Source organism: Bradyrhizobium sp. PUT101, assembly GCF_052043945.1.
Lineage (GTDB): Bacteria > Pseudomonadota > Alphaproteobacteria > Rhizobiales > Xanthobacteraceae > Bradyrhizobium.
In genome coordinates this window covers 1,456,017-1,510,671 of sequence record NZ_CP197207.1, presented here as the reverse complement: position 1 = coordinate 1,510,671, position 54,655 = coordinate 1,456,017, and the positions used below count along the sequence as shown (strand labels likewise).

At 63.1% G+C, this 54,655-nt stretch carries 55 protein-coding genes, 1 tRNA gene and 1 pseudogene (2 of these 57 only partly in view); 29 read left to right on the top strand and 28 right to left on the bottom strand.

Annotated elements, in window-relative coordinates; translation table 11 throughout:
- Positions 1-2,583 carry the 3' portion of a PAS domain S-box protein gene (locus ACSHT2_RS07310; protein WP_440641000.1) on the top strand. 105 nt of this gene lie to the left of the window's left edge, so only the last 2,583 of its 2,688 coding nucleotides appear in the window; its start codon lies off the left edge, out of view; it ends in the stop codon at positions 2,581-2,583.
- On the opposite strand, the gene ACSHT2_RS07305 is transcribed toward ACSHT2_RS07310, so the two are convergent.
- Complete coding sequence (locus ACSHT2_RS07305) at positions 2,584-2,937, bottom strand: GrlR family regulatory protein (RefSeq protein ID WP_319327189.1); 354 nt, start codon at positions 2,935-2,937, stop codon at positions 2,584-2,586. It abuts the gene before it with no gap.
- A 262-nt stretch (positions 2,938-3,199) separates the two neighbouring features.
- Between ACSHT2_RS07305 and ACSHT2_RS07300 the strand changes: the two genes are divergently transcribed.
- Entirely contained in the window at positions 3,200-3,697 is a 498-nt protein-coding gene (locus tag ACSHT2_RS07300) for a hypothetical protein (RefSeq protein WP_440640999.1), read from the top strand.
- Between the two features lie 57 nt (positions 3,698-3,754).
- Here ACSHT2_RS07300 and ACSHT2_RS07295 read toward each other — a convergent pair whose 3' ends face one another.
- Positions 3,755-4,141, bottom strand: a complete 387-nt coding sequence (locus ACSHT2_RS07295) for a VOC family protein (protein WP_440640998.1) — start codon at positions 4,139-4,141, stop codon at positions 3,755-3,757.
- Between the two features lie 182 nt (positions 4,142-4,323).
- Here ACSHT2_RS07295 and ACSHT2_RS07290 point away from each other — a divergent pair, with 182 nt between their 5' ends.
- The 6 genes from ACSHT2_RS07290 to ACSHT2_RS07265 all read left to right on the top strand — a co-directional run bounded on the left by ACSHT2_RS07290 (position 4,324) and on the right by ACSHT2_RS07265 (position 9,358).
- Positions 4,324-4,896 carry a hypothetical protein gene (locus ACSHT2_RS07290; RefSeq protein WP_440640997.1) on the top strand — a complete coding sequence of 191 codons (573 nt, stop codon included), beginning with the start codon at positions 4,324-4,326 and terminating at the stop codon, positions 4,894-4,896.
- 159 nt (positions 4,897-5,055) lie between these two features.
- The gene (locus ACSHT2_RS07285) at positions 5,056-5,571 is read left to right on the top strand and encodes a hypothetical protein (protein WP_440640996.1); all 516 of its coding nucleotides are present in this window, start codon (positions 5,056-5,058) and stop codon (positions 5,569-5,571) included.
- 148 nt (positions 5,572-5,719) lie between these two features.
- Positions 5,720-5,796: transfer RNA gene (locus ACSHT2_RS07280), tRNA-Arg, on the top strand.
- 432 nt (positions 5,797-6,228) lie between these two features.
- Positions 6,229-6,471, top strand: a complete 243-nt coding sequence (locus tag ACSHT2_RS07275; protein WP_440640995.1) for a hypothetical protein — start codon at positions 6,229-6,231, stop codon at positions 6,469-6,471.
- A 23-nt stretch (positions 6,472-6,494) separates the two neighbouring features.
- Positions 6,495-7,115 carry an RNA polymerase sigma factor gene (locus tag ACSHT2_RS07270; protein WP_440640994.1) on the top strand — a complete coding sequence of 207 codons (621 nt, stop codon included), beginning with the start codon at positions 6,495-6,497 and terminating at the stop codon, positions 7,113-7,115.
- Positions 7,112-9,358, top strand: a complete 2,247-nt coding sequence (locus ACSHT2_RS07265) for an AAA family ATPase (protein WP_440640993.1) — start codon at positions 7,112-7,114, stop codon at positions 9,356-9,358. Before ACSHT2_RS07270 ends, ACSHT2_RS07265 begins: the two co-directional genes overlap by 4 nt.
- Here ACSHT2_RS07265 and ACSHT2_RS07260 read toward each other — a convergent pair whose 3' ends face one another.
- Positions 9,359-10,129: a hypothetical protein gene (locus ACSHT2_RS07260; RefSeq protein WP_440640992.1), complete on the bottom strand. Its 771-nt coding sequence runs from the start codon at positions 10,127-10,129 to the stop codon at positions 9,359-9,361.
- Positions 10,130-11,933: 1,804 nt separating this feature from the next.
- On the opposite strand from ACSHT2_RS07260, the gene ACSHT2_RS07255 reads away from it, so the two are divergent.
- On the top strand, positions 11,934-12,257 hold the full coding sequence (locus ACSHT2_RS07255) for a hypothetical protein (RefSeq protein WP_440640991.1): 324 nt from the start codon (positions 11,934-11,936) through the stop codon (positions 12,255-12,257).
- A 27-nt stretch (positions 12,258-12,284) separates the two neighbouring features.
- On the opposite strand, the gene ACSHT2_RS07250 is transcribed toward ACSHT2_RS07255, so the two are convergent.
- Entirely contained in the window at positions 12,285-12,881 is a 597-nt protein-coding gene (locus ACSHT2_RS07250) for a hypothetical protein (RefSeq protein ID WP_440640990.1), read from the bottom strand.
- Positions 12,882-13,442: 561 nt separating this feature from the next.
- Between ACSHT2_RS07250 and ACSHT2_RS07245 the strand changes: the two are divergent.
- The 3 genes and pseudogenes from ACSHT2_RS07245 (at position 13,443) to ACSHT2_RS07235 (ending at position 15,449) form a co-directional block, all read left to right on the top strand.
- Positions 13,443-13,949 (top strand): annotated as a pseudogene (locus ACSHT2_RS07245) (thermonuclease family protein).
- A 54-nt stretch (positions 13,950-14,003) separates the two neighbouring features.
- A complete protein-coding gene (locus ACSHT2_RS07240; protein ID WP_440640989.1) occupies positions 14,004-14,750 on the top strand; it encodes a hypothetical protein in 747 nt (248 codons plus the stop codon).
- 96 nt (positions 14,751-14,846) lie between these two features.
- Positions 14,847-15,449 (top strand): DUF2441 domain-containing protein, encoded by a 603-nt coding sequence (locus ACSHT2_RS07235; RefSeq protein WP_440640988.1) that lies wholly within the window; start codon positions 14,847-14,849, stop codon positions 15,447-15,449.
- A gap of 9 nt (positions 15,450-15,458) precedes the next feature.
- Here the strand turns inward: ACSHT2_RS07235 and ACSHT2_RS07230 are convergent, their stop codons facing one another.
- The 4 genes from ACSHT2_RS07230 to ACSHT2_RS07215 form a co-directional block, all read right to left on the bottom strand.
- The gene (locus ACSHT2_RS07230) at positions 15,459-15,827 is read right to left on the bottom strand and encodes a hypothetical protein (RefSeq protein WP_440640987.1); all 369 of its coding nucleotides are present in this window, start codon (positions 15,825-15,827) and stop codon (positions 15,459-15,461) included.
- A 178-nt stretch (positions 15,828-16,005) separates the two neighbouring features.
- Positions 16,006-17,256: a tyrosine-type recombinase/integrase gene (locus ACSHT2_RS07225; RefSeq protein ID WP_440640986.1), complete on the bottom strand. Its 1,251-nt coding sequence runs from the start codon at positions 17,254-17,256 to the stop codon at positions 16,006-16,008.
- Between the two features lie 305 nt (positions 17,257-17,561).
- Entirely contained in the window at positions 17,562-18,527 is a 966-nt protein-coding gene (locus ACSHT2_RS07220) for a helix-turn-helix domain-containing protein (protein WP_440640985.1), read from the bottom strand.
- Positions 18,528-18,904: 377 nt separating this feature from the next.
- A complete protein-coding gene (locus ACSHT2_RS07215) occupies positions 18,905-19,201 on the bottom strand; it encodes a hypothetical protein (RefSeq protein WP_440640984.1) in 297 nt (98 codons plus the stop codon).
- Positions 19,202-19,448: 247 nt separating this feature from the next.
- Between ACSHT2_RS07215 and ACSHT2_RS07210 the strand changes: the two genes are divergently transcribed.
- Positions 19,449-19,859, top strand: coding sequence for a DUF3775 domain-containing protein (locus ACSHT2_RS07210; RefSeq protein ID WP_440640983.1), 411 nt, complete (start codon positions 19,449-19,451; stop codon positions 19,857-19,859).
- 39 nt (positions 19,860-19,898) lie between these two features.
- Entirely contained in the window at positions 19,899-20,360 is a 462-nt protein-coding gene (locus tag ACSHT2_RS07205; protein WP_440640982.1) for a host attachment protein, read from the top strand.
- A gap of 24 nt (positions 20,361-20,384) precedes the next feature.
- Here ACSHT2_RS07205 and ACSHT2_RS07200 read toward each other — a convergent pair whose 3' ends face one another.
- Complete coding sequence (locus tag ACSHT2_RS07200) at positions 20,385-20,648, bottom strand: hypothetical protein (RefSeq protein WP_440640981.1); 264 nt, start codon at positions 20,646-20,648, stop codon at positions 20,385-20,387.
- 300 nt (positions 20,649-20,948) lie between these two features.
- Between ACSHT2_RS07200 and ACSHT2_RS07195 the strand changes: the two genes are divergently transcribed.
- Positions 20,949-21,395 (top strand): hypothetical protein, encoded by a 447-nt coding sequence (locus ACSHT2_RS07195; protein WP_440640980.1) that lies wholly within the window; start codon positions 20,949-20,951, stop codon positions 21,393-21,395.
- Between the two features lie 97 nt (positions 21,396-21,492).
- Positions 21,493-22,365 carry a DMT family transporter gene (locus ACSHT2_RS07190; protein WP_440640979.1) on the top strand — a complete coding sequence of 291 codons (873 nt, stop codon included), beginning with the start codon at positions 21,493-21,495 and terminating at the stop codon, positions 22,363-22,365.
- 232 nt (positions 22,366-22,597) lie between these two features.
- Here ACSHT2_RS07190 and ACSHT2_RS07185 read toward each other — a convergent pair whose 3' ends face one another.
- The 3 genes from ACSHT2_RS07185 to ACSHT2_RS07175 form a co-directional block, all read right to left on the bottom strand.
- Positions 22,598-22,897 (bottom strand): histone, encoded by a 300-nt coding sequence (locus tag ACSHT2_RS07185; RefSeq protein WP_440640978.1) that lies wholly within the window; start codon positions 22,895-22,897, stop codon positions 22,598-22,600.
- A 66-nt stretch (positions 22,898-22,963) separates the two neighbouring features.
- On the bottom strand, positions 22,964-24,403 hold the full coding sequence (locus ACSHT2_RS07180) for a cryptochrome/photolyase family protein (RefSeq protein WP_440640977.1): 1,440 nt from the start codon (positions 24,401-24,403) through the stop codon (positions 22,964-22,966).
- A gap of 119 nt (positions 24,404-24,522) precedes the next feature.
- Entirely contained in the window at positions 24,523-25,182 is a 660-nt protein-coding gene (locus ACSHT2_RS07175) for a peroxiredoxin (RefSeq protein WP_124157731.1), read from the bottom strand.
- 393 nt (positions 25,183-25,575) lie between these two features.
- On the opposite strand from ACSHT2_RS07175, the gene ACSHT2_RS07170 reads away from it, so the two are divergent.
- Entirely contained in the window at positions 25,576-26,160 is a 585-nt protein-coding gene (locus ACSHT2_RS07170; protein ID WP_440640976.1) for a hypothetical protein, read from the top strand.
- Positions 26,161-26,215: 55 nt separating this feature from the next.
- Here the strand turns inward: ACSHT2_RS07170 and ACSHT2_RS07165 are convergent, their stop codons facing one another.
- Both ACSHT2_RS07165 and ACSHT2_RS07160 read right to left on the bottom strand, forming a co-directional pair.
- Complete coding sequence (locus tag ACSHT2_RS07165; protein ID WP_440640975.1) at positions 26,216-28,069, bottom strand: alkaline phosphatase family protein; 1,854 nt, start codon at positions 28,067-28,069, stop codon at positions 26,216-26,218.
- A gap of 1,023 nt (positions 28,070-29,092) precedes the next feature.
- A complete protein-coding gene (locus ACSHT2_RS07160; protein WP_440640974.1) occupies positions 29,093-29,374 on the bottom strand; it encodes a hypothetical protein in 282 nt (93 codons plus the stop codon).
- A 303-nt stretch (positions 29,375-29,677) separates the two neighbouring features.
- On the opposite strand from ACSHT2_RS07160, the gene ACSHT2_RS07155 reads away from it, so the two are divergent.
- Positions 29,678-30,124: a hypothetical protein gene (locus tag ACSHT2_RS07155; RefSeq protein ID WP_440640973.1), complete on the top strand. Its 447-nt coding sequence runs from the start codon at positions 29,678-29,680 to the stop codon at positions 30,122-30,124.
- A gap of 89 nt (positions 30,125-30,213) precedes the next feature.
- Here ACSHT2_RS07155 and ACSHT2_RS07150 read toward each other — a convergent pair whose 3' ends face one another.
- Positions 30,214-31,056: a GNAT family N-acetyltransferase gene (locus ACSHT2_RS07150; protein ID WP_440640972.1), complete on the bottom strand. Its 843-nt coding sequence runs from the start codon at positions 31,054-31,056 to the stop codon at positions 30,214-30,216.
- A gap of 114 nt (positions 31,057-31,170) precedes the next feature.
- Between ACSHT2_RS07150 and ACSHT2_RS07145 the strand changes: the two genes are divergently transcribed.
- From ACSHT2_RS07145 to ACSHT2_RS07135, 3 genes are all read left to right on the top strand, one after another.
- Entirely contained in the window at positions 31,171-31,875 is a 705-nt protein-coding gene (locus tag ACSHT2_RS07145) for an SDR family oxidoreductase (protein ID WP_440640971.1), read from the top strand.
- A gap of 84 nt (positions 31,876-31,959) precedes the next feature.
- Positions 31,960-32,349 carry an ArsR/SmtB family transcription factor gene (locus tag ACSHT2_RS07140; protein WP_440640970.1) on the top strand — a complete coding sequence of 130 codons (390 nt, stop codon included), beginning with the start codon at positions 31,960-31,962 and terminating at the stop codon, positions 32,347-32,349.
- Complete coding sequence (locus ACSHT2_RS07135; RefSeq protein WP_440640969.1) at positions 32,349-32,840, top strand: SRPBCC family protein; 492 nt, start codon at positions 32,349-32,351, stop codon at positions 32,838-32,840. The genes ACSHT2_RS07140 and ACSHT2_RS07135 overlap by 1 nt, the downstream gene beginning before the upstream one ends.
- Before the next feature lie 69 nt (positions 32,841-32,909).
- Here the strand turns inward: ACSHT2_RS07135 and ACSHT2_RS07130 are convergent, their stop codons facing one another.
- From ACSHT2_RS07130 to ACSHT2_RS07115, 4 genes are read right to left on the bottom strand one after another with little or no spacing between them, the layout of a single operon-like run.
- Positions 32,910-34,130: an ABC transporter substrate-binding protein gene (locus ACSHT2_RS07130; protein WP_440640968.1), complete on the bottom strand. Its 1,221-nt coding sequence runs from the start codon at positions 34,128-34,130 to the stop codon at positions 32,910-32,912.
- A gap of 15 nt (positions 34,131-34,145) precedes the next feature.
- The gene (locus tag ACSHT2_RS07125) at positions 34,146-35,132 is read right to left on the bottom strand and encodes a Bug family tripartite tricarboxylate transporter substrate binding protein (protein ID WP_440640967.1); all 987 of its coding nucleotides are present in this window, start codon (positions 35,130-35,132) and stop codon (positions 34,146-34,148) included.
- Between the two features lie 54 nt (positions 35,133-35,186).
- Positions 35,187-36,383, bottom strand: coding sequence for a CaiB/BaiF CoA transferase family protein (locus tag ACSHT2_RS07120; RefSeq protein WP_440640966.1), 1,197 nt, complete (start codon positions 36,381-36,383; stop codon positions 35,187-35,189).
- A gap of 1 nt (position 36,384) precedes the next feature.
- Entirely contained in the window at positions 36,385-37,272 is an 888-nt protein-coding gene (locus ACSHT2_RS07115) for an IclR family transcriptional regulator (protein ID WP_440640965.1), read from the bottom strand.
- A 212-nt stretch (positions 37,273-37,484) separates the two neighbouring features.
- On the opposite strand from ACSHT2_RS07115, the gene ACSHT2_RS07110 reads away from it, so the two are divergent.
- A complete protein-coding gene (locus ACSHT2_RS07110; RefSeq protein ID WP_440640964.1) occupies positions 37,485-38,327 on the top strand; it encodes a hypothetical protein in 843 nt (280 codons plus the stop codon).
- A 3-nt stretch (positions 38,328-38,330) separates the two neighbouring features.
- On the opposite strand, the gene ACSHT2_RS07105 is transcribed toward ACSHT2_RS07110, so the two are convergent.
- Genes ACSHT2_RS07105 through mhpA form a run of 3 tightly spaced genes read right to left on the bottom strand, consistent with a single transcriptional unit; the run spans position 38,331 to position 41,967 of the window.
- The gene (locus tag ACSHT2_RS07105) at positions 38,331-39,542 is read right to left on the bottom strand and encodes an ABC transporter substrate-binding protein (RefSeq protein ID WP_440640963.1); all 1,212 of its coding nucleotides are present in this window, start codon (positions 39,540-39,542) and stop codon (positions 38,331-38,333) included.
- A gap of 41 nt (positions 39,543-39,583) precedes the next feature.
- Positions 39,584-40,435, bottom strand: a complete 852-nt coding sequence (locus tag ACSHT2_RS07100) for a fumarylacetoacetate hydrolase family protein (protein ID WP_440640962.1) — start codon at positions 40,433-40,435, stop codon at positions 39,584-39,586.
- A 23-nt stretch (positions 40,436-40,458) separates the two neighbouring features.
- On the bottom strand, positions 40,459-41,967 hold the full coding sequence (mhpA, locus tag ACSHT2_RS07095; RefSeq protein WP_440640961.1) for a bifunctional 3-(3-hydroxy-phenyl)propionate/3-hydroxycinnamic acid hydroxylase MhpA: 1,509 nt from the start codon (positions 41,965-41,967) through the stop codon (positions 40,459-40,461).
- A gap of 174 nt (positions 41,968-42,141) precedes the next feature.
- On the opposite strand from mhpA, the gene ACSHT2_RS07090 reads away from it, so the two are divergent.
- Together ACSHT2_RS07090 and ACSHT2_RS07085 are read left to right on the top strand one after the other, a co-directional pair.
- On the top strand, positions 42,142-43,329 hold the full coding sequence (locus ACSHT2_RS07090) for an ABC transporter substrate-binding protein (RefSeq protein ID WP_440640960.1): 1,188 nt from the start codon (positions 42,142-42,144) through the stop codon (positions 43,327-43,329).
- A 34-nt stretch (positions 43,330-43,363) separates the two neighbouring features.
- Positions 43,364-44,542 (top strand): cytochrome P450, encoded by a 1,179-nt coding sequence (locus tag ACSHT2_RS07085; protein WP_440640959.1) that lies wholly within the window; start codon positions 43,364-43,366, stop codon positions 44,540-44,542.
- Here the strand turns inward: ACSHT2_RS07085 and ACSHT2_RS07080 are convergent.
- Entirely contained in the window at positions 44,539-45,330 is a 792-nt protein-coding gene (locus ACSHT2_RS07080) for a DNA-binding transcriptional regulator (RefSeq protein ID WP_028180324.1), read from the bottom strand. The genes ACSHT2_RS07085 and ACSHT2_RS07080 overlap by 4 nt on opposite strands.
- 147 nt (positions 45,331-45,477) lie before the next feature.
- Here ACSHT2_RS07080 and ACSHT2_RS07075 point away from each other — a divergent pair, with 147 nt between their 5' ends.
- Both ACSHT2_RS07075 and ACSHT2_RS07070 read left to right on the top strand, forming a co-directional pair.
- A complete protein-coding gene (locus tag ACSHT2_RS07075) occupies positions 45,478-46,461 on the top strand; it encodes a VOC family protein (RefSeq protein ID WP_440640958.1) in 984 nt (327 codons plus the stop codon).
- A 37-nt stretch (positions 46,462-46,498) separates the two neighbouring features.
- Positions 46,499-47,461: an MBL fold metallo-hydrolase gene (locus ACSHT2_RS07070; protein ID WP_440640957.1), complete on the top strand. Its 963-nt coding sequence runs from the start codon at positions 46,499-46,501 to the stop codon at positions 47,459-47,461.
- 11 nt (positions 47,462-47,472) lie between these two features.
- On the opposite strand, the gene ACSHT2_RS07065 is transcribed toward ACSHT2_RS07070, so the two are convergent.
- The gene (locus tag ACSHT2_RS07065; RefSeq protein ID WP_440640956.1) at positions 47,473-48,120 is read right to left on the bottom strand and encodes a response regulator; all 648 of its coding nucleotides are present in this window, start codon (positions 48,118-48,120) and stop codon (positions 47,473-47,475) included.
- Positions 48,117-49,499: a histidine kinase gene (locus ACSHT2_RS07060; protein WP_440640955.1), complete on the bottom strand. Its 1,383-nt coding sequence runs from the start codon at positions 49,497-49,499 to the stop codon at positions 48,117-48,119. Before ACSHT2_RS07060 ends, ACSHT2_RS07065 begins: the two co-directional genes overlap by 4 nt.
- A gap of 191 nt (positions 49,500-49,690) precedes the next feature.
- Between ACSHT2_RS07060 and ACSHT2_RS07055 the strand changes: the two genes are divergently transcribed.
- Positions 49,691-50,548, top strand: a complete 858-nt coding sequence (locus ACSHT2_RS07055) for a DUF2380 domain-containing protein (RefSeq protein ID WP_440640954.1) — start codon at positions 49,691-49,693, stop codon at positions 50,546-50,548.
- A gap of 6 nt (positions 50,549-50,554) precedes the next feature.
- Here the strand turns inward: ACSHT2_RS07055 and ACSHT2_RS07050 are convergent, their stop codons facing one another.
- Genes ACSHT2_RS07050 through ACSHT2_RS07040 form a run of 3 tightly spaced genes read right to left on the bottom strand, consistent with a single transcriptional unit; the run spans position 50,555 to position 53,586 of the window.
- Positions 50,555-51,586: an L-idonate 5-dehydrogenase gene (locus ACSHT2_RS07050; RefSeq protein WP_440640953.1), complete on the bottom strand. Its 1,032-nt coding sequence runs from the start codon at positions 51,584-51,586 to the stop codon at positions 50,555-50,557.
- A 20-nt stretch (positions 51,587-51,606) separates the two neighbouring features.
- Positions 51,607-52,374, bottom strand: coding sequence for a glucose 1-dehydrogenase (locus ACSHT2_RS07045; protein ID WP_440640952.1), 768 nt, complete (start codon positions 52,372-52,374; stop codon positions 51,607-51,609).
- A gap of 12 nt (positions 52,375-52,386) precedes the next feature.
- Positions 52,387-53,586 (bottom strand): mandelate racemase/muconate lactonizing enzyme family protein, encoded by a 1,200-nt coding sequence (locus ACSHT2_RS07040; RefSeq protein ID WP_440640951.1) that lies wholly within the window; start codon positions 53,584-53,586, stop codon positions 52,387-52,389.
- Positions 53,587-53,763: 177 nt separating this feature from the next.
- Between ACSHT2_RS07040 and ACSHT2_RS07035 the strand changes: the two genes are divergently transcribed.
- A complete protein-coding gene (locus ACSHT2_RS07035; RefSeq protein WP_440640950.1) occupies positions 53,764-54,531 on the top strand; it encodes a GntR family transcriptional regulator in 768 nt (255 codons plus the stop codon).
- Between the two features lie 26 nt (positions 54,532-54,557).
- Positions 54,558-54,655: the 5' portion of an MFS transporter gene (locus ACSHT2_RS07030; RefSeq protein ID WP_440640949.1), read on the top strand. 1,267 nt of this gene lie beyond the right edge of the window; 98 of the gene's 1,365 nt are visible here — the first part of the coding sequence; its start codon is at positions 54,558-54,560; its stop codon lies off the right edge, out of view.

Below are 54,655 nucleotides of genomic sequence, written 5' to 3'. Positions count from 1 at the left end.
GTCACCTCGACCGCGAGCGTGATCGCGATCCGGCACATCGACACGACCTTCGCCGAGTTGCAGCGGCTCCAGAGCGTCGGAGATCTCGCCGAGGACATCGATCGCCGCATGAACGAGCTGCGCGTCGCCGCGCGAGACTTCGTCACAGACCCCGGCGCCGGCATCCAGTTCCAGCAGGTGGGCGAGGCGGCCTCGACCCTGAGCGACATCCTGAAGAAGACCCGCATCGAGCTCGCGCCCGAACAGCAGGATATGATCGACGGGGTCACCGAGCGGCTTGCGACCTATCGCAACGGTCTGGAGCGGATCTCGACCCTGATCGACCGCCGCGCCCAGCTGCTCGCCGGCCTGCCGCCGCTGCGCGAACGGTTCGATGCAGCCATCGCAGGCACTGCGGACCGCGAGCTGGCATCCCGCCTGTCCGAGGCGCAGAGCCGGATCGCGGTCGGGCTGCTCGCGCGCAATCCGTCCGCGGCCGAGCAAGCCGCGCAGGGGATGCGGGCGCTTGATATTGGCGATGCCAACCTGAAGTCGGCGGTGAACGACTATGCCGAGGCCATCATGGCCGTCGCCGTCCGCGAACGGCAAATCGCCGACATCGATCGCGAGGTGCTGGGCACCGAGGGCCGATTGATCGGCCGCGTCACCGAATTGCTGCGCGAGGTCAGCGCAAGGCGCGGCCACGTGCTGTCGCGCGACTTTGCCCGCACCCTGACCGAGGCGCGGTGGCAGAGCATCGTGCTCGGTACGATCGGCGTGCTGATCGGCATCGCCGCTGCGTTGTTCGTCGTACGCAGGACGGTGCGTCCGCTCGCCCAGATTGCGCGATCCATCCGCGCGCTTGCGGCCGGCCGGAAAGACACCTCGATTCCGTCCGCCGAGCTCGACAACGAGATCGGCGACATCGCGCGGGCGGCCGAAGTGTTCCGCCGCGCGCTGGAGGAGGCCGACACGGCGCGCGAGGCGGCGGTACACGCGCTCACCGAACAGCGCCTCGCCGAAGAGAGCTACCGGAAACTGTTCGAGGGCTCGGTCGACGGCATCTATGTGACGACGCCGGCCGGCGACCTCCTCAATGCCAATCCGGCGCTGGCGCGGATGATGGGCTATGACAGCCCGCAGCAGCTGATCGACAGCATCAACGACATCGCCCACACGATCTATGTCCATCCCGAGGCGCGTGCCGAATATCAGCGGTTGATGGCGCGCGACGGCATGGTGCGCGAGTTCGAGTACCAGGTGCGCCAGCGCAACGGCAACATCCTCTGGCTCTCCGACAGCGCCACGGGCGTGCGGGATGAGCAGGGCAACATCGTCCGCTACGAGGGTACGCTGCGCGACATCACCGATCAGAAGCGCGCGGAAGACGCCATCGCCGAGGGCCGGCGCCTGCTCCAGCAGGTCATCGACACCGTGCCTGCGGTGATCAACGTCAAGGACCGCGATCTGCGCTACGTGCTGATGAACCGCTACATGGCAGGCATTTTCGGCATCGAGCCCGGCGATGCGCTCGGCCGCACCACGGCCGATCTGATGTCGCGCTATGGCGCGGCCAAGTCCGACGAGAGCGACAAGAGGGTGCTCAAGCTCCGCAAAGGGCTCGGCTTCTACGAGGAGGAGTACAAGGACGCGACAGGGAATATGCGGCAATGGCTTGTCAACAAGCTGCCGCTGCTCGACGCCGAGGGCGAGATCGAGCGGATCGTGACCGTCGCGCTCGACATCGGCGAGCGCAAGCGCGGCGAACAGGAGATGCGCAAGGCCAAGGAAGCCGCCGAAACCGCTCTGCGCAATCTGCGCGAGACCCAGGCCTCCTTGATCGAGGCGGAGAAGCTCGCCGCGCTCGGACGCCTGGTCGCCGGTGTCGCCCACGAGGTCAACAATCCCGTCGGCATCAGCCTCACGGTCGCCTCCGCGCTGGAGCGCAAGACCGCGATGTTCACGGCCGAAGTCGAGCGCGGCGAGCTGCGCCGCTCGACGCTCAACGACTTCCTCAACACCAGTCGCGATGCGTCCTCGCAACTCGTCTCCAATCTCAACCGTGCCGCCGAGCTGATCCAGTCGTTCAAGCAGGTCGCAGCGGACCGCAACTATTCGGACCAGCGTACTTTCGATCTCGGCGACCTCACCGAGCAGGTGGTGATGAGCCTGCGGCCGGGCCTGCGCAAGCACAATCTGACGCTCAACGTCGAGTGCCAGCCGGACCTGACCATGAACAGCTATCCCGGCCCGTACGGCCAGGTGCTGACCAACCTGTTTCTCAATTCGGTGGCGCACGCCTTCCCGGACGGCCGGCCGGGAACCATCGAGATCCAGGTGCGCGAGTCTGGCAAGGACAATGTCGAGATCATCTTCTCTGACAATGGCTGCGGCATGTCGCTCGACGTCCGCCGCCGTGCGTTCGATCCGTTCTTCACGACACGGCGCGACCAGGGCGGCACAGGCCTCGGGTTGCACATCGTCTACAGCATCGTTACGAACCGGCTCGGCGGACGGCTCGATCTCGATTCCGAGCCGGGCGGCGGCACACGTATCCAGATCATCCTGCCGCGCGTGGCGCCGCTCGAGCAGGCTGCGGAATAGCTAATCGACCTCTGCGAGCTTGTGCAGGGTGGCGCCGAAAATCAGGCTGGCCTTGCCGACCAGCGCCGTGCCCGTCATCTCCGCGCGCGTGTCCGTGTAGGTACCGCTGACGCCGATGCCGACTGGGGCAGGGCCGCCGAACAGCGGATTGTCGTCGCCCCGAGGCGAAGTGTGCCGTTGCACCAGCACCTCGCCTTTGAAGGTGTTGTTGTTCTTCACCGTGTAGCTGCCGGTGTAATAGAGGTAGGCATCGCCGCCAAGAATCTTGCCGTCGCGGAAAAGAATCACGCCGCTGCCCTTGCCGGCTCGCCCATCGAGCAGGGTCACGTGAATTGAATAGAGGCCGTTCTTCATAACGTCCCGTGGGCCGGCCGCCATCGCCCAATGGCGTCACCGGTCCGGCTTTTATGCCAAAGCCGATCCCCTCGCGCAACGCGGCAGTTTGGCGGCAGGTCGCGGGAGCCCTGCAGCGGCGAGCCGTAGTTGTCCCGACTTGTGCGGGACGCCGTCATGACGCTCTGATGGTGAAGCGCGGCCCGCCGTTACGAATCAGAGTTGGCCCGCGAAATGCATAATCATTGTTGCACTGGCCGCGGGGTGCTGGAGCAAGACGAACGTGACCAGCTGGATCGATTCCGGCGGCGATGAGCCGCGTCTGTACCGTGCGCGTCCCACGAATTGCAAAAGCGAGCAACGGCGGATCGGCAGCGCGATACGCTGGCGAAGCCTGACAAGGCTGGCGTGCGCCTTGGCCTTGATTGCGCTCGCGGCCCCCTTCGGGCACGCTCGCGACCGCGGGCAGTTCGTCAACACCAATGCCGAATTGAAAGCATGGTTCGATAGTCTGCGCAGCGGCAAGGGACCCTGCTGCTCCGATGCTGATGGTTCGGCGCTCTCGGACTCCGACTGGGACAGCAAGGACGGGCACTATCGCGTCCGCGTCCCGCGCTACGGCTACGCGCTCGACGGCCAGCAGCAGGAGCTCGTCTGGGTCGATGTGCCCAAGGAGGCCGTAATCTCGGAACCGAACCGAGTGGGACGCACCATGGTCTGGCCGATCTACGGCTACATGGGCGTCACTATCCGCTGCTTTATGCCCGGTAGCATGACTTAGCCGCACTGGGCGTCGCGTCCCCCGGTGGGAGCCTGAGACGGCCCGCGCCGCGTCACGTCAGGTGTATTTCTTGTCGCGCTCGAGCAGCTCGATGGAGATGCCTTCGGGGCCGCGGATGAAGCAGATGCGCACGCCGGGCCGGATGGTCGTCGGCTCGCGCGTGAGGGTGACGCCCTTGGCCTTGATCTCGGCGGCGACGGCGTCGATGTCCTTCACCGTCAGACCAAAATGGTCGAGACCCTGATGCGGATGCGGAGGCGGCGGGTTGACGGCGCTGTCGCCCTCGAGCGGTGCGATGAAGATCCTGGCTCCGCCGAGGTTCACGTCGATCCGTCCGGGAGCGTGCACGATCTCGCCGCCAAGGATGTCTCGCAGCCAGGCCGCCGTGGCCTCTGGGTCGGGACTGCGCAGATGGACATGATCCCAAGTGACGGCGATCGGCATTTCATATTCTCCCAACGGGGTCTTTCGATGTTGCGGGCGCATGTTAGCGGCCTCGGCCGGTGGTCGCCACCGCTCTCGCCGACTCGCATCAAGTGCGGGAACCTTAGTTCGTCGCCCGGATTAAGGTAAGCAGTGGCCGAGTCCCTCGTTGATGGTGCCCGGGCGCGATCGGTGATGCAACCATGAGTGCCAGGCTCGACCGGATCGGATTGGGGCGCTTCGCCGGGAGCGGCGAACGATTGGCGCGGGCCGTAACGATCGCGAGCGTCTCGTTTGGCCGCAGCCTTCTGTGGCTGCTGGCCGCAATCATCGTCGGCGGCGGCATTTGGATGCTGCTGCCCCTTTCCAAAGGCAATAGTGCCGAGCCGGTGAGGCCGGAGCTGGCGGCTGTCAAGCCGGCTCCTTCGGGCGATGCGTCCGCGGTGATGTCGCCGGCGTCCGAAGTTCCGGCACCGGCTTCGGCGGAACTCAGCCGTCTCAGGATTTCATCGCAGACCTGGCGCCGCGGCGGCCTTGGCTCCAAAGCTCTGGTGACGTTCACGCTGCGAAACGACAATGACTATGCCGTAAAGGATGTCGAGATCGTCTGCGCCTTCACGCGGCGCGATGGCACTCATCTTACCGACCGCAGCCGCGTGCTGGCGGATGCGGTCAGCATGAAGAGCCGCAAGACCTTTGCGCGTATCCCCGTCGGCTTCGTTAACGTGAATGCCGATCAGGCGAAATGTTCGCTGGTCGCAGCGCGCCGCGCCTGAAGGCGGCACGTTCCGGTAGCGGAAAAGTTACTCTCCGCGGACTTGGCGAAAAAACCATGCATCGCCATTTGAACCGAACGGCTGGGCCAGGAACCAATTGAGAGATCGCCTGTTGAGGCGGAGAGCCTACGCGGGAATGCGGGGGGCGGAGCGCGGCCAATGCCCATCTTTAGGTATTTCATTTTTGTCGGTGGCGCCTTGCTCGCACTGCTGTTCGCGGCGGATTTCGTTTTCCCGGCGGCGCCCGTAGCGCAAGCTGTTGCGACCGCGGCCAACGACCAGCCCCTGATCCGAATCCGGTCCGATCGGCACCTGCCTGAGCGCGTCGTACTCGACACCAGCCAGCCGACGATTGCCGCACCCGCGGTGAAGACTGCCGCTGTTGCGGCTCCCCAGCCGCCGGTACAGGAGGGCCTATCGCCGGCTTTGGCCGAGATGTCGGCCAAGACGCGGGTGCGCGAGACCTTCGCCCAGTTCACGCCGGCGCCGAGGGCCAATACCGCCGCGGCCAGGAAGTCCGGGGCCACTCAGCCTCAGATGTCTCAGGCTCAAGCTTCTCCGGTGCCGGCTCCGACCAAGCGCAAGATCGTCAGGACGCATCCGGCGCCGCAGTCCGGCCGGCCGATGATGGTCGCTCAGCAGCCGCATTTCGGCCTCTTCAACACGACCTGGTGACAGCGCCTTCGACCCCTCGATGGTGTCGGAAGGGCTTTTTATTGGGCGGCCTCTCTGCTAATTCGAACCCATCCGAACGCCGTCCGGTGTGCTGGTTCATCACCAGCAGCGGTCGGACGAATCTCGGTGGCCCGGTGCCCGGGCCAGTGCGCTCGTAGCTCAGCTGGATAGAGCATCGGATTTCGATTCCGAGGGTCGGAGGTTCGAATCCTTCCGAGCGCGCCAGTAAAATCAATAACTTAACAGGTGTTCCGTCCCTCCGTTCTTCGGCCCGGGAAACCGCGGGGAAACTTTCTCGGTGCTGGACGCACCGGACCGTGGCGCGGGTGGGAGGGGGGTTCCCCGAGAATTTTATTTTTCACCGTTATGCCGCGTGCCCCCTAAGCGGGTGCCCCCTAAGTCGACCAAGCTTCGTTCGACGTGAGATAACCGGAGCAGTTCGGGAATGCCTTCGATTGTCCATTAAATTGACGGTCTGCCCCGGGCTGTGAGACCTTCAAGCTACAGGGCGGCCACAGCGGCAGATCGCGCGCGGATACCTTAGACCGGCGCACTTCACGAGACCGTCTCAAACTAAGCACCATTGCCCGCCTGCCGGGCGTCATCACTGACAAACCCTCGGAGCAACTAGTTGCCGGGGATGAGGAGACTTGCGCCATGACTTCCCTACACCCGTCCGACCAGCCCTTGTCGTTCTCCGAGCGTCACGCGACGAAGCGCAGCCTCGCGGCCCTCTCCGGCGAAGCTGCCCTGACCGTGGAGGAGGTCTGCACTGCTCTTCGAGTGAGCCGCGCTTGGCTCTACTCCAAGGCAGGCCGCGCCGTGGTCGGGGACGGTTTCAAGCTCGGTGGTTCTCGCCGCTACCGCGCCAGCGTAATCGCTGCCGTTCTCGCGGCCTGAACGAAGCTCTCCGAGGCCTTAACTTGAAACATATTCCGCCCGGCGCACTGATGCGCGCTGATTCCCAACGGGGCAGCGTACTTCCGTTTCGCGAGCAGTTGCTTGAGGCTCTTCCGACGCTGCGGAGATACGCCCACACGCTAGGTGGCGCCGATCACGCCGATGACCTTCTGCAAGAAACGCTCGCGCGCGCCCTCAAGTACGAAGCGGTCTACCAGACGCAAGGAGCAATGTCCGCATGGTTGCGGCAAATCCTGAAAAACATCGCCCACGATCAGCACAAGAGCCGCCAGCGATGCAAGCTCTTCTGTGAACTCGATCCCGATACCACAGACGAGCATTCTGACAGTGACACGGAAGACTTTGCGTCGACCGTTTCTGACCCGACGACTTTCGGCGAACGAGAGAAGCAGCTTGATGCGAAAAACCTCATCGAGCTTGCGGCAAAAATCATCGGCGCCGAAATGTGGGAATGCCTGGAGCGAACGGCAAAGGGCTTCACGTCGGATGAGATCGCGACTGAACTCGGCATTAGCGCCGCGGCGGTGAGGCAGAACGTCTCGCGCGGTCGCAAGGCGATGGAAGCTCTACGCGCGGACCCCAAACACAAAGTCTCTAAGTCCATCAGGAAAAAGTCACGATGAAGCTCGGGCAAGTTGACAACTCGGGCGCGCGCAGATCGCGCAACAGGATGAATGCGTTCCAATTTGCAAAGGTTGGGCTCTATGTCTTTCCGAGCGACGGCAAGGTTCCCCTTGTCCCGAGGTACAACCGCGCCGATACGTCGCTGACCAAAGCCGACATCGAGGCCGCCGTCGAAGAATTCATGGAGAAGCACGAGGTTGCGCCCGCACATGTCGGCGCGACGCGTGATCCCGAAGTCATCAAGCGCATGTGGCGCAAGTTTCCCGATGCCGTGCCGTCGATCTCGTGCGGTCCTTCCAAGCTTGTCGTGCTCGATGCCGACCAGAAGGACGACGGCCCTGCCAAGATGGCAGAGCTGTTTGCCGAGATCGGCGGCGTACCCGAGGGCGTGCCGGTCAACCCGACGAAGAGCGGCGGCGCGCACTATGTGTTCGCCGATCCCGAGGGCAAATTCACCAACAAGGCGGGTCTGCTCAAGAAGCAGTACGGCACCGACGTACGCGGCCAGGGCGGGCAGTTCGTCGGCCCTGGCTCGATCCGCGAGGACGGCAAAACATACGGCACCGACGCCGACCGCCTGAACTTCCTGCGCGCGATCACGAGCGGCAAGATTCCCACGCTGCCCGAAGAGATCGTCGAGCTGATCGGCGCACAGAGCGCCGACGCCCAAGGCGAGCAAGTCACCCCCACCCAGGAGCGCGAGGTCATCAAGCGCCTCGAAGACGCAGATTGGGAGAATCACGAGCATGCCTTTGATGCCGATCTCGGTAAGTACGACCTTGAGGCGCTCAAGGCCGAGAACACCGAGTTTGCGAAGCTGTACGAGTCTCCCGCCTCTGACTGCTCGACGAATCGGTTTCTTGCCGCACGCCATATCATGCGCGAGTGGCCCGACATGGCGCCGCAGTCGCTTGCTGTGTTCTTCTTAAATTGGGAGGGGGCGGGCGCATACTGCGATGAGAAGCCGCAGTCAGGCGAGTACGACAACCGGCAGATCGCGCGCGAATGGATCAAGAATCAAGGTCTCAAAAAGGAAAAGCCTTCCAACGGTGACGTTCTTGGGCCGGTCGATGAGGACGAGGAGGAGGAGGCGAAGGGACAAGCGGAAACGGCTTCCCAGTTCTCGAAGCGCTTTGTCCTGATCGAAAAAATACGCGGGGCAACGCTTCGGCTGCTCGATTGGGCTGTCAAGTTCTTCGTGGCTAGAGGCACTACCACTGTAGCCACGGGAATGTGGGGTGCAGGTAAGACCGCCGTCTTTAGCGACATCGGGCTTCATATCGGTCATGGTTTTGAGTGGCGTGGGCGCAAGGTGAAGCAGGGCGTTGTAATCTATGTGGCGTTGGAGAATTCGGAAGATGTTGAGCGCCGTGTCGCAGCTTGGTGTGAGGGAATGGAGAGGGCAGGGCGCGACCTAAGCAACGGTGCGTTCGTTTTGCACCGCGGGCCGTGCCGCCTTTACGACCAGAGCGGCAAGCCTACCCAGGACGAAAAGGAACTCGTGAAGATCGCCAAATTTGCAGCGGATCATTACGGGCTGTCGGTGGCAATGATTGTTATCGATACTCTCGCTCAAAGCATTATGCCCGGGAACGATAACGACGCGAAGGATGCAGGTATCTACACTGCGAGCATGCAGAGGATTGCCGCCGCAACGGGGGCAAACGTGACGGTGCTCGCGCATCCCACAAAGGCCGGAGAGGGAGTGCGAGGAAGCGGTGCGCTGCAAGCCAACGTGGATACTGTGATTGAGGTGAGTCGGGATAAGACTACCGGGGTAGGGCAGATCAAAGCTGGTTCGAAGTTCCGCATTGGCGATCCTGCCAAGGTGAACTTCTACTATCGGCTTAGGTCGCAAGCCATTGGAGTGGACGAAGACGGAGACGAGATCAGCGTGGTTCTCGCAGAAGATCGGCCGGCTGTAGACATGCGCCTCGACGATTCCGATGACGATAGCTTGCCGACGCCCCCGGACGGGCCGTCCGATAAACTCGCTGCGACGCTGCGAGTCTTCAGAGAGCGGGCCGAAAGCATTGCTGCCGAGACGGGCGACGAGGTCCAAAAGGTCGGGTTGGCATCTAAGGACGTGATGGAAGCACTGAACGTTGATCGCAGGAGGAGTGGCTTGGGGGAGCTTAAAGAGCGCACGGCCGTCCCGCGATTGCTAGCGAAATTGGTGGAGGCCCGTGAATTGGTTAGGTCGGGAGACAATAAGCGGACAGAGTACAGGCTTCGCGCGTGACTAGGCGCGCGCTCGCGCGCTTAGAGTTGCATCCAGAGGCCAAACTGGGGAAGCCTCGTTTTTGGGCCTGCGAAATTCGTGCAGTGGATGCTTGGTCAACTCAGGGGATGCGGAAGTCCAAATGCTTTCCCGTTTTTGATCACCCCACAGGTGAGCCTTCGCCCGAAACTTGGCCTTACCTTCGCCGTGCCGCTCCCAAAAGAGCGGCACATTCGCTTTCGCCGCCTCCGTGTCGAATGACAACATAGTGTCGGAGCGCTGACCCTTCGAGTTGCAATAGTGGTAATGCCAGCCTTTTTGATGGTTATCGCGAGCGAGTTTGTTTCTGTCGTCTAGGCCGATGATGAGCTTCATCGCCAAAGGATCGTGCTCGACCGATGTTAGGGGCACAGTTTCAATAAGCTCGATGTGCCCGCGCAAAATCGGATACGCCCCATGCACTACATGGATCGCTACACTAGGAGCACCGGCAGGTGCGAATCCTGAAGTCTCACGGTGCGGGTCGACCTTAGTTAGTATTTTGATTACCCGTCTTATTTCCTGGCAATCCATCGCAAAAAAAGCAGAAGACTCGCTCTCCTCCCAAACCGAGCCAAGGACCTCCTCTGCATAAGCTCTGCTCGCGTATATCGGCCGAAGGTTAGCCGGGGCGACCATCGCTCCCACCGTAAGTAATAGCTCAGTTGTAAACCGCGTCTCTTCAGCGATGCGGGATTCCTCTCGATACGCGCGGGGCAGTCTACTGAACTCGAAGTCAGACAGATAATCCATGACGGTATGCTCGAAAATGCAGAAGGACCGATACGACCGTGCAATCGACCGTGCAGCCCTTCACCGTGCACGGTCGCTGCACAGTAAGGTGCACGGTCGTGCTGCACGGTTCGTGCACGGTCGGATGCACGGTCGTTCTCTAAGATTATCAGCCACTTAGTCTGACCGTGCAATGACCGTGCAGTAACCGTGCACGCATTTTCCCATCAACCGTGCAGAGGCTCTCCCCCTTAAGGGGGAGACTGCACGGTGGGCTGCACAGTGGGAGGAGTTGTCTTGCAGCCGCGGGCCGTTTCGAAGAGCCGAAGGTTGCAAATCTGTAACGTCGGAATGTGTCACAGACGGCATCGCTCGGCCGTTATGTCTCTAGGAGCCGCCCTCGAATGGGGCGTTCGATCTCCCGGGGCGGTTGGGCAAAGGCCGCGCCACTAAGTCACCCCGCCGTCCCCATCGTTATGAGACGGCCGCCTCTGTCGAGTTGCTCCCATTTGGGCGCAAAACGGATGCCGACAGGGCAGGCAGGCTTCCCGCCCGCACGCCGCCTCCAAACCGGCGCGACAGGACGGGCGGTCGTAACGACCGGTGACGGTCGGCCAGCACGGCGCCCTGCGCTGTCGCGGACGATTGGGAGACCTGAAGCGACGGTCAGACAAGGCGTGCTCCAAGAAATTCATTCGGGAGGGTCGCAAGGGCAATCGGGGCCTGACCTACACCCGGAAGCGCCGCGCTTGGGGCCGAAAGAACCTCGGGGTCACTGAGCGCGGCGCGCACCATTCGAGATTACAGACGTGAAGCTCGATGGCGTTTCGCGGATCGAAGCCAAGGTGGTTCAGCTTGGCATCGCAGCGGAGGAGTTCTAGTGGAGCGCATTCAATACGCCCCGAGGCAAGGCGCGACCTATGAGCCGTCACTAGACATCCTGGTCCCCGCACTCGCCCGGCTGCGCGAGTGTAGGAACTCGATTGATGTCCTGGTGCTGATCGACTCGTTGCCGGATATGATCTTGCCCGGCTTGGCTTATGTCGCTTCGCGTCGACAGCACATTCCGAGCGATGCGGTCCAGGCTGTCGTGACGTACTGCGGGCCGACGTTCCTAGAACGGTGCTTGGGGCGCAAACGTTCGCAAGAGCTGTTGAAGCGCTATCCGAAGCGGGCAGCATGTGCCGGTCTCGTTAGGTATGACGCCTAGACTTGTTAGATTCGTAACCTACACCTAACACCTAACACCAAACGACAATCGCCCTCGAAATAAATGCTTTGACGGCGATTGTTCCGCTTGCGACAGAGAAGGCGTATCATCGTTCGGGGCAAGTGCAATGCAACTGATCGCTACACGACGTTACGACGATTGGCATCCAGTCACGTTGGAGCCGTTCGATCTCGAAGACCGCATGTACAGAAAGCCAGATGGCTCGTTTGTGCTTATAGTCGCAGGGCCACTGCCCGGAGATCCTGCAATCGAACAGTCGTACAGTCTATCAAGTGTGTTTGAGTGGTTGAGCGAGTGCACATGGCAAATCGAGAGGGCAGTGATCGTCAACGAGTCGACGCGTTGCCGCTCGATCTGATGAGGCTCATGGAGCTAGTCGTCACCCGGCACGTATGGGCGCGGGGCTTAAGCGCGGAGCAGATGCAGGCGAAGCTTGCGTCTGCGCTAGATGAAGGCCGCAGTCATCTTGTCAGTGTTAGGAATGGGAAAGGCGGGCGCTTGGATATCGAGTTCAGCCCCGAGCTAGGTGACGTTGGACGGGCGTTTGCAGAGGCCTCGAAGTCCGCCCCAAACAACCGGCCGAATTGAGGCGCCATGAGCCCGCTTGATCGGCTGCCGCCCGATCTGCCGATTTCGCTGAAGGCTGCTTGTGAGATCATGTTCGCGGGCGCCATCACGCCCGCGACCCTCAAAGCGGAGCATGGGCGGGGCAACCTTGAACTTTTCAAAATCGGTCGGGCGCACTTCACGACGCGGCGGCAAATAGAAGCGATGATAGAGAAGTGTCGGCAGGCCCCGCCTCACCGTAAGACTCACCCGGAGGGCAATTCGGATGAAAGGACAAGGGCTGCTCACGCGCACGCCGCCCTGGTTGCGTTGCGCTTGACTTTGAACAGAGTCAAGGCGCCTAAGGATTAGGACGTTCAGGGTGTGGCTAGGATAGGGTCAAGGCTGGGTCGGCATCTGCGCCTTTAGGGGAAACGCAGCTTCATGCTGCAAAACTCTGGAGCTTGGTGCGTCGAGAGTAGCTCGCAGTGCCGCATCGTTTGCCAACTGCTGTCGGAAGGCATCGACCTCGCGCGTCAAAGTCAGGAATGAGACGCACATCTCTTTCAGTTCTTTCTGAGTGTAGAAGCCATTTCGCGTCGTAACATCGTCTGGGAATTCCGCGATATTATAGATGCTTTCTCCGACTACGAATTCGCTCCTTCCAATCGGCCCGTGGCGACATACTAGACCATGAGCAACAGCATTCCGTGATCCGCTTCGTTTTCGAATCCGACGAAGCAGATCATTCCAACTTGCCTTTTGTTCCTCGGAGCAAAAGAAAGAAATTAGCGCGTTCACCACGCCCAACTTCATGTCGAATGTTCTCACGGCGTAGAAGGCAACGGAAGCGGCGTCCGCCCGAGAGGGACGAAAGAACAATAGATAGAGGTCAGCAACAACGTGCTCGACACCTTGCCAACTTGCCAACACGTTACCCATCAGCGTCAGAAGCTCATTGCCGCTCTTGGCCTCCTGGGGGGAAAGTTCGCTCATACTAATTATCCAGAATAACTGTTGAACCTGCCGTGCCTCACGCCTCGAATGTACCCGTGCGACACGCGCTCTTCCATCTCGCGCTCTAAGAACTCGTTCGCAATCAACAGGGCCTTCACAGCTTCGCGTGCGTCACCGCCGCAAGCTGCTATGGCCTGATCGGCAGCCGCATCTAGGCGTGCCGCGTCGGATACCTCCGGCGCAGGCGTTTCGGGTTGTGGGTTGCTCATGTTGACCGGTCATCATGTTCCCATTATGTTCTAAGCAAGTCAAGGTTGATCGCGTGCATTGTTGGCTAAGCAAGGACTGAGGATGCCGGATACCGTAACGATAAAGGGCGCGTGTCGCGGATATAAACGGGGCAACACCTTCGAACTCACGAATGGGCAGGTATGGGAGCAGACGAGCCCCGAATATCAGTACCAGTACGCTTATCGACCTGACGCCGAACTAGATGCCTGGGGATCGCGAGGAAAGCTGAAAATCGAGGATATGGATGAGTGGGTCGACGTCAAGAAGATCAGCTAACGATCATCTGCCTCCACATTGGCTTTCGTTACGATAGCTCTTGTCTGTTCCGCTTTGGCTGGCCCGGCGTTGGCCGTTGGTCTCATTGGGCAGGCCAGCATCATTGACGGCGACACGCTCGAAATCCATGGCTCGCGTATTCGGCTATGGGGCATTGATGCGCCCGAAGCCTCGCAGCTCTGCTGAGGTGAGGACAGCTTGCCGTATCGGTGCGGAGCGAAGGCCGCGAATGAGCTGGACGGCTTCATAGCCGGAAAGGTTGTTAGCTGTGAGCCCGTGAGCCGTGATGTCTATGGGCGTACAGTCGCAAGGTGTTCGGTGAATGGAAGCGACTTGGCCGAATGGCTAGTGGACAGTGGGCTTGCGTTCGATTGGCCGAAATACTCTAAGGGAAAGTACGAAAAGGCGCAGCGTGAAGCGCATAGAATTGGGCGTGGCGTGTGGGCTGGAAGCTACGTTGCCCCTTGGTCCTATCGGGGGTGCGTCGAGCAGGGCGGAAGACCGCGCGAGTGCTCGGACGACGCGAACGCGCACCGTTAAAACCGGGGGGTAGTAATGCGGGGCTCAATTTTGATTGCTAAGTTGGTGTGTTCGGTGGCTGTATCGGCGCTCCTGACCGATTTTGCACATGCGCAGAGCCAGCCGACAACAGGCATCATTTACAATACTTCCGAATGGTCAAGCCTCCAATACGAGTGCCATCTTCGATCCGGTGCAAACCTAGACTGCGATATGACGCAGGCGTCCGTGCGCCGCCAAGGTGGAGGCAAAAAGCTTCAAGAGGAAATCTCGAAAGCTCTTGCGCAACTAAAGACGGAGAAGCCCATCAAGCCAGAAGAGTGCGCACAATGGGAGCAGGCAATTGAGAAGATAAAGAATCCGAAGCCTGCTGATGAGGGCTATGCACAGCTCAGCTCCATGGAGCCGCCGGCCAAGCAAGACTTGCTCAAAACGATGAGCACGCTAGTAGAGTTCTGTAAGAATCCGAACGAGCAGACAATGACGAGGCTGACAACGCTGAACTTCGAAAGGGAAGCGCGCACCTGCATTGTTGGGACGAACAGTTTTTCGTTGCAATTCAAGCGAGTTCCTGGCTCGCAAACGTGGGCGTCTAACACCGGTCCCGATGGTCTTTGTGGGGTGGTGACGGTCGCGCGCTTAGAGCCTGACCCTAAGTCCCCGAACTTCTACAACTACATACAGAAGAAGGTCGTAACGATTCCTTCTGCTAACTTTGGTAGCATGAAGTGCGCAGACGTGATTGAGCAGGGCGAGTACAAATTCGTTTGGCAGTCGCGAGACATCTACGCCAAGTGCGATTACATCAAGTTCGGCTTCTGATTAAGGATTCGAAGCACGGAAGATTTCCGTACCTGCCGACATTGCGAAGTAAAGATATGGTTGCCCCTCCGAGAACAGCCGCCATCTAGAGGAAGTATGATCAAGCAGATTGATGGTCGAAAACTGTATCATCTGACCGAGACGAAGCCGTACAAGCAAGCACTTTACAAGGGGCAAGTCCTCAACGTTGGAGCGGAGTACACACCGTACTTTGGCTTTTACGAGGGGGCTCGCACCTATCCAGTTACTCTGGAAAACGGGGCTACGGTCCAGGTGCCCGCGGTCAAGTTCCTAAAGCAGGTTCAGGCCGGAAACATCAATTGTCAGATATTACCCACAATTGCGGCTGAGGTCGCACAACACTACGTCATGCTGTGCCGCGAGCTAATTATGGAGGAAATTCGGCTCGCGGAGTTTAGCGGCGAACCGCCGTCTCGTCAGCGCTGCCTATACGCCTGCGAATCGATTGATGAGGCCCGTTATTGGAAGCAGTTCGTTGGCCTCGGCAGCACAATTTGCGAGCTGACTTGCAGGGGGACGACTGCTCGGGTCGACGCCAGTCTGCTTTTAGGTGATAGCGAGCCGCTTTCCGTCACCAAAGATCGGGCACGCAAGTATTGGAGAGGCGAAGCGAGTGACACGCCTCAGTGGGAAACTCTGTTTGTTGGGGAGGCGGAGGTAACCGGTTTCGGCCTGTAAGGGCGGAGTTTAATCGCAAACAATCTTGCAAGCTTCACGCGCGCCTAGAGGAATCTTGCAGAGCGTGATGTCGCTGAACTTATCAGTTTGAATTGTCTGCATCTTCCCGTCACCTTCTACTATCCGGCACGCGCTTTGCGTAACGATCTTGACCGCTCCGACTGTGCGGCTGCAAGAAATATGGCTTTGATATACGGTCCCTTCTCGGAAATAGCGGCCCATGCTCACATTGTCGAGCAGGCCCATATACTGCGGCGTCCATTTCTCCAGAGGCGCGACCATCGGCGCTTCAGGTACTGTATTTGGGCATTGAAGCTCACGAGAGAGTGATGCATTTAGCGGTAGTACTGCGAGGGCTATCCCAACAATGACTCTCATCCGGTCGTACTCCATAAGCAGCTCAAAGCCGCTCCTTAGGGCGCAGACATATACCAAACCACTTAATGGGCTGTAATCCGCGCCGAGCACTCCATTTAGAAGGGCGCTAGGATAACTGCTTCCGAACGAGCGAGGCACAAGCGCAAAGATATACCGCCCTCTGAAGTCAGTTGTTAGATCAAGCGGCTCGATCAGCAGCCTTCTCGGCTGTGGTGACTCTGCTTTGCAAGGTGCGGGCAATATATTCCGCGATGAAGTCGACTGCCTGTCGCTTCTCGGCCTGCATATCATATCGGTCGTAGGTCTTTCCGCTGCCGACAATCGCGTGATGCGTGAGTGCCTCCGTTGTGTCGCGCGGAATACCCATAGCGCGTGCCCAGGTCGTAGCTGATCGGCGCGTGTCGTGCGGAGACCATTCGGACATTTTTAGCTTCAGCCGAAGTCGGCGGACTGCTTGCGACAGCGCATGCCGATCAATCGGCTTATCGCCTTTGCCCCGAGTGGACGGGAAGACATACGGACTATCGTCGTACAGCCTTTCAGCCAGCGCCTGCTTGATCAGTTTTACGGCCTCAGCGCTCAGCGGGACTGAATGGGGTTTAGGCCGCTTCATTCGGGAGGCGGGTAGGTCCCAGCGCGGGGCGGGGCCGTCTAGATCGATTAGTTCGTCAAGGCGCATGCCTGAGACCTGCAAGGGGCGTTGTGCGGTCAAGAAGATCAGGCGAACAGCGATGCCCATCGCGACCGAAAACACGGCGTCGGGCGGCGTGACGAAGGCAGGCCAAACGGCCCTCAGCTCATCGTCGTTCAGAATGCGGTCTTCCTCCCGCTCTTTTCCGCCAACCTTGGGGATGCGGGCGAGGGGGTTGATGATTGTTTCGTCTTCGAGGTTGGCCCAATTGTACATGGTGCAGATTGACGCCTGGGTCTTATTGGCGTTGCGCACCGAGGTCGCGGCGAGCCCTCGAAGGAAGACGACCAGCTCTTTGCGGGTGATGGTGGATACGATCCGGGGACCGAATTCGGCCTTCGCCCGCTTCAGGACCCACTCGTCATCCTTCCACGATTTCTTGCGGGGTTTAGCGTATTCAGTGACGTAGCGGTCCGCCAGCCGATTGAAGGTCAGCTCATCGGCACCCACCGAGGCCTCTGTAGCCTCTCGCTGCGCCTCTGCAACAGGGTTGCGGCCCTCGTGCAGGTCAGCGTATCGGCGGTTAGCCGCGATCACTGCCTGCGCCAGCGTCATGAGAGGGTATTCCCCGAGGGTGATGCGCTGCATCTTCCCGTGACGCTTGAAGCGAAAGCAGAAGGTCTTTCGAGAAGCGGTCACCCGGATCGCCAATCCCTTGCAGGCGTCGTCCTTGACCTCGAAGCGCTCAGCCCCTTGGGCTTTGAGCGAGGCGATGTAACGGTCGGTAAAACGGGGCATCGGATTCCGGCTCCGGGGTTCGGCGCGCGGTTTCCCCGGGAAACTTTTGCACCAAGATCGGCTTGTTCGTTCCTGTTCTGTTTAAGACAAGCCTGGAGACGGCGTCAATTAAAGTGCCGTAAGATCAATGCGTTAGATGGACGGCCTTAGATGAGCTAAGACAGCGCTGGATTCTAAATTTTTGGGATTTCGATTCCGAGGGTCGGAGGTTCGAATCCTTCCGAGCGCGCCAGTCCTCCGTTGTTCTAGATATGTTCCGGAGCGGCGTTGATGCCGGATCACGGTCGCGGGGCCTGCGGCGTCAATCAGCCTGCCGGGACACCGCTTCGCCGGCCGCGTGCCAGCGTGTCGGAGGGAGCCTCGTGGAATATTGCGCGGTAGGCTGCGGCAAATTCACCGAGATGGTGGAAGCCGTGGGCGCGTGCGCAGGTGGCGACGGTGACGCCGCCGCCCTTGAGCAGGCGGACGCGAGTCGCCCACAGCCTTTTCAGGCGAATGTACTGGTGTAGGCTCATGCCGCGCACCTTGCCGACGGCGCCGCCGAGCGTCCGGATCGAGACGCCAAACTCCCGGGCGAGATCGGCTGTATAGATCGGCGCGGTGGGATAGGCCGCGATGTAATCGTCGATGTGCTGCACGAGCTTGATCGCTCGCCCGCCCTGGACCGAGGTGCTCCGATCTGGGATCGAATCGATCCGGAATAGATCGTCGAGCGCGAGCAGCAGGCCTTCCTGGAGATGGGCCGCAACCTCGGTGGCTTCGAACAGGCGCGGCTGCATTGACGCGGTGCGCAGGATATCGAGCAGGAGTTGTCGTGTGTGCAGCAGGGCGGGCCGGTTCGCGACATGGACCCGCAAATCGTCGACGTGGTCAAACCAGCCCCGGTCTCTCAGCGCCGGGGAGAAGATGATCATGGCATGATGATTGGTCCGCGGCTCGACGAAATGGCATCCATCGTTGCCGCGGAGCGCTACGAAGAAGCGGGCGTCGAGATCCACTCCCTTGAAGTTGACCTGAAGGTCGTCGGTCATGGACAGGATCACCATCCCGCCCGGCATGCGATAGGCGGTGTCGAGGATGCGCGCGAACGATCTCATCATGATGATGCGGCACGCCGGCAGGGAGACGACGGCGCGGGCCGCCGCGAAGCTCGGGATGTCGAGCGGAATGCTTCTCGCATCCTCCATCATCTCGATCGGCCGAAACGCGTCGACGTCGGAAAAGCCGATCAGTTGAAGGGCGGAGGATGGGGCGAGTTCGTCGAACAACATGGTTCTGACCGGCGCTGAAATAGGACAATCAAATGAACGTCGATGCACCATCAATGGCGAAACATCGCGTTTCAGTAAACCGGATTCCAGGCCGTAGTATTGCGGACATCATGCCATGAAGTCCGCCGGATCAACGCCACCGTCAACGTTCCCGCTGCCGTATACGCGCGTGACGCGCGAAAGGCGCAAAGCTCAGTCGCTCGTGTCTGCTGCATCCCCGAATGCGTCTACACGTTCATGCCTGACAGCATTGAAAGCATGACGAATCGGCCGATTTCATCTTTGATCTAGATCAGATCGGTAATGGCTCCAAGCCGATGGCAGCCGCCAAGACATGATCCCGCAAAAACGAAGGGGCCCGAGGGCCCCTTCAAACGTCACCAGCGGCGATAGCCGCGATAACCGTAATGGCGCGGACCGTAGTACCGTGGACCACCGTAATAGCGCGGCGGCCCATAGTACCGTGGGCCGTAATACGGCCGCGGCCGGTAGTACCCGTAGTAGTTCGGGCGCCACCAGCACTGCCCCCAGGCGTTGCAGACCATGCGGACCTGCTCGACGCCGGAGACCTGCGGTATCGCAGGCGCGGGCGCGATGGGCATGGCGGATGCCGCCGACGATGCCGCGAGGGCGCCGAACAGGGTCGCGGCGACGAGGCCAGTCTTGAGATTCATGATGTCTTCCTCCACTTACGCGATGCAGGATATCGAAGTTGTTCTGATCAAATTGTGGCGGAGCCGAAATGTAATACTGATGAATAGACCTTCAGCGAGCTGGCCCGGCCCAACCCGCCAGCTGGCTTGGCCGTAGAGCAATGCCGTGCCTTAGACGTTGATCCTGCGCAATTCGCAAGTCTGCCTTGGCTTTAGTGTTGCCGATATGGCAGCGGCGTGGTGCCTGCTGCCGGACAAGGTGAGCTGGATGCGAGTCATTCCAAATCTGTCGATCTCGCCGGAGAAGGTCTTCTTCGTCATCTCGAAGTCGCGCCGGTCCGACAGCGAAGCGGCCGGAAGCGGAGTCATCCCGGACTCCGGTGACGACGACATGAGCTACGGCCGCGGCGGCCGCGGCGAAACCACCGATCGTGCGGAGCTTGCGGGCTTCATCCGCGATCTCAATGTCGACGAGCAGATTGATCTCGTGGCGCTGACCTGGCTCGGCCGCGGCGACGGCGATCTCTCCGATTGGCGCGAACTGCGCGCTCAGGCCGCACAGGCGCACAACCCGCGCACGGCCTCCTACCTGATCGGCACGCCCATGCTCGCCGATTATCTGGAAGAAGCGATGGCGCAATTCGGCGAGTCCTTCGAGGAATTCGAAGAGCAGCTCTGATGCCGAAGCGGCATCTGCAAGTGTCAAGGAGAAGTTGTGATGAACAAGATGAGAATGGAAAAGGGTGACTGGCTGGTCGTGTGCGACGGGCGCAAGGCGCTGATTCTGGAGAATCTCGGCGACGACAAGTTTCCGAATCTCCACACCAGAGAAGTGCATGAGCAGCCCAACCCCTCGACCACCGCGCAAGGCAGCGATGCGCCGGGCCGATTGCACCCGGCGGCCGGCGGGGCGCGCAGCTCGGTCGAGCAGACCGATTGGCACGATGAGGCCGAGCGCGCCTTCTTGCGGGGACTGGCCGGCCGTCTCGATGCTGCCGTCAGCTCCGGCGAGACCAAGGCCCTGACCATGGTGGCCTCACCGCGCGCGCTCGGCATGATCCGCGCCGATTATTCGGACGTCGTGCGCAAGGCGCTTCAGGGGGAGGTCAGCAAGGATCTCGTCAAGCTGCCGGTCTACGAGATCGAGAAGCAATTGCTGCTGTCGGGCGCCGCGAAATAGGGCACCCGCAGAGGGCGCGGCGCCTCAGTGGCAGGGGTGCCGCCGGCCGTCCTGGCCGATATAAGCGGCCGCGCTGCGATAGCAGGAGTTGGTCGACGGACCGTCGTAATAGGCGAAGGTGCCGGGGGTGATGCCGGGTCCGTAATTGTGCAGGTAGCTGATCGGGTAGGGCAGCGCGTTGGCATAGGAGCGGTGGTGCCGGTGATGTCCGTGCGCCTCCGCAAGGCCAGGGGCCAGGATTGCAGCCGTCAGGGCCGCAACCGCGGCTACAAGCGTCAACTTGCTCATCTCGATTCTCCAGAACCCGCTCGAACAGATCAGCTATTTATAGCAATTTCGAGCGGTGAGGCATCGCTGCGGAGGCTCGAAATCATGGCCAGTCCCGCAGATTTCCGGGTGGGTGTGACAGAATTGCCGGACATGCGGTCGAAAGCTGCCCATTTTTGGCCTTTTCGGGATGCTTAACGGATTCCCCACACAAGTATGACCAAAGAGTATTCTGGTAAGAATCCTGTCGCCGGCCCCAGGGATCATTTGTGGGTCCTTCGAGGCCGGTTCATTCCTGAAGGCCATCGCCGTTACCTCGCCATGCGCATCACGCTTCTGAGCCTGCTGTTGCTCTCCTTCGCTGCCGCTACGCCCGCGCGGGCCGAACTGCACATCACCCGCGACCATGGCGGCTATGTCGAGGAGTACAAGGCCAAATACAAGCGCGTGCGCGAGAAAGGCGAGCGCGTCATCATCGACGGCATCTGCAATTCGGCCTGCACGCTGGTGCTCGGCATCGTGCCGATGAACAAGATCTGCGTGACGCCGCGCGCGAGCCTCGGCTTCCACCAGGCCTATTACGACAAGGCGTTCACCTTCGGCATCAAGGTCACCAGCGCCGAAGGCACCTCCGATCTCATGTCCTACTATCCCGACAAGGTGAAGGACTGGATTCGTCGCAATGGTGGGCTCACCACCGACATGAAGAAGATCAAGAACGGCGTCGAGCTCTGGAAGATCATCAATCCCTGTCCGGAAGAGTGGTGATCAGCTGAGCCAGGCCGCTGTGATCCGCCGCAGCGCAGCATCGTCCGGATGAAATTCGCATTGCCGCATGGCCTCCACTGAGGCAATGAGGGCGGCAATGAACCATAATCAAGAAAACCTGACCGCCCGCGCCGCGCCGATCCTGTTCGTCCTGCTCTGGAGCACCGGATTCATCGGCACCAAATACGTCGTCAACAATGCCGATCCCTTGACCTATCTCGCCATCCGCATGGCGATCGTGGTTGGCCTGATGGCGATCATCGCAGGGATCGCGCGGCCGAAATGGCCCGACCGGATTGGCATCGCGCACAGCGGGGTCGCCGGCATTCTCGTCCACGGCTTCTATCTCGGCGGCACCGCCATCGCGATCGCGCATTCGATTCCGGCCGGCCTGTCCGCTCTGATTCCGGGACTGCAGCCGATCCTGACCTCGACCATCGCCAATCGCTGGCTCGGCGAGAAGGTGACGCCGGTGCAATGGGCCGGCCTCGTCCTCGGCCTCGGCGGCGTCGTGCTGATCCTGCACAACCGTCCCATGACCGGCGAAGCCGGGCTCGGCTGGCTTGCCTCGGTGGTCTCGCTGATCAGCATCACGCTCGGTACGCTCTATCAGCGCCGCTACTGCAACAACATCGACTGGCGAGCCGGCAATCTCGTGCAATACGTTGCCGTCACCATTTTCTTCGCGATCGGGGCATTCCTGTTCGAAGACCGGGTGGTGCACTGGACACAGGAGTTCGTGCTCGCGCTCGCCTGGCTCGCTGTGGCGCTCTCGATCGGTTCGATCGGGCTGTTGTACTGGCTGATCCGCCACGCTGCAGCAACCTCGGTCGCGAGCCTGTTCTACCTCGTGCCCGCCGTCACCGCGCTGATGGCCTATCTGCTGTTCGGCGAAAGACTCGATGCGCTGGCGATTGCCGGCATGGCGATGTGCGCGGCGGCGGTGTTCGTCGTCAACCGGCGCTTCTAAAGCGTGATGCGATTAGGATGAGTCGTCATCTCGCTTTAGGTTGTTGTTTAAGCATGATCTTTTCGGAAAACCGCCGTGCACTTTTCCGGATCATGCTTTAGGCGGACAGGGCGGGGGGTCGGAATACATCCCTGCTGAGCAGGGCACGTTCGCCGTCAGCTGGACCGGCGCGGCGATCGGGCAGGTCTCCAGGCGCGTGTCCACTCCCGGAGACCTGTTCTGAGCGTCGTGATCAGCGCTTCGCCTTCTTGGCTTTCTTCTTCTTGACGGCTTTCTTGGCGGCTTTTTTCGCAGATTTCTTGCCGGCCTTCTTCACGGTCTTCTTGGCCGCTTTCTTCGAGGATGTCTTCGCCTTCTTGGCCTTCTTCTTGGCTTTCTTCTTGGACGTCTTCTTCGGGCCTACTTTCTTCGCGACCTTCTTGGCGGCTTTCCTGACTTGCTTGACGGCGTTGACCGCCGCGTCCTGGGTCGCATCCACGGCGCTGGTGATCGTGTCCATCGCCTGTTCGGTGATCGGCTTTTCGTCGTCCATATCGTCCCCCGCGGTTTGACAGGAGCGATGACGATAGCGGGTTTCGAAATTGTGTCAAAGCATCGCTCAACCTCTGCGGATCTGTGCGTAGGCGGCGAGCGCACGCTCGCGCCCCCTGGCATGATCGACGATCGGCTGCGGATAGGTCTTGCCGAGCGTGACGCCCGCGCTCGCAAGCTCGATCGGCGTTGCCTGCCAGGGCTGGTGGATCAGCTTGGCCGGCACGTTCTTCAGTTCCGGCACCCAGCGCCGAACGTAGGCGCCATCCGGATCGAACTTCTCGCCCTGAAGCACCGGATTGAACACGCGGAAATAGGGCGCAGCGTCCGCGCCGCAGCCGGCGACCCACTGCCAGTTGGCGGGATTGCTGCCGGGGTCCGCATCGACCAGCGTGTCCCAGAACCAGGCTTCCCCCTCGCGCCAGTCGATCAGCAGGTGCTTGACCAGGAAGGAGGCGACCACCATCCGTACCCGGTTGTGCATCACGCCGGTGTGCCAGAGCTCGCGCAGACCGGCATCGACGATCGGGTAGCCGGTGCGCCCGCGCCGCCAGGCAGCGAGCGCCTTGCTATCGCGCGTCCACGGGAAGCCATCGAAGTTCGTCTGCAGGTTTTCGGTGGCGAGGTCGGGATGGTCGTGGAGGAGGTGGCGGCAGAATTCGCGCCAGCCGAGCTCACTCAGAAATTTTTCGATGCCCGGCTCGAGCGCCGGATCTTCGGCCACCGCGAACCGCGCAGCGTGCCACACCTGGCGCGGGCTGAGCTCGCCGAACCTCAAGTGCGGCGATAGCCGTGAGGTGCCGTCCCGGTCCGGGCGGTCGCGGTCGCCGACATAGCCGCGTGCGGTGTGCTTGAGGAAGTCGCGCAGGCGCTCTCGTGCAGAGGATTCCCCCGGGGTCCATGTTTCGCGCAGGCCTTCGGCCCAATCAGGCTTGCTCGGCTCCAGTCCCCAACTCTCCAGTCCGTCCCCGGCGATCTTCGACGCCGGGCCCAGTTGCCTCGGAGCCGGCAGCGGTTTTGGTGGATCACCAAGCGACAACGCGCGCCGCCAGAACGGCGTGTACACGCGCAAGCCCCGGCCCTCCTTGTTGCGGATCGCCGAGGGCGGGACCAGGAGGTCGCCGGGGAAGCTTTGCGAGCCCACGCCGAGCCTGACCAGTGCTGCTTCGAGTTGTCGCTCGGCTGCCCGATGCGGCGCCTGCGCGATCCCATTCCAGTAGACGCCGCGGGCGCCGATCTCGCGCGCCAATTCGGCGATGACCGTGGCCGCCGCTCCCCTGCGCAGGACGAGCGATCCGCCGCGCACGGCGATCGCGGCACCGAGCGCCCGCAGCGATTGCGCCAGCCACCAGCGCGCCGCGCCGCCCGGCGATCGCCCGACGCTGTCGTCGAGGACATAGAGGCAGACCACCGGCGCACCGGTTTTCACCGCGGCGTGGAGGGCGGGGTGGTCGGACAGACGAAGGTCATCGCGGAACCAGACGATGACCGGCTGCGGGCTTGGCATAGTCGGGAGCGCATCTCGCTGAGCAGGTTCTCAATATACGAGACACACGAGCAAAGTTTCATCAGCAGATCATCCCGAGGATACGGACCCCGGGATGATGCTCGCCGATCAAGCCGAAATCACTTCGGCTGCGGCACGATGCGGAGGTAGGGTTTCGGCTCCTTCCAGCCCTGCGGGTAGATCGTCTTGGCCTCGTCGTTGGAGACCGAACCCGCGATGATGACGTCATCGCCCTGGGTCCAGTCGGCCGGGGTCGCGACGCGATGCTTGGCGGTGAGCTGGAGCGAGTCGATGACGCGCAGGATCTCCTGGAAGTTCCGCCCCGTGGTCATCGGATAGACCAGCACCAGCTTGATCTTCTTGTCCGGCCCGATGATGAAGACGTTGCGGACGGTCTGGTTGTCGGCGGCGGTACGCTTGAGGGGATCGCCCGAGATCGCGGCCGGCAGCATGCCGTAGAGCTTCGAGACGTTGTAATCGGTGTCGCCGATCATCGGGTAATTCGGCGCGGCGCCTTGGGTCTCCTTGATGTCTTCCGACCATTTGGCATGGTTGTCGACGGGATCGACCGAGAGCCCCATTAGCTTGACGCCGCGCTTGTCGAATTCCGGCTTCAGCCGGGCGAGCGCGCCGAGCTCGGTCGTACAAACCGGCGTGAAGTCCTTCGGGTGCGAGAACAGGAGCGCCCAGCTGTTGCCGATCCAGTCGTGAAACTTGATCTTCCCTTCGGTGGTCTCGGCTTCGAAGTCGGGTGCGGTAGCGCCGATCGGAAGTGTCATGATTTTACCTCATCGCATTGAATTTACTGGAAGATTCTTCTCTGGCCGTCGTCCTCAGTATAGGGCCCTTACAAGGCCAAGTGAACGACAACTGAACCGGCTCAAGTAAAATGTGAATTCCTTCCTTGAAGGGCCGATTTCCGGGCAACTTATTGTTACAGCGGCACCTGCGTCGAAACATCCCCATCCGGGGTCAGACGGTCTCGCTCGCCCCGATAAAGCCTTTTATGACTTCCATCACGCTCGCCCGGCGCGTCCCGGAACCAAAATGGTCCTGACAGCGACCAATTGGCAACCATCTAGAAAAGTCGCGATCCCCGTATCGAATCGTTAACCACCCCTTTACGCCGGCATGAAAATGCTGGCCGGTCAGAAGAAATCTGGAAGTGAACTATGTCTGCCGCTGTGCCCAAGTCCGCTGAGAAGTCTGTTGAGTTGCCGTCCCTCGAACCGTCCTGCCGCGATACCGCGGCTCATGCACTCTCCATCGTGCGGGACGGCGTGATCACGGGCGAAGGCCCGACCACCAGGGGCCGTGTCCACTTCTCCCGCTCGCTCGATGCCGATGACACCGCCTGGTGCCTGCGCATCCTGACCGCGACCGCCGTCAACGACCAGCCGGTCAGCCGCGCTGAAGCCGAAGTCCTGTTCGAGATCAACGAGGCTGCGACCGAGCGGACCGATGGCGGCCGGTTCGACGACCTGCTCGCCAAGGCGGTTGCCCACTACGCGGCGAGCGCCTCGGGCTTGAAGGTGCCGCCGCGGAGCGTGGCTCTGTCGGCCGACACCGAGATCGAGAGCTGGGCGCCGTCCTATGCCTCCAAGGTCAACAGCGAGATGCTGGAGTGGATCGCCGGCCAGATGCGCGGCAAGCGCCAGAACAACCGTCGCCTGATGGCGATGGTGGCGACCTTCGTCGGCGCCACTGCGCTGCCTCTGGCGGGCCAGTTGCCGAACGTGTTCGACATCGGGATGTAAGAAACTGGGCATGTAAGATTTGTGCGTCACTCGAGGACGCGAGAGAACGGCGGGGTCATTTCCCCGCCGTTTTTTGTTTGCCGGCTTCAGGCTCGAGCCCGAGCGTGCGGCCGGGGAAGCCGGCGGCATCGAAATAGCGCTGGCTGCCGACGCGCTGGAAGTTCAGCACTGTCATCAGGCCGCCCTCGGCGGGCTTCGACTTCAGCGTGCCGACATGAGCCTTCGGCACGATGCCGTTGGGCATGGCCTCCGACATCACGCGGCCGATCAGGCCGCCGTTCTGCGAGCCGCGCAGGCCCATCAGCCGGGCGGCCGTCATGCCGACGTCGGCATTGCTGACCGGAATCTCGTCGACATAGCCCGCCTTGAAGTCCGGACCGATCGCGGCCATGAAGTTCATGGTGTCGCCGCGGCTGAAGCTGCCATGCATGCCCTGGCCCTGGCGCAGCACGGTATCGGCGACCTGCACCGAGCAGTTGGTCGGCGCCTCGCCGCAATGGCTGGCGTAGGAGCGGAAGTTGACGACGATCGACGGCGTCGGCGTCGCCGATTTGCCGCGCAGGTTGATGCTCGACAGCGGCAGCGTCCCGGGGAAGCGGCCGAGCGAGTCCTCGACGAACAGGCCGGAGACGTAGTCCTGTTCGAGCAGTGCCTTGATCGTCTTCGCCGCCAGCTTCTTGTCCTTGTTCGGCAGATAGATCAGATCTGAGCCGCCATTGGTGGCGACGACGAGATCGGGCTTGGTGGGATCCTTGCCGAGCACGCCGTTGCCGGCCCTGGGATGCCTGTTGCCTTCGACCTTCGCGTTCTTGTCGTTGGGATCGAACAGCGGCAGGTCGAGCGCCTTCGCAAGGTCGAGGGCCAAGAAGCCCATCGGCAAGAAATCCTTCGACGTGTCGTCAAAGCTGACCTTGGCCGAGGGGCTCGACTTGCTCTCCTTGGAGATGGTCGAGAAGCCGTGATCTGCGGAGACGATGATGTTGGTCGAGGCCGCGAGCCCGAGCTCGTCGAGCGCCTTCCGGAGCTGGGCGAGGTTGGTGTCGGCGTTCCTGATGCCGGCCATCGAGGTCGGCCCGTTGATCCCGGGCATGATCTGGTTGAGGCTGTCGCCGGTATTGTGCTGGCTGCCATCAGGGTCGCGCGACCAGAACACCAGCACGAATGGCTTGTTGCGCGCCTTGAACATCGGCAGCACCACCTTGGTGGCGACGTCGGAGAAATAGGCCTGCTGCGCGACGTTGGCGACCGTCGTGCCCGGCGTCCTGGCATTGCCCGCCTTGGAGTTGTCGCCGCGCGGCGGCGTGGCGAGGGGCAGGCCGGCCTTGGTCAAGGCGGCCTTCACCTCGTCCGACAATGCGACACCGTTCTTGCCGCCGGTGGAATCGTCGAACACGATCGAATGCTGGCCGGGCTTTTCAGGCTTGTCGGTGTGGTCGAATTGGTAGGTCGGGCCGACCTTGCCGATCGCCGCGGTGCTCAGCCCCTTGTCGCGAGCCATCTTCAGAATGGTCTCTTCGTTGAGGTAGTCGCCCTTGAAATGCTCGTCGATGTCGCCGAGCACGGCGTCGTTCTCGATGAAGGGGACGACGGTGTCACCTGCGGGTGCGGAGATGTAATTGGTCCAGATCGTGTTGGAGAACACGCCGGTGTCGCCGAGATAGTGGCCGGTCGACATCGCCGAGCCGTTGGCCATGGTGAAAGTCGGGAAGAGCGAATGCGGGTTCTTGAAGTTGACGCCCTTGTCGCGGACTTCGGCCATCGCCGGCGCCGTCTCCGTTGTGACCTTCAGCGCGCGCAGGCCGTCGGGAATGAATAGGATCAGGTTGCGGGGCGTGTTGTTCTGGGCAGAGGCAAGTCCGGTGGACAGCACTGTCAGCCCGGCGGACAGCAACACCAGTGAACGGCGCATCAATTCTCTCCTGCGGTGAGGCGGCGTGGCCGCGACCTCGGCCCCGGAGCTTCGTTTAGTTTCGCTGGATGACAGTCTTGTTACAAGGCCCATCGCCGCTGCAAGGGCTGGGGAGGGGGCGATCACTCTGTGTCCCGGACGCGCTGCAACGCCCCAAGCGTTGACGGCACCCGGCAGGGCGCGCCGATGACAGGCTCCGTGAAGCAATCGAGAATCCCGCAGCGGAAAGACTCTGGATTGCTTCGTCGCAAGGGCTCCTCGCAATGACGGAGTGCGCGGTTGGCCACCGTTGCTCCTTTAGCTCGCGCCTTCATCGCAGACACACCTTCGTATCCTCGCGGCGCATCTCGCCCGAGCTTTGCTTCGTTGTCTCACCTCAAATGAAAGAGGGCACAGGGAAGACCGGGTGCCGGCCAGGCACCCACGGTCCACTGTGCGAAGGTTGCGCTACGAGAAGCTGCACAGCGGCATACAGGTGGAGCCAAACATCCGGCCTTCCCTGCGCAGTGGTTTGACGGCTTATGTCGTGCTCTCCCCGGGGAGCGATGCACTATTGCCCCCGTCGCCTTGCGGATGACTGACGATGCGAGCCCGGTCGGGCCGCAACGTCACCGCAAGACTTGGCGCACAGACCCCGGGCGCCAGGACCACACGATTTTGCCGTACGCTGATGGCACCGGTCGTATGCGCGACGACCTTGCTCACGGTCTCCCGCCCTGCAAGCCCGTTCGCGCCAACGCCATCTGCGTCCACCGCCGCCCGGCCCGCGTTCGTGACGATCGCGATACGCCCCTCTTCCTTGGGCCGGGTTGCGGCGACACATACGCCGTTTCCGAATTTCGGTAAAGTGGAATGTTTTCGGCGAGGCGCCTTGACCGATGGTTTGGGTGTTTTGCCGTCGGGCAACGCAACGGATTGTGCCCGGAGATTCGCCCCGGTGCGGTCGGCTGCGCTAGCAGCAGGATCGCTGACGCACGAAGGCCCACCGTCCGTTGCGGACGGTGGGCCGCACGTCAAGCAGCCTTACCAGCGATATCTGCCGGTCAGCGTGCCGTTGTTATTCCCGCCAGGGCCGACATCACCCTGCGTCGAACTCGGAGTTGGATGATTGGTGCCGTTGAGTGCGCCATACGGCCCGGCAACGTCCGGATAGTATGCGCGCGGCTGAACCGGTTCATAGGCGGGCGCAGTGCGGTCCCAACCCGCGGACGGTCTGTTCCAGTCGTAGCCCTGCGCCGAGGCGGCGGCAGTGCCCGCGACCAGCGATGCCGTGATCAGACCGAGAAGTTTTGACTTGTTCTGCATTGGAGATGTTCCTTGCTTGTGTGTGGCCAACTTGCTTGTGTGGGGCCAACGGTTGCAATGCGGGAGCGTTCCGGACGCATGGGCCGGGGGCGGTCACCTCCGATCAACTGGTTATGATGCGCCTGCCGCGGAACGAAGTGGCTGAAGTGTAGATGCGAATCCCGGGCGTTCTGCCGCACCATGTTCCCCGTTAATCGCGTGCCTTAACCAATAGTTAAATATATGTTTGCGGGTGGGCGGCAGCCCGGCCTAGCCTCTTGCGGGGAGCCGCTATCGCGAAGCCAAACGAGTGTGGTGCGTATCATGATTGCCAGATCACATGGGGCGCTGTTCGCCTCGCTCAGCGCAGCCGCGCTGCTCCTGACTGCAAGTGACAGTTCTGCCGGACCCGCTGTCGCCGCGGCGCCCGGCGTCGTTGCCACCGTGCCGCCGGTTGGAGCACGTCCGCCGATCGCGCTGGGCGCCCGGTTCCATCGCCGCAGCGCTCCGTGGGTCTATTGGCCGGGCGGCGGCGGCTTCTTGTATGATGGCGCTGGCTACAGCCAACCCTTTGTTGATGCCGCCCAGCCACTCTCCAGCGACGTGCGTTACACCTACACCTACGATGTTCCCTGGGACTGGACGCATCGCTACCCGCCGAACGTCGTGCCGTCCAACCGGCCCTATGTGCCGAGTTGCCCGACGGAGCAGGTGACGGTGCCCGGCCGCGGCGGCAGCGAGCACACCGTCAACATCATGCGCTGCTACTGAAGGGCTTAGTTGGCATTCGACGGATGATCTTTTCGGGAAAGCCGCTTCACGCTTTGCGCTAGCGCGGCCCTTCGGGTCGGGATTATGCTTTAGCCCAGCTCGAAGCTGGTCACGCCGAAGACGCGGTCGAGCCGCAGCGGTACGATCGGCCCCGTGTACATCCGTGCCGTCTCGAACACCGGCTTGAGGCCGAGCGCCTCCGCGAGCGCGATCGCCTCGCGATTGATGGCGGGGACATCGAGGAAGACCTCGCCGCCGCCCGCGCTTCCGACCAGGGCCTGCACGACCACATCCGCTGCCGCGCGGTCGTCGGCGATGAGCGGGCCGATCTTGTGGCCCGTCCGGCACGGACGGATCAGGCCCCATGCCGCGAGCTTGCCCTCGCGCAGCAATGCGCGGCCAATGTGACCTGGTGTGTTGATCCAGGCGCGCAGGAAGGCGCTGCGCGCGGCAGGGAACACGGTGGCGTCATCAGCTTCAACGATTGCAAATGGGATCTTGTCGAGGGTGACGACGCCGGCAGGTGGCCTCGGTGGCGCCGCCACGACGCCGCCATAGCGGATATTGGCGTAAGCGAGCTGGAAGCCGGACCTCTTGTAATTGTCCTGCTGCGCCACGACGCCGTCGAGCCCGATCACGCGCGCGCCTGCATGCGCGATGGCTGCGTTCCAAATGCGCAGGCCATGGCCCGCGCCGCGAAAGCGCTGGCGCACGATGTAGAAGCCGAGGAAGGCGAAGCGGTCGTCGTAATTGACGCAGGAGACGGTCGCGACCGGCTCGCCGTCTATTTCGCCGACGAAAAAGCCTTGCGCATCGGGGACAGCGAAGCAGGCGGCATCGGCAAGGCCCGGATTCCATCCCTCGGCCGCGGCCCAGTCGACGGCGAGGGCGATTTCGTCGGGGCGCAGATTGCGGATCTGCAAATCACTCATCTCGAGTCGCTCATGATGGATGCCTTCGAGCATGGACCTGTCGAGAGGTCTGGCTGTAGAAGGCCTCATGATAGTCCGAGCCTGCGGCTCGCCTCAACACAGGGATGATCGGTCATGGCAGCAGAGAAGGTTGCGCTCGTTACCGCCGGCGGCAGCGGCATGGGGGCGGGGGCCGCGCGGCGGCTGGCCGCGGACGGGTTTCGCGTCGCGATCCTGTCGTCCTCCGGCAAGGGCGAGGCGCTGGCCGCCGAGCTCGGCGGCTGCGGCGTCACCGGCTCGAACCAGTCGAACGACGATCTGAAGCGCCTCGTCGATGCCGCGATGGCGAAGTGGGGGCGGATCGACGTGCTCGTCAACAGCGCCGGGCACGGGCCGCGTGCGCCCATCACCGAGATTACCGACGAGCAGTGGCACGCCGGCCTCGACACCTATCTGCTGAACGTGATCCGCGCGACGCGGCTGGTGACGCCGGTGATGCAGGCGCAGAAGGGCGGTGCCATCATCAACATCTCGACGGCCTGGGCGTTCGAGCCAAGCGCGATGTTCCCGACCTCGGCGGTGTTCCGCGCGGGCCTTGCCGCCTTCACCAAGATCTTCACCGACACCCATGCGGCGGACAACATTCGCATGAACAACGTCCTGCCGGGCTGGATCGACAGCCTGCCGCAGCTGGACGCGCGCCGCGACAGCGTGCCGCTGAAGCGCTACGGCAAGGTCGAAGAGATTGCGGCGACGATTTCGTTCCTCGCTTCCGATGGGGCGGCCTACATCACCGGCCAGAACATCCGCGTCGACGGCGGCCTGACGCGCTCGGTCTGAGGCGGCGACTGCGCCTCCAAAATTACTTAGCTTCTGAGCTAACAATCATTGACGTCGCATGGCAGCGGCGCTATAGTTAGCTTCATGGCTAACCAATCGTCCCGCCTCGACCATGTTTTCGCAGCGCTCGCCGATCCGACGCGGCGGGCGATCGTGATGCGGCTCTGCGATGGCGAGGCGTCGGTCGGCGAGCTCGCCAATCCCTTCGACATGGCGCTGCCGAGCTTCATGAAACACATCCACGTGCTGGAGACGAGCGGGCTCGTTCTTTCGGAAAAGTCCGGCCGGGTGCGCACCTGCCGTCTCAGTCCGGAGGCGCTTGTCGGCGCGGAGGATTGGTTCCAGCAGCAGCGCGCGATCTGGGAGGCGCGGCTCGACCGCTTCGAGGCCTACGTGATGAAGCTCAAGAAAGAGAAGGAGAGGGCGGGCGCAAAGCGGCCGTCCCGAACAACCAAACGGAAAGGTTCCGAGTGATGACCAATTCTGCCAATCCCGCCCTGTCGCAATGGTCGCTTGACCGCGAGATCGTGATGTCGCGCGTGATCGACGCGCCGCGCGATCTGGTATTCGAGGCGTGGTCCGACCCGAAGCATCTGCCGCAATGGTTCGGGCCGAAAGGATTCAAGGTCGAGACCTTCGAGATCGACGTGCGGGTCGGCGGCGTCTGGCGCTTCAACATGATCGGACCCGACGGCACGGTGTATCCGAACCGCATGCGGTTCCGCCGCATCGAGCGACCTTCTCTGATGGAGATGGATCACGGCCTCGACCAGGGTGATGATCCCGGCATGTTCCGCTTCACCGTCACCTTTGCCGAGCAGAGCAACGGCAAGACCGTTCTGATGATGCGCCAGCTGGCCTCGAGCACCGAGCAGCGCGACGGCATGATCGGCTTCGGCGCCGTCGAATACGGCTACCAGACGCTGGACAAGCTCGCGGTGTATGTGGCGGGGATGAAGCGTTAAGCCAGCCGTCATGGCCGGGCTTGACCTCGGCAAGCCCGGCCGTGATGGGGAGAGGCGGTGTGCTCCGCCTCACTCTTTCGCCTCGTCCGTCACGATGTCGCCGAGCTTCTGCCAGCGCAGGCCGTCGAACTGCACCATCTGGAACTGCTTGTTGACCCGATAGTCGGTCGGCGAGGTCGTGACCGAGATCCCCGGCAGCGTCAGGTCGAGCTCGACCTTCTTGAGGTTGGCCGCCTGTCGCATGACGTTGTCGCGGGTGAGATCGTCGCCGCACTGCTTCAGCACCTGCACCAGCAGCTGCGCGGTGATGTAGCCGTAGACGTTCAGGTTCGAGTCCTTGTCGCCGTCAGGATAGTACTTGGCCATGAAGGCGAAATAGCGCTTCATGCCGGGATCGTCCTTCCATTCGGGATCGGCGGCATCCTTGACGTAGCCGACGCTGATCACGCCCTTCGAGTTGTCGAGCCCAGCGGGCTTGAGCACGGCGCTGACCGAGGAGGCGTTGATGTCGATGATGTGCAGCGGCTTCCAGCCGATCTCGGCGACCTTCTTGATCGCTTGGGCCGCCTGCTTCGGGGTCGTCGCGCTGAACAGCACGTCGGCACCTGCATCCTTCAACCGCAAAATCTGCGAGTCGATCGTCGGCTCGGTGATCTCGTAGGAGGTCTCGGCCACGACCATGTTCGCCTTCTCGCCGAGGCCGGCCTTGAGGCCGGCGAGATAATCCTTGCCGAGGTCGTCGTTCTGGTAGAGCACGCCGATCTTCGCGTTCGGGTGGTTCTTCAGCAGGTACTGCGCGTAGATGCGGCCTTCGACGAGGTAGGACGGGTTGAAGCCCATGGTCCAGGGGAAGTTCTTGGGGTCGGTGAAGCGCGCCGCGCCGGTCGCGGCGAAAAGCTGCGGGATTTTCTTGGCGTTGAGATATTTCTGGACGGCGACGTTCGGCGCCGTGCCGATGATCTGGAACGTCAGCAGCACTTCGTCGCTTTCGACCAGCCGGCGGGTCTGCTCCACCGTTTTCGGCGGCGAATAGGCGTCGTCATACTGGATCAGCTCGATCTTGCGGCCGTTCACGCCGCCCTGGTCGTTGATCATCCTCATATAGGCGGCCTGGGTCTTGCCGATCACGGCGTAGGCCGAGGCCGGGCCGCTGAGCGGCACGGTCTGACCGACCTTGATCGCGGTATCGGATGCGCCGGGGTCGTATTTCTTCTGCGCCTCCGCTGCCGTGATCGAGAGCGTGAGCAGGAGCGCGGAGGCCGCGATGCGGCTGACGAGAACGTTTTTCATATTTCCCCCTTTTCGTTATTCGCCCTTGAGGCCGGCGTCGCGGATCAGCTTGGTCCACTTCTGCGTCTCGTTGTCGATGAACCGGCCGAACTCGGCCCCGGTGCCGGCGCGCACTTCGAGGCCCTGAGCGGTCAGCTTGTCCTTGATCGCGGGTTCGGCGAGCGCGCGCAGGACCTCGGCCTGGAGCTTGTCGACGATCGCGCGCGGCGTCGTGGACGGCGCCATGAAGCCGTACCACCCGGCGGCGGCGACGTTGGGAAAGCCTTGCTCGCGCAGCGTCGGCGCCTGCGGGTAGAGCGCGCTGCGCTCGGCCGAGGCGACACCGAGCACGATGAACTTGCCGCTCTGGATGTAGGGCAGGGCGGTCGGTAGCGCCGTCAGCGTCGCATCGACGCGGCCGGCGAGCAGCTCGGTGTAGGAGGCCGCATCGCCGCGGAACGGGATGTTCAGCCCCTTGACGCCGGCGTCGCGGAACAAAAGCTCTCCGGCAAGGTGCGGCTGCGAGCCCGCCCCCGGAGAGGCGAAGGTCAGCCCATCCGGCTTTGATTTGCCGTAGGCGATCAACTCGGGCAGCGTCTTGAACGGCGCGTCGGCACTGATGATAAGGAACAACGGCGCGATCACGGCCATCGCGACCGGCTGCAGATCCTTGCGGTCATAGGTCAGCTTGCCGAACAGCGCCTCGGCGGTCGCGTAGGGCGCCGCGACGTACAGGATCGTGTAGCCGTCGCCCGGCGCATGGGCGACCATGTCGTTGGCGATGCGCGTGCCGGCACCCGGCTTGTTCTCGACGATGAACTGCTGACGCAGGCTGCGGCCGAACTCCTCGGCCAGCAAGCGCAGCGAGATGTCGTTGGAGCCGCCTGGCCCGTAGGGCGAGATCAGCCGCACCATGCGCGTCGGCCAGGCGTCCTCGGCATGCGCTGCCAAGCCTGATCCTGCTGCAAGGCCGCCTGCGAGCGTGCCCAGCAGGGTTCGGCGTGTGACCTTGAATGATGCCACTGTTTTCTTCCTCCCTATTTTCTTCTCTGCTTTTTATTGGTCTTCTTGTTGCGTTCAGATCACCTTTCGCTCGGTGAGCCTTTCGACCTCCTGGTCGGAAAGGCCGAGCCAATTCCGAAACACCTCGTCATTGTCCTGGCCGACGTCGCCGGCGGCGTGGCGCATTTGCGCGGGATCATTTGCGAAGCGCGGGACGACATTGGTCATGGCGACCGTGCCGAAATCCCGGTCGGCAACGCGGGTGATGACCTCGCGCGCTTTCACCTGCGGGTCGTCGGCGATCTGGTCGATCGAATAGATCGGGGCGAGCGTGCCTTGCGCGGCATTGAATCGCGCGAGAACCTCGTCGAGGGGATGGGCGCCACACCAGCCGGCGAAGATGCTGTTGAGCTCGGAAGCGTGCTGGACGCGCCGGTCGTTGCTGGCAAAGCGCGGATCGGTGATCAGGTCGGGCCGTTCGATCGCCCGGCAGTTCGCGGCAAAGAGGGCGTTGGTCGAACCTGCCAGCGTCACCCAGTGATCGTCGCTGGTGCGAAACACGGCGGCCGGGGCCGAATAGCCGTTGGCATTGCCGATGCGGCTGCGAACGGTGCCGAGCTGATCGTGCTCGATGGCGAGCACGTCGAGCAGGCGGAAGGTCGCTTCGGTCAGCGAAAGATCGATCTCCTCGCCGGGAGCGTCGGGGTCGCGCGCCCGCTTCCAGAGCGCCGCGAGCACGCCGACGGCGCCGAACAGGCCGCCAATCGAATCCCCGATCGGGTATCCCGGATGGGTCGGCTCGCCCTCGCTCTCGCCGGTGATGTAGGTCAGTCCGCCCATGGCCTCGAAGATGCGGGCGAAGCCGGGGCGCTCGCGATAGGGCCCGTCCTGCCCGAAGGCGGTGGCGCGCAGAATCACGAGGCGCGGCTGGATCGACCACAGCACCTCCTTGGGAAGGCCCCAGCGATCCAGCGTTCCCGGACGAAAATTCTCGATCAGCACGTCGAAGCGCGGAAGGAGCTGCTTGAACAGCGCAAGTCCTTCCGGAGTGCGCAGATCGAGCGTCGCGAACTTCTTGTTGCGGTTGGCGGCCTTCCACCACAGCGGCTTGCCGTCCTTGAACGGCGGAAACGACCGCACGCCGTCGCCGTGCCCGGGCATCTCGATCTTGAGCACGTCCGCGCCGTAGTCGGCCAGCAGCGTGGCAGCGAACGGCGCGGCGATGATCGTCGCGATGTCGAGAACCTTCAATCCTTCGAGCGGCCCAGCCATGTCATGTCCCGCCGCTTGTGATCTTCTTGGTTTTGCGCGGCGGCGTCGTGGGCTCGGCATGCCCGACGATGGCGCGGATGCTGTCGGCGAGCGCCGCGATGCGCGGACCGATCTCGCCCTCGAGCTGACCTGGCTGGAGCCGGAAGGCGGGGATGCCGCAATTGATCGAGAACGACTGCTTCGATTCGCTCGCATGAAACAGCGGCGCGGCGACGGCATGGATCGAGGCCATGTACTCGCCCCAGCAGGTGCAGAAGCCACGGTTTTTGCATTGCGCGATCCCGGCGCGGTACTTGTCCCGGACCGTCGACCACAGCTCAGCGTCTTCGGCGGCGATGTTCCGTTCCAGCCGGTCTGCATCGGCCGGCGGCAAGGTCGACGCCGCGGCGCGGCCCATGGCGGTCATCACGACGGGAATGGGCATGCCGATGTCGGGCACGTGCGGGCCGACATCGCCGGAGCGCGCGGTCTCCACATAGATCATCGAGGTGGCATCGAGCAGGCCGATCGAGACCGTGCCGCGGACGCCATGGGCCAGCTCCTGCATCATGGGCCGCGCCACCTGGCGGAATTGCATTCCGGCTAGCAGGGGATGCGCCATCCGCAGCGCCCGCGCACCGACGCGGTACTTCGCCCGTTCGGCGTCGTAACGGAGGTAGCCAAGCTCGGCCAGCGTATGGGTCAGCCTCGCCACTGTCGGCCGCGGGATGCCCGTCAACGTCGACAGCTCCATGTTGCCCAGCAGCGTGCTCCCGGCCTTGAACGCCTCCAGCACGACGAGCCCTTTTGCCAGCGTCGTGGCGAAAGCGGCGTCGTCGGCGCTCTCCGCCAGCACGGCTGCGGCGGAGGAGAGCGGAAGTCGCGTCTTGGATGAGCTAGTCGGGGCCATTCCCAAGTATCAGACGGCTGCAGCTTGAATGTCCAATAGATTCGCTAAAGCTACGAAAATTGTCCGATATGTGGACGTCGTTTGTGCTCGTCACTTCCCTGAGAGGCATCTCTGGAAGGACCGAACAGACAGATTTTTGTCGCGATTGCATGCCGTCCTGTGACAGGATTATTACGACGGCATGTCAGATCGATAATTTTGTGGAGCGGCTCATGTTGCAGTGGCAGGCGCGGTCAAATCCCCTCGCGTGGTGGTGGGGATCCCTTACGCTTGTGAGCAGCGCCAATATCCTCGTCTGGTTCATGCTCTATCGCGAGTTCTATCCGACGGTGGCGGGCAGCATCAGTGGCGGCTCGGATATCGGGCTGATGTTCCTGCTGTGCGCCGGCTATGTGTTCGGCTGTGCCTTCCGCTCGGTGCTGCCGCGCGCCGACGTGCAGCGCATCTGCCTGTTCGACACCTGGCTATCGAGCGTTTTCGTCGGCCGCTCGGTCGCGACCGTCGCCGAGGTCTGCTTCGCCGCGCAATGGGCCATCATCCTGCATCAGCTCGGGACCATGACCGGCGCCGAGACGGTGGTGAACATCGCGTGGGTGATCGTCCCTGTGATCATCATTGCGGAGTGTTTCTCCTGGTACGCGGTGGTGACCACCAATTATCTCTACAACGCGATCGAGAATTCGCTGTGGGCGGTGACCTTCTTCCTGGCCGGCATTGCGCTGTGCCGTCTGATGCCGGAATTCCAGGGCGTGGTGCGCTGGGCGCTGACCGCGGGGATCGTCGGCATCGCCTGCTTCCTCGCCTTCCTCGTCACCGTCGACGTGCCGATGTATCTCAGCCGCTGGCGGGCAGGGCACGCCGAGGGCAACAACTTCCTCGGCTTCTTCGAAGGCCTGCATGACGTCTCGACGCGCTGGGTGGTGACCCACGACATCGCGCATTGGAGGGGCGAGCTCACCTGGATGTTCCTGTATTTCAGTGCAGCCGTCTGGTCGAGCCTCGCGCTCTGCGCGCTCTATGCGATGGAAGGCTATCTGACGCGCTATCTGGCCTAGCGATTATTTGCCGACCAGGCGGCACTTGCTGCGGTCGAGCGGACGAAAGGCCTGGTCGGGCGGGATCGTCGCGACCAGCTTGACGAAGTCCCACGGGCCTCTCGATTCCTCCGGAGTCTTGACCTGCACCAGATAGAGATCGTGCACCATGCGCTGGTCCTCGCGAATGCGGCCGTTGGGCGTGTAGGCATCCGACACCGGGGTTGCCTTCATCTTCGCCATCACGGTCGCGCTGTCGTCGGAATCGGTGTCCTTCACGGCTTGCAGATAGTGGCGCACGGCGGAATAGACGCCGGCCTGGATCTGCGACGGCATCGCCTTGCGGCGAGCATGGAACGCATCGGAGAATTTCCGGGCTGCCGGCGAGACATCCTCGAAGAACGAGGTGACGATGAGATCACCGCGCGTGGCCTTCAAGCCCACGGCCTCGATGTCGACGTTCTGGAACGACATCGGCACGATCTTCATGCCCTGGTCGGCGAGCCCGAATTCCTCAGCCTGCTTGATCGCGGTCGCGTTGTCGCCGGCGACGTTGATGGCCAGGATCTTGGCGCCCGACGACTGCGCCTGGAGCAGGAATGAGCTGTAGTCGGGCGTGCCGAGCTGTGCCTTGACGCTGCCGGCGACCTTGCCGCCGAGCGCGGCGATGCGGTCGCGCGCGGTCGCCTCGATCGAATGGCCAAAGGCGTAATCGCCGGTGATGAAGAACCACGGCTCCTTGCTGGTCTGCATGATGCCGGAGACGACTGCTGTTGCGGTGGAATAGGCGTCCTGTGTCCACTGTACGCTCGTCGGCGCGCAGGCCTCGTCGGTCAGCTGGTTTGCGCCGGCGCCCGAGACGAGGAAGATCTTGCCGTTGCCGCGCACGAGTTCCTGCACGGCGAGCGCCGCGCCGGAGCTGCCGCCATCGGCGATTGCCTGGACCCCGTCGCTGAACCATTTTCGCGCCAGGGATGCCGCGAGATCCGGCTTGTTCTGGTGATCGGCCTGCAGGATCTCGATCGGCTTGCCATTGATCTTGCCGCCGAACTCCTCCGCCGCCATGCGCGCCGCCTCGACCGAACCCGGGCCCATGGCGGTCGCGAACACGCCGTTCATGTCGGTGAGCACGCCGATGCGGATGGCGTCGCCCTTGATCTCGGCCCGCGCAGCGGAGCCCGCGAGCGCGAGTGTAATCAGGAGGGTGGCGGCGGAGGTGGTGCGGGGCGTGCCCATGGCGTTTCCTGAGTTTATCGTTGATTGATCGGTGTTGACGGTCAGGCCGGTTCGGCGATCACCGTGTTGCGCAAGGTGCCGATGCCGGAAATCTCGACTTCGACGGTGTCGCCGGGGCGCATCCACAGCGGCGGCGTGCGCTTGGCGCCGACGCCGCCCGGCGTGCCCGTGACAATGACGTCGCCCGGCACGAGCGGGCAGATGGTGGAGATGTAGGCGATCAGCCCGGGGATGGCGGTGATCAGGAGATTCGTCGTGGTGTCCTGCACGACGTTGCCGTTCAGCCGGGTCTGCAAAGTGAGCTTTGACGGATCGGGAATCTCGTCCGTCGTCACCAGCCACGGACCGAAACTGCCGCTTTCGGCAAAGGTCTTGCCGGCGAGAAATTGACTGGTGTGGCGCTGCCAGTCGCGGATGCTGCCTTCGTTGTAGCAGGAATAGCCGGCGACGTAGTCGAGCGCGCGGTCGGCGGGAATGTGACGGCCGGCCTCGCCGATGACGAGCGCGAGCTCGCCTTCATAGTCGAAGTCGTCACTCACCCTCGGTTTCACAATGGGCTGGAGATGACCGACCTGGCTACAGGCGAAGCGGGCAAACAGCGCGGGCTTCTCGGTGACTGTGCGCCCGGTTTCGGCGACATGGTCGCGGTAGTTCAGGCCGACGCAGATGATCTTGCCGGGATCGGGAATCACGGGAGCGAAGCTGACCTTGTCGAGCGGATGATCAGGCATCACGGAAGCGGCCAGCCTTGCCGCCTCGGCGAGGCGACCAGCTTCGAGCAGCTGTCGTAGCGTGGTGCAGCCCGTCATGCGCGCGCCGAGATCGACGACGCCGTTGTCCTTGACGGCGCCGAAGGAGGGGCGTCCGTCCACAATGAATGAGAGCAGCTTCATGAGATGTCCTTGAGAAGGTTCGGTCAGGCCGCGGAGGGCACATGGGTTGGAGGCACGATGGCGGCGATGAGCCGGTCGAGTTCGGTCTCGTTGCAGGCGGTGCCGCGCACATAGCGGTCCGGGCGGACGAGCGCGGCAATGATGCCGTGCTCGCGCAGCCAGGGCCCAAGGCCGTTGGCATCGTCGCTGGTCAGGATCTTGATCCCTGCCTGCGAAAGCGCGAGACTCGATGAGAGTGCCGCCGCCGTCTCGACGAGCAGCACGTGGCTGTAGCCGGTCCGGTCGTCGCTGCGGCTGTCGTCGGCCAAGGTAAACTGCGGCGCCAGATGCCCGGCCAGCGGTAGATCCCCCAGGACCAGCCCGGGGCCGAGCAGAGGCTTCTTCACCTCGAGCTTCACGGGCGCGTTCTCGCGAATCTCGCCGGCGGCAAGGCCAGCTTCGATCGCCTTGGTATTGATCACGCCGCCGAGGCGAATGGCGAGCTCGATGAATTCGCGCACATGCGGCAGACGTTCGCTCTGGTAGGTGTCGAGCACACCGGAACCTGCGGCGCCCCGGATGACCGCATCGAGTTTCCAGGCGAGGTTCGCGGCATCGCGGATGCCGGCGCACATGCCCTGGCCGAGGAAGGGCGGGGTCTGGTGCGCAGAATCGCCCGCGAGCAGCAATCGTCCGTTCCGCCATTGCTGCGCGATGACCGAATGAAAAGTGTAGACCGAAGCGCGCTCGATCTCGGCATCGTCGGGCGTGATCCAGCGCGACAACAGCTCCCAGACCTTCGCGGGCTGCGCGATCTCCTGCGATTCCTCGTCCGGGAGAACCGTGATCTCCCAGCGCCGCCGCGTGCCGGTGCCGCGCACATAAGTCGCGGGCCGCCTGGGGTCGCAATGCTGGAGGCTGTAATCGCCAAGATCGTCGCGCTCGCGCTTGAGCAGGACATCAATCACCAGCCACCGCTCGTGGAATCCGAGGTCGGTCATGCCAGAACCGATGAAGCGGCGCACCAGCGAGCGGGCGCCGTCGCAGCCGACCACATAGCCGGCGCGGACTTCGGTGAGCTTTCCGTTGGAAAGATCCTCGTAGCGGACGCGCACGCCGGTCTCGTCCTGGTCCAGCGCGAACACATCGCAGCGGTTGCGCAGGGTGACGTGTGGCCAGCGGGCGAGCCCGCCGATCAACGCGTCCTCCAGATCCGGCTGGTGGAAGCGGTAGCTGAGATGCCAGCCCATCGGCGTCAGCGTCTGCGGCCGCGACCAGTCCAGCAGCATGCGACCGGCGGCGTCGAGAAAGAGCATGCCGGGACTGAGGATGACATGCGGCAGGATCGCGTCGGCGAGCCCGAGGGTCTGGAACACGCGCATGCATTCATCGTCGAAATGCACCGCTCGCGGCAAATGATAGGTCCGCGCCTCGCGCTCCAGCACCAGCGTCCGCACACCGCACAGGCCGAGCAGGTTGGCGAGCGTGGCGCCCACCGGGCCGCGACCGACGATCACGACGTCAAACTCTTCAGGGACGGATTTATCTTGCATGGGGCTATCTCTTCCCCAAGCGATGCCACCCCTTCAACGCCGCCGCGCCAAGTGTCCGCCCAGCGGACGGGCATGTTGGGCTGGTCCTTTGCGGCTGTCCACCAGCCGGACACCTCCGTGATGGCGCTACGCGCGGCGGCAGCGTTTGGCTAGGGAAAGAGAAAAGGAAGTAAAATGCAGGCTGCCTTCGGGCAGGCGATGGGAGGAATGGCGATGCTGCGAGCCGTGCTAGGCGCATGCGTTGCGCTGCAAATGCTGGCGTCACCAGCTTTCGCGGCCAATATCAAAGTCGGGATCATCCTGTCTGCCACGGGGCCGGCGGCCGCAATCGGCAATGCCGAGCGCAATGGTACCGCTTTTGGTCCTGCCGAAATCGCGGGCAGGAAGGTCGACTATCTCTTCCTCGACGAGGCTTCCGACAGCACGGCCGCGGTGGCTGCGCTGCGCAAGCTGTTTCAGGAAAGCAGCATAGATATCCTGGTCGGTCCGACCACCACGCCGGGCTCGTTCGCCGCGATCGACCCTGCGGTCGAATACAAGCTGCCGGTGATCACGCTCGCCCCGGTCAATGCGCTGGTTGCGCCGGTCGACGCACGGCGTCGCTGGATCTTCAAAACCACGACCAATGACGATCACGAAGCCACGCCGCTCTTTGCCAACATGAAGAAGACCGGGGTCAAGAAGCTGGCGCTGATCGGCTTCGGCGACTCCTATGGCGACGCCTGGAGCAAGGTCAGTGCGGATATGTGTGCGGCCGCTGGCATCGAGCTTGTCGCCGATGAGAAGTACGCGCGAACGGATACTACGGTGGTTGGTCAAATCCTGAAGATCATCGCGGCAGGGCCCGATGCGGTGTTGATTGCAGCATCTGGAGCGCCGGCGGCCCTTCCGCTGCTGCAACTGCGCGAGAAGGGATTTGCGGGACAGGTCTACGGCACGCTCGGCGCGACCTTCGGCGACTTTCGCAAGCTGACCGGCGTGCAAGGCAACGGCATTTTGGTGCCGCTGAGCCCGGCGGTCGGCGCAGCGTCTTTCCCGGACGACTATCCCGCGAAGAAAGCTGCGCTCGAGTTCATTCAACGTTACGAGGCCAAGTTCGGCCCCGGCAGCCGCAACATCTTTGCCGGCTCCGCCTATGATGCACTGATCCTGATCGAGCAGGCGGTGCCGGCTGCGCTAAAGGTCGCAGAGCCGGGCACGGCCGAGTTTCGGGAAGCGCTGCGTAGCGCGATCGAGGGTCTCAAGGGCGTCGCCGGCTCGCGCGGCGTCTATAGCTACGGCTCCAACGATCACACCGGGCTCGACCAGACGGCACTCATGCTTGGCAAGCTCGAAAACGGCGAGTGGATTGCCGTGCGCTGAGGCGGATCGTCATGATTTGAAGGAGCCGGGGACGATGCCGACCGTCACGAACTGTCCTGCCTACGACGTCGATCTCTACGACGACGAGGTCCTGCGCAATCCCTATCCCCACTATCGTGCGCTGCGTGAACTGGGCGCTGCGGTCTGGCTGCCGCGCAACAGCCTCTACGCACTGAGCCGCTTCGAGGACGTCCGCGCGGCATTGCGCAATCCCGGCTTGTTCTCGTCGGCCGAAGGCGTTGCCGCCAACGAGGTGGTCAATGAAATGTCGAAGGGTACAACGCTTGCAAGCGACGCCCCGCTGCATGACCGGTTGCGGGCGATCATCGCGGCGCCGTTGCTGCCGCGAGCGCTGGAGGACATCGGTCCCCGGATTCGCGCGGAAGCGAGACAACTGGTCGACGACCTCGTGAGGCGCGGACGGTTCGACGCGGTGGCGGATCTGGCGCGGCACCTGCCGCTGACCATCGTCTCCAAGCTCGTCGGGCTCGAGGACTACGGTCAGAGCAGTATGCTGCGTTGGGCGTCAGCGACGTTCAACGTCCTTGGCACCATGAACGAGCGTGGCTGCACGGCCATGAAGGACGTTCAGGAGATGCGCGGGTATCTCGGGAGCGTTGCGATCCGCGAGCGACTGCGACCGGGCAGCTGGGGCCAACGGATTTTCGACGCTGGTGATCGCGGCGAGGTCGAGCCGGAACGCTGTCCGGTCCTGATGCGCGACTATCTCGGGCCGAGCCTCGACACCACGATCTTCGCCACAGCGAACCTGATCCTGCTGTTTGGGCAGCATCCCGATCAATGGGACCTGGTACGCCAGGACCCCGCGCTGATCCCGAATGCGATCAACGAGGCGTTGCGGCTTGAATCGCCGCTCCGCGGATTCACGCGTCACTTGACCGCCAACGCAACGATCGGCGACGCCGTCATCCCCGCCGGAAGCCGGGTCCTGCTGCTCTATGCGTCGGCCAACCGCGACGAACGGAAATGGCAGGATCCGGAGCGCTTCGACGTGCGTCGCCGCGCCAGCGATCATCTCGGTTTCGGCAACGGCACGCATATGTGCGCCGGCCTGCACTTGGCCCGGCTGGAAATGACGGCGCTTCTGGAGGTGCTGGTGGAGAAAGTGGCGCGCTTTGATATCGGTGAGCCCGTGCTGGCACTCAATAACGTCCTGCGCGGGCTTGCTTCGCTGCCGGTTCGCGTCTCCTAGGGACTGACTGGAATTGCGGCAGCGGTTTCGCTCATCAATGACACGAATTGTGAGATCGCATCTTCTGTTCCAAGTGCCGATCGAATCCAGATGATGGAGATACAGCCGAATACGGCGCCGTCGCGGACGATGGGGACTGCGATCGAAGCGGTTTTCGGATTGTATTCGCCCTCGCTGCGAATGGCGTAGCCACGGGCCTGCGTCTCGGCGATCATGCGGTCGAGGCGGCCAGCCTCGAGGAAGGGGCGGTCGTCGGCCTCATCGATCCGGCGCAGATGGGTCACGATCAGATCGCGTTCGCGCGCAGGGCAGGCGGCGAGATAGGCGCGGCCCGCAGACGTGCGCAGCATCGGCAGGCGCTTTCCGATCATGCCGCGGTCAATCGAGAGCGGGCTGCGGGAGTGTGTGGTCTCCTGCACCACCATCGCCGCGTTCTCATAGGTGGAGAGATCGACCGGCCAGACCAGTTTCTTGCTGAGATCGGCGAGATAAGGCGCCGCCGCCTGGCAGATCACCACGCCGGGATCATAGCCGTCGCCGAGGCTCAGCGCGCGCCGGGTGACCCGAAATCGGTCGTCGCTGGCGCTGCGGGCGATATAGCCGAGTTCCTCCAGAGTTTCGAGGAGGCGGTAGACGGTGGGTCGAGGCAGGTCGAGCGCGCGGGCGACGTCGCCGGCGCGGATGCCGCCGGAGCGGTTGACCTCGTGCAGCACGTCGAGCCCGCGCTTGAAGGCGCGGACGCCCTCAGACTGCCGAGGCTGGCCGTTCCGCGTCCGCTCCTTGGACACTTCGTATTTCCTCCCTTGTGGCATATCGCGGCGCGGCTATCGTCGTTGCGAACGCGAAGCGATTGCGGAACGCTACCGTAGGGTCGCGCGCGGCCGGTATCAAGCTCGCCGCAGTGCGGCGATCGCGATGCCTTCGGGAGGACGTCGATGGAAATCACAGCGCTCGGCTATATCGGAATCAGTTCATCCCAGATCGACCAGTGGAGCCGGATGGCGACGGGGCTGCTCGGCATGCAGCAGGTCGATCGCGGCGCCAAGATGCGCGCCTTCCGCATGGACGATCGCAAGCAGCGGCTGATCGTCGACGGCGGCAGCGACGCCGGCCTCGCGGTGATGGGCTGGGAAGTTCCTTCGACTGCCGAACTGGACCAGTTGGCCGGACGGCTGGAAAGCCATGGCATCAAGGTGATCCGAGGCTCGCGCGCGCTCGCTGACGAGCGGCATGTCGCCGAGCTGATCGCGTTTGCCGATCCCGCCGGCAACCGGCTGGAAGCTTTTTGCAAGCCGGAGCTTGCGAGCGAGCCCTTCAGGCCGGGCCGCCCGATCTCGGGCTTCCGCACCGGCGCGCTCGGCATGGGGCACGTCGTGCTCAATGTGGAGGATGTCGAGCCGCTCTTGCCGTTCTATCGCGACGTGCTCGGCTTTCACGTCTCCGATTTCGGGCTGAAGCCATACGGGCTCTATTTCTTCCACGTCAACGGCCGCCACCACTCCTTTGCAATGGTCGGCTCGGGGCAGAAGGCGATGCATCACTTCATGGTCGAGCTCGGCAGTCTCGATGATGTCGGGCAAGGCTACGACCTCGCGCAGATGGACGAGGGGCGCATCGCCTACACGCTGGGCCGGCACACCAATGACCACATGACCTCGTTCTACGTAAATACGCCGTCCGGCTTCTTCATCGAATACGGCTGGGGCGGACGCGTCATCGATCCCGAGACCTGGCAGCCGCACGAGACCTTCGACGGGCCCTCGCTATGGGGCCACGAGCGGCTCCATATGCCCGAGGAGAAGCGCAAGCGATTGCGCGACATGCGATTAGATGCGGCCGCGCGCGGCGTGCGCGTCGCCGACCCGCGCGTGCCGCCGCTGAATTGCGCATGGCTGGATTCGGTGATCGCGCGCGAATGATCCGCCGTCAATAATCTAACACTCAGGAAGAGAAAATATGCTCAAAACGCTCCTGCGGGCGGGCCTTGTGCTGCTCGCGTTCGCTACGGTCGCCTCCGCGGAACCGATGAAGGTCACGCTGCTCGGCACCGGCGTGCCGACGCCGCGACCGACCAGCTTCAGCGCGTCGACGCTGGTGGAAGCAGGGAGCGAAAAACTGCTGTTCGATCTCGGCCGCGGCGCGACCATCCAGCTCTACAAGCTGAAGATTCCGCTCGGCGCGATCACCGCGAACTTCCTCACGCATCTGCATTCCGATCATATCGTCGGTCTTCCCGACATGTGGCTGACCGGCTGGCTCGCCACGCCCTGGGCTTCGCGTAAGGGGCCGATGAAGCTCTTTGGCCCGAAGGGGACCGTCGCCATGACGGAAAACCTCACCAAGGCTTTCGCCGATGATGTCCGCATCCGCATCGATGACGAGCACCTCGATCCCGTAGCGGTCACGTTCTCGGCAACGGATATCGAAGCCGGGCGGATCTATGAGAACAACGGCGTGAAAGTCAGCGCGATCGAGGTGAACCATGGCGAGAAGATCAAGCCTTCGTTCGGTTACATCGTCGAATATGGCGGCCACAAGGTCGTGCTGTCGGGCGACACCAAGTACGATGAGCGCATCGCGAAGGCGGCCGAGGGCGCCGACCTGCTGATCCACGAGGTCGCGGTCATCGAGCCGGAGCTGCTGGTTAAAAATCCCGTCTATAAGGACATTCAGGCGCACCATACCTCGCCCGAGGAGGCCGGCCAGATCTTTGCGGCCGCCAGGCCAAAACTCGCGGTCTATTCCCACATCGTGTTCGGCACGGTGAAGCCCGCGCCCGATATTCCCGAGGAGCCGCTGATCCTGCGTACGCGCACCGCTTACAAGGGGCCGTTGCTCGTCGGCCGTGACATGATGTCGTTCAGGATCGGTGACACGGTGGAGGCGTTCTCGCCTGACGGCGCGAGGCTGGAGCCGTAAGGCAGCGGCAATCAGACTTCCGTCAACAGTCCCTGGCGCAGCGCCAGGCGGACCAGCTCGATGTCGGAGCCGACGCCGAGCTTGTCCTTGATCAGGGAATGCAGGTTCGCCACCGTCTTCGGGCTGACATGCAGCGTCTCGGCGATCTGCTCCGTCGTGTTCTCGGCGAGCAGCAGCCGCAGCACCTCGAATTCGCGCGGCGTCAGCACGTCGGCGGCCGAGTTCTCGCCGCTGATGCGGCTGAGCGCAAGCTCGTGGTCGATGTCGGGGCTGATGGCAATCTTGCCGGCGAGCACGTCCTTGACCGCGCGCACCAGTGTCTCGGGCGGGCTGGTCTTGGTGACGTACCCCCTCGCACCGGCGCGGATCGCTTGCACGGCAAAGCCGGCATTCTCGTGCATGGTGAAGACGAGGATTCGTGCGGTCTTGTCCCACTGCCTGATCCGCCTGACGGCCTCGATGCCGCCGATGCCGGGCATGCTGAGGTCCATGATGACGAGGTCGGGCGCCTCGGATTTGTACAGACGATAGGCCTCCGCACCATCGGCCGCCTCGGCGACGACGCGCAGGCCCGGCTGCTTCTGGAGCACGGAGCGGTAGCCCTCGCGGACGACGGAATGGTCGTCGACCAGCAGGATGGTGGCGTCGGCCGCGCTCATGCCGCGTGCTCCAGCGCCTGCCGGTCGGCGGCCGCGAGCGGAATGAACACGTGCAGCGCCGAGCCGTTGGGGCCGGTCTCAAAGCTCAGCCGGCCGCGAAGCGCGGCGACGCGCTCGCGCATTCCGAGCAGGCCCATGCCGGATTTGACGGCAGCCTCGTTCGGTCCGCCGTCGTCCTCGATCGCGAGCGCGATCTCATCGTCGGCCATCGTCAGATGCAGGCCGACCTTGGTTGCGCCGGCGTGCTTGGCCGCGTTGGTGAACGCCTCCTGCACGATGCGGTACAGATTGGCGCTGACCGAGGCGGGCACGCTCTCGAAGGCACCGTCGAACCGGATATCGAAGCGGGTCTGGCCGCGGCTGCGGCCGTTCCACCCCGACACCAGTCCTTCGAGGCTCGCGACGAGGCCGAGCTCGTCGACATCGGGTGGCCGCAACCGGAACAGCGCGCCGCGCAGCGTCTCCATCATGCCGGTCGCGGTCCTGGCAATGCTGTCGCACTCTCCCAGCAATCCGGGACAGTCCTGCGCCGCAGTCTGGCGGGCGGACGCGGCAAGCGCGCGGATCGCGGCGAGCGACTGGCCGAACTCGTCATGCAGCTCGCGCGCGAGATGACGGCGCTCCTCGTCCTGGAGCGCGATCAGTTTCCGCGTCAGCTCGTTGCGTTCAGCAAGCGCAGTGTCGAGGCTTTCGGCGAGATGGTTGAAGACATCGCGGATGGCGGAGAGCTCGGCAAGGTCGAACGGCGGCAGCCGCGCGGTGAGGTCACCGGCGGCGATCCGCTCGAGGCCGTCGCCGATCATGCGGGTGGGGCGCAGGGCGCGCGCCAGCGCGGCATAGACCAGCGCGCAGAGCAGTGGCAACGCGATTGCAAGCGCGATCATCAGGCGGCCGGCCTCGTGCCAGGCCTCGGCCGTCTGCACGGCCGCATCGACCGAGACCACGGTCTCGCCGAGCTTCGTTCCGCGGACGATCACAGGCCGTGCCGCCTCGCGGCCGGGGTCGAACAGGCTGCGATAGAAGGCGGTGAAGGCCTGCGGCGGCGGGCTCGCCGGGGCAGGCGCGCCACTACAGAAACGCTGCAGCATCTCGCCGCTCGCGCTCCGGAATCCAAGACACAGGCCGGGCGTCATCACATGGGCCGAAACCGGGTCAAGGTTCGGAAAGTCCGAGCGCGGGCTGGCCACCCACTGGACCTTGCCCTGCTGCAGCTCCAGTGTCTTCGCCACGATGGCGGCGATACTGTCGATGCGCGCATGCGCTGCGCTGTTGGCCGTAACGAGGAAATAGGCGGAGATCGCGGCGAAGCAGGCGGCCGATATGGCGGCCACGCGCAGCGTCAGACGGACCTTGAGATCGAACCTCGGGCGATTCCACATGGGGCACCTGACGCGAACGGGTTTGTCGCGCCCTCATTAGAAGGCAGAACGCAAGCCGCGGGAAGCGTTCCCGCTTTGCCGCAGTGCAACGTCGTGAAATTTTCCCGGCATTCGTCGGGACGGCCACGGCTGCATGGCGTCAGGCAACCCGTCCAGATTTGCGTTGCCGTTCCATCCCATGAGGCCGTTTCATGCACCGTTCCGGGCTGATTTTCGTCTGTCTCCTGTTCGTCCTCTCTTGTTCGCGGGCCGATGCCGAGGGCGCCATTGGCGTTGCCATCGACGATTTCAGCTACACGGATACCTCGGCCGAGCCGACCAACCAGACCGCCGCCCACGAGCGGCGGCTGGCGGCGTTCATGGCCGCGCTTCGAAGGGATATCGGCGCGGACTCGCGCTACCGCCTGGTTCCGTCTGCCCGGGACGGCGCGGCCTTCAAGGTCATCGGCGGCATCCAGAAGACGAGCACGCTGGTGCAATGGGCCAAGGTCGCCGTGATCGAAATCGGCGCCAAAAAGCTCGTGATGGACAAGCTCTACAGCTTCCGCGGCGACAATGATGAATCCTGGCAGCGGGCCGAGACCTTCGTGTCCCGCGAGGTCATGGCTGCGCTCGCAACGCCCGCGCCGATTGCGCTGGCCGTTTTCGATTTCGAGCTCGAGGACATGACGGCCGCCTCGGCCGGGGCGTCGGCCGCTTCGGACGCCTCGTATCTGGCCGAGGTCACCGGTGGTGTGCGCGAGGTTCTCGGCCAATCCGGCCGTTATCGGCTCGTCGATGTCGGCGGAGAGGCTGGGAAGGCGGGCGCTCTGCGGGATTGCGGCGGCTGCGAGGTCTCCATTGCGCAGAAGCTCGGCGCGGATCAGTCGCTGATCGGCGTGGTGCGGCGGGTGAGCCGCACCGAATACACGCTCGGCTTCCAGCTGCGCGATGCCAGGACCGGCACGGTGCTGGCGCGCGGCGACAGCGGCCTGCGCATGGGCGCGGACTATTCGTGGAAGCGCGGCGCCGTGCGGCTGATCAGCGACCGGTTGATCGAGAGCCAGTAGCGCGGTTCAGAACGTCAGCTGCACCTTCATCGACTGCGAGCGGTCGCTGGCAAGCTCGAAGGCGGCGACCGCGTTCTCGAACGGCATGGTCGCCGTGATCAGCGGCTTGACGTCGATCAGGCCTTCGCCCATCAACCGCACCGCGAGCTCGAACTCGGGATCGAAGCGGAAGGTGCCGCGGAGCTGCAATTCCTTGGCGACGATGGAGTTGATCGGCAGCGTCATCTCGCCGCCGAGACCGAGCTGCACCAGCGTCGCGCCCGGCCTGAGCACGTCGAGCGCGGCGCGCAGCGCAGCCTGATTGCCCGAGGCTTCGAACAGCGTGTCGAACACGCCCTTGCCGGCGCGCCAGGGATCGAGCGCGGTGGCATTGGTCGCGACGTTGATGGCGTGCGTGGCGCCGAGCTTTTTCGCGACCGCGAGCGGTGCGTCCGCCACATCGGTGACGACGATCTCGGCGGCACCGCCGAAACGTGCGACGAGGATCATCAGCGCGCCGATCGGACCGCAGCCGGTGATCAGCACGCGCTTGCCGAGCAGGGGGCCGGCCTGCTTGCCGGCATGCAGGCAGACCGCCAGCGGCTCGGCGACCGCGGCTTCGGCGAGCGAGAGCTTGTCCGCAATCGGCACGGCCTGCGTCGCATCGACCGTGATGAATTCGCGAAAGCCGCCCTGCACATGGGGAAAGCGCATCGCGCTGCCGAGGAAGCGCATGTCGAGGCACTGGTTGCGCATTCCCTCCTGGCAATGCAGGCACTGGCCGCACGGCTTGCTCGGGTTGACCGCGATGCGCGAGCCGGGCTTCACACTGGCGACGCCGTCACCGACGGAGGCGACCACGCCGGCGATCTCATGCCCCAGTGCCATCGGCTGCTGGATGCGGACGACGCCGAAACCGCCGTGATGGTAATAATGCAGGTCCGAGCCGCAGATGCCGCCATTGGCGATCTTGACGCGGACTTCGCCCGGACCGGGCGCCGGATCGGGATAGCTCTCGATCCGCAGGTCCTTCGGTGCGTGGATGACGACGGCGCGCATGAGCTGCTCCTGGTTCGCGGTCACATCGCGGCGATCATGCCGCCATCGACATAGATGATCTGACCATTGACATAAGTCGAGGCGTCCGAGGCGAGGAAGATCGCCGCGCCCACCAGCTCGTCCGGCTTGCCCCAGCGCTTCGAGGGGATGCGGCCCATCAGCCAATTGTTGAAGTCGGCGTTGTTGACCAACGCCTCGTTCATGTCGGTCAGCATGTAGCCGGGGCCGATCGCATTGGCCTGGATGCCGTGCTGCGCCCATTCCACCGCCATCGAGCGGGTCAGGTTCTTGATGCCGCCTTTGGCCGCGGTGTAGGGCGCGATGGTGGGACGCGCGAGCTCGCTGCCGAGCGAGCCGATATTGATGATCTTGCCATGCTTGCGCGGAATCATGCGCTTGGCCGCCTCGCGGCCGATCACGAAGGCGCTGGTGAGGTTGGTCTCGATCACCTTGCGCCATTCATCGGTGGTGAACTCCACCAGCGGCTTGCGGTGCTGGATGCCGGCATTGTTGACGAGGATGTCGACGGCGAGCCCTTCGCGATCGAAGCGCTCGAAGGCGGCGACGATGGCGGGCTCGTCGGTGACGTTGAACGCGGCGCCTTCGGCTTGATGCCCGGCGGCGCGAAACTCGGCGACGGCCTGCTCGACGCGCTTGGGATCGACGCCATTGATGATGATCCTGGCGCCGGCCTTGGCCATGCCCTCGGCGATGGAACGGCCGAGGCCGCGGGAGGAACCGGTCACGAGTGCGGTGCGGCCGGAAAGATCGAAAAGGGAAGTGCTCATCTCGGGAAGTCCTCAGACGTTGGAGCGGCGCACGGTGAGATCGGAGCGGTCGAAGACATCAGGCAGGAGGTCGACGCCGAGGCCGGGTCCTTCCATCGGATAGACGTAACCGTCCTTGATAACAGGCATCGTGGTGACGAGCTCATTGTACCAGCCCTTGTAGAAGGCGCGCACCGATTCCTGGATCAGCGTGTTGGGCTGGCTGAACGACATGTGGATGGCCGCGATGAAGCCGATCGGGCCGATGCAATCGTGCGGTGCGAAGGGCCGGTGATAGGTCTCGGCCATCGCGGCGATCTTGCGGCCCTCGGTGAGGCCGCCGGTCCAGCACAGATCCGCCATCACCACGTGCATGGCGTCGCGGTCGAGCATGTCCTTGTAGGGAAAGCGCGAGCCCAACGTCTCGCTGGCACAGACCCAGACGTCGGTCGAGCGCGCATATTCGGCCAGCGCCTGCGGCGAGTTCATGCGGATCGGGTCTTCGTACCAGGTCGGCTTGTACGGCTCGAGCGCGCGTGCGATCTGCTTTGCTGTCGGCAGGTTCCATAACGAGTGGAGCTCGACCATGATCTCCATCTTGTCGCCGACCGCCTTGCGGATCTTCTCGAACGGCTCGATGGCCTGCTTCATTTGCGCGGCGGTGATGTAAAGGCCCTTGTTCTCCTGCGCCGCCGGATCGAACGGCCAGATCTTCATGGCCGAGATGCCGCTTTCCAAAAGGCTCTCGGCGAGCGCGTCGGCGCGATGCATGAAACCGTCGAGATCCTCGTACGGTCCCTTGGAGGCGCCGAGATTCCAGTTCGCGACGGGGCTGATATTGGTCGAGCGGACATATTGCGTGCCGGCGCAGGTGTTGTAGATGCGCTGCTTGTCGCGGCAGAGACCGCCGAGCATCTGGTGCACCGGCTGGCCGCAGACCTTGCCGAACAAATCCCACAGCGCGATGTCGATCGCGGAGGCTGCACGATACTCGACACCCGTCGACGACTGCGCCATCGGCAGGTTCAGCATGTCGCGATGGATGGCTTCGATGTGCAGGGGATTGCGGCCGAGCAGGCGGCCGGCAAAGGTGTCGTGGATCTGTGCCTCGACCGCGCCCGCGCCGTAGAACGTTTCGCCGAGCCCGATCACACCCGTGTCGGTGTGAACGCGCACCCAGATGACGTTGGAAAATTCCTCGGTGCGCAGCGTCTCGATCGATGTGATCTTCACGGCAACAATCCTCCCATCACAGACGTCGCGCGCCCGTCGTCTCATTTTGCGCTGCAGCATGTTGCAGGTCGTGCCGGAGTCTTACGCCGGCTTGTAATATATCACAACATGTTTTAAGGCTCGAACAAATAGGGCGCCATCCATCAACGAGAGCGCGGGCCAACGGGAGAGAACGACATGGCAAAGCGCAAGCGCGCGCTCGAGGTGGTGAGAAACGACGACGACGGCGAGGGCAAGCCCTCGCGGCGCAACCGGCTCAATTTCTTCGAGCTGGCCTACCAGAAGATCGAGGAGCTCCTGGTTCACTGCGAGCTCAAGCCCGGACAATTCATGACGATGCTGGAGTTGCAGCACATCACCGGCTTCGGGCGCACACCGGTGCATCACGCCGTCAATCGTCTGTCCGCCGATACCCTCATCATCATCCGGCCCCGTCACGGCCTGCACGTCGCGCCGATCGATCTGGCGCGCGAACGCATGCTGCTCGGTCTGCGCCGCGACATGGAGCGCTTCGTGATCCGCCTCGCGGCCGATCGCGCCAGCCTCTCGCATCGCAATCAGGCGCTGCACATCGAGCGTCTGCTGCGCGAGCGCCGCGCCAGCCTGACGCTCGACGAATTCAACAGCCTCGACCGTCGCATCGACGCGCTGGTGCTGGAGGCGGCCGGCGAGCCGTTCCTGGTGCATACGATGCGGCCACTGCACACGCTGTATCGGCGCATCGGCTACATCCACCACCGCTTCATGCCGGGGCAGGCGGATCTGTCAGGCACGATCGATTGTCACCTCGCCATTCTCAGTGCCGTTGCCGGCCGCCATGTCGAGGACGCCGTGAAGGCGAGCGATGCCCTGATCGACTACATGGACTCGATGTTCACCGGCATGGAGGCGGGGATCGATCCGCGGCTGCTCGATTGCAGCATCGAGCCGCTGCTCGACACGTAGAGAGTTTCGAAGAGAGGACCAAGAAAATGTCAACGATGGCGATGCCACAACCGACCGTGAGCGAGGCCGCGGTCCGCTACCTCATCACGAACTACAGCCCCAAGGGCAACAAGGTCGGCTGGCT

Bases quoted from the DNA above. Each gene is read 5' to 3' on its own strand.
- ACSHT2_RS07195 (WP_440640980.1), top strand. From the start codon at position 20,949: ATGCGCATCACGCTTCTGAGCCTGCTGTTGCTCTCCTTCGCTGCCGCT.
- ACSHT2_RS07115 (WP_440640965.1), bottom strand. From the start codon at position 37,272: ATGGCCCCGACTAGCTCATCCAAGACGCGACTTCCGCTCTCCTCCGCC.
- ACSHT2_RS07110 (WP_440640964.1), top strand. From the start codon at position 37,485: ATGTTGCAGTGGCAGGCGCGGTCAAATCCCCTCGCGTGGTGGTGGGGA.
- ACSHT2_RS07135 (WP_440640969.1), top strand. From the start codon at position 32,349: ATGACCAATTCTGCCAATCCCGCCCTGTCGCAATGGTCGCTTGACCGC.
- ACSHT2_RS07085 (WP_440640959.1), top strand. From the start codon at position 43,364: ATGCCGACCGTCACGAACTGTCCTGCCTACGACGTCGATCTCTACGAC.
- ACSHT2_RS07090 (WP_440640960.1), top strand. From the start codon at position 42,142: ATGCAGGCTGCCTTCGGGCAGGCGATGGGAGGAATGGCGATGCTGCGA.
- ACSHT2_RS07220 (WP_440640985.1), bottom strand. From the start codon at position 18,527: ATGTTGTTCGACGAACTCGCCCCATCCTCCGCCCTTCAACTGATCGGC.
- ACSHT2_RS07250 (WP_440640990.1), bottom strand. From the start codon at position 12,881: ATGAGCGAACTTTCCCCCCAGGAGGCCAAGAGCGGCAATGAGCTTCTG.
- mhpA (WP_440640961.1), bottom strand. From the start codon at position 41,967: ATGCAAGATAAATCCGTCCCTGAAGAGTTTGACGTCGTGATCGTCGGT.
- ACSHT2_RS07045 (WP_440640952.1), bottom strand. From the start codon at position 52,374: ATGAGCACTTCCCTTTTCGATCTTTCCGGCCGCACCGCACTCGTGACC.
- ACSHT2_RS07035 (WP_440640950.1), top strand. From the start codon at position 53,764: ATGGCAAAGCGCAAGCGCGCGCTCGAGGTGGTGAGAAACGACGACGAC.
- ACSHT2_RS07215 (WP_440640984.1), bottom strand. From the start codon at position 19,201: ATGAATCTCAAGACTGGCCTCGTCGCCGCGACCCTGTTCGGCGCCCTC.
- ACSHT2_RS07185 (WP_440640978.1), bottom strand. From the start codon at position 22,897: ATGGACGACGAAAAGCCGATCACCGAACAGGCGATGGACACGATCACC.
- ACSHT2_RS07285 (WP_440640996.1), top strand. From the start codon at position 5,056: ATGCCCATCTTTAGGTATTTCATTTTTGTCGGTGGCGCCTTGCTCGCA.
- ACSHT2_RS07235 (WP_440640988.1), top strand. From the start codon at position 14,847: ATGATCAAGCAGATTGATGGTCGAAAACTGTATCATCTGACCGAGACG.
- ACSHT2_RS07260 (WP_440640992.1), bottom strand. From the start codon at position 10,129: ATGGATTATCTGTCTGACTTCGAGTTCAGTAGACTGCCCCGCGCGTAT.
- ACSHT2_RS07305 (WP_319327189.1), bottom strand. From the start codon at position 2,937: ATGAAGAACGGCCTCTATTCAATTCACGTGACCCTGCTCGATGGGCGA.
- ACSHT2_RS07155 (WP_440640973.1), top strand. From the start codon at position 29,678: ATGATTGCCAGATCACATGGGGCGCTGTTCGCCTCGCTCAGCGCAGCC.
- ACSHT2_RS07100 (WP_440640962.1), bottom strand. From the start codon at position 40,435: ATGAAGCTGCTCTCATTCATTGTGGACGGACGCCCCTCCTTCGGCGCC.
- ACSHT2_RS07150 (WP_440640972.1), bottom strand. From the start codon at position 31,056: ATGAGTGATTTGCAGATCCGCAATCTGCGCCCCGACGAAATCGCCCTC.
- ACSHT2_RS07210 (WP_440640983.1), top strand. From the start codon at position 19,449: ATGCGAGTCATTCCAAATCTGTCGATCTCGCCGGAGAAGGTCTTCTTC.
- ACSHT2_RS07055 (WP_440640954.1), top strand. From the start codon at position 49,691: ATGCACCGTTCCGGGCTGATTTTCGTCTGTCTCCTGTTCGTCCTCTCT.
- ACSHT2_RS07105 (WP_440640963.1), bottom strand. From the start codon at position 39,542: ATGGGCACGCCCCGCACCACCTCCGCCGCCACCCTCCTGATTACACTC.
- ACSHT2_RS07180 (WP_440640977.1), bottom strand. From the start codon at position 24,403: ATGCCAAGCCCGCAGCCGGTCATCGTCTGGTTCCGCGATGACCTTCGT.
- ACSHT2_RS07290 (WP_440640997.1), top strand. From the start codon at position 4,324: ATGAGTGCCAGGCTCGACCGGATCGGATTGGGGCGCTTCGCCGGGAGC.
- ACSHT2_RS07175 (WP_124157731.1), bottom strand. From the start codon at position 25,182: ATGACACTTCCGATCGGCGCTACCGCACCCGACTTCGAAGCCGAGACC.
- ACSHT2_RS07275 (WP_440640995.1), top strand. From the start codon at position 6,229: ATGACTTCCCTACACCCGTCCGACCAGCCCTTGTCGTTCTCCGAGCGT.
- ACSHT2_RS07295 (WP_440640998.1), bottom strand. From the start codon at position 4,141: ATGCCGATCGCCGTCACTTGGGATCATGTCCATCTGCGCAGTCCCGAC.
- ACSHT2_RS07255 (WP_440640991.1), top strand. From the start codon at position 11,934: ATGAGCCCGCTTGATCGGCTGCCGCCCGATCTGCCGATTTCGCTGAAG.
- ACSHT2_RS07070 (WP_440640957.1), top strand. From the start codon at position 46,499: ATGCTCAAAACGCTCCTGCGGGCGGGCCTTGTGCTGCTCGCGTTCGCT.
- ACSHT2_RS07170 (WP_440640976.1), top strand. From the start codon at position 25,576: ATGTCTGCCGCTGTGCCCAAGTCCGCTGAGAAGTCTGTTGAGTTGCCG.
- ACSHT2_RS07075 (WP_440640958.1), top strand. From the start codon at position 45,478: ATGGAAATCACAGCGCTCGGCTATATCGGAATCAGTTCATCCCAGATC.
- ACSHT2_RS07165 (WP_440640975.1), bottom strand. From the start codon at position 28,069: ATGCGCCGTTCACTGGTGTTGCTGTCCGCCGGGCTGACAGTGCTGTCC.
- ACSHT2_RS07065 (WP_440640956.1), bottom strand. From the start codon at position 48,120: ATGAGCGCGGCCGACGCCACCATCCTGCTGGTCGACGACCATTCCGTC.
- ACSHT2_RS07205 (WP_440640982.1), top strand. From the start codon at position 19,899: ATGAACAAGATGAGAATGGAAAAGGGTGACTGGCTGGTCGTGTGCGAC.
- ACSHT2_RS07230 (WP_440640987.1), bottom strand. From the start codon at position 15,827: ATGAGAGTCATTGTTGGGATAGCCCTCGCAGTACTACCGCTAAATGCA.
- ACSHT2_RS07225 (WP_440640986.1), bottom strand. From the start codon at position 17,256: ATGCCCCGTTTTACCGACCGTTACATCGCCTCGCTCAAAGCCCAAGGG.
- ACSHT2_RS07120 (WP_440640966.1), bottom strand. From the start codon at position 36,383: ATGGCTGGGCCGCTCGAAGGATTGAAGGTTCTCGACATCGCGACGATC.
- ACSHT2_RS07130 (WP_440640968.1), bottom strand. From the start codon at position 34,130: ATGAAAAACGTTCTCGTCAGCCGCATCGCGGCCTCCGCGCTCCTGCTC.
- ACSHT2_RS07140 (WP_440640970.1), top strand. From the start codon at position 31,960: ATGGCTAACCAATCGTCCCGCCTCGACCATGTTTTCGCAGCGCTCGCC.
- ACSHT2_RS07060 (WP_440640955.1), bottom strand. From the start codon at position 49,499: ATGTGGAATCGCCCGAGGTTCGATCTCAAGGTCCGTCTGACGCTGCGC.
- ACSHT2_RS07050 (WP_440640953.1), bottom strand. From the start codon at position 51,586: ATGCGCGCCGTCGTCATCCACGCACCGAAGGACCTGCGGATCGAGAGC.
- ACSHT2_RS07200 (WP_440640981.1), bottom strand. From the start codon at position 20,648: ATGAGCAAGTTGACGCTTGTAGCCGCGGTTGCGGCCCTGACGGCTGCA.
- ACSHT2_RS07145 (WP_440640971.1), top strand. From the start codon at position 31,171: ATGGCAGCAGAGAAGGTTGCGCTCGTTACCGCCGGCGGCAGCGGCATG.
- ACSHT2_RS07160 (WP_440640974.1), bottom strand. From the start codon at position 29,374: ATGCAGAACAAGTCAAAACTTCTCGGTCTGATCACGGCATCGCTGGTC.
- ACSHT2_RS07190 (WP_440640979.1), top strand. From the start codon at position 21,493: ATGAACCATAATCAAGAAAACCTGACCGCCCGCGCCGCGCCGATCCTG.
- ACSHT2_RS07265 (WP_440640993.1), top strand. From the start codon at position 7,112: ATGAAGCTCGGGCAAGTTGACAACTCGGGCGCGCGCAGATCGCGCAAC.